Consider the following 54,862-nt stretch of genomic DNA (forward strand, 5'->3'; position numbering starts at 1 on the left):
TCAGCAGAATCAGCCCTATTTCCTCAAGAGACCCGGCAATGTCTTCGAGCGGCATGCCGGGATCCAACTTTCCCAGACGAGCCTTGATCGCCGTTTCCCAAAGACTTGCGACACTGACGAAGCCCACGGTCTTGCTGTCGCCAAGCAGTGATGCGATCTCAGGAAATCGCGCGCCAGCGTCTTTCCGCAGGATCGCGAGAACGATGTGAGTATCAAGAAGAAGTCTCATGACTCCGGCAGAGGCCTCAGGAGAAAATCCTCGGGCAGCGGATCGTCAAAATCATCCGCGATGAACGGCACCGGATTGGTAATACCCCGAGCGCGAAGATAAGCCTGACCGGCCTCCAAATTCAAACCGCCGCGTTTCTGATGCGGCACGAGATCGAACACCGGCCGGCCGTTCCGCGTCACGACAATGGTTTCGCCTTCCTCGACCTCGCGGGCGAGTTCGGTCAGGCGGTTCTTCGCATCGCGGATTGAAACGGTCTTCATAGCCTCAAATGTAGCCACATGCAGCCACATCGTCAACGTCGCGCCGACAAAAAGGCCGGCCGTCACCGGCAGGCCTTCAATCAATATTATCGCGGTTCGCTTTACTTGCAGGCGCCGCAGAAGCGCTGGATGCGGCGGCAGGCTTCCTCGAGCAGATCTTCCGATGTCGCATAGGAGATGCGGAAGTTCGGGCCAAGGCCGAAGGCCGAGCCGTGGACGACGGCAACGCCTTCCGATTCCAGAAGTTCGGAAACAAAGTCCTCGTCCGTCTCGATGACCTTGCCCGACGGCGCCGTCTTGCCGATCAGGCCTTTGCAGGAGGGGTAGACGTAAAAGGCGCCTTCCGGCACCGGGCAGACGATGCCCTTGGCCTGGTTCAGCATGGAAACGACGAGATCGCGGCGGCCTTCGAAGATCTTCTTGTTCGCAGGAATGAAGTCCTGCGTGCCGTTCAGCGCTTCGACAGCCGCCCACTGGGCGATCGACGTCGCACCCGAGGTCTGCTGTCCCTGGATCATGTCCATGGCCTTGATGAGCTGGAGTGGGCCGGCGGCATAGCCGATACGCCAGCCGGTCATCGCATAGGCCTTGGAGACGCCGTTCATCGTCAGCGTCCGGTCATAAAGACTGGGCTCGACCTCCACGGGCGTGACGAACTTGAAGTCGCCATAGGTCAGGTGCTCGTACATGTCGTCGGTCAGCACCCAGACATGCGGATGCTTGACCAACACGTCGGTCAGCGCCTTGAGCTCATCATGCGTATAGGCAGCACCCGTCGGGTTGGACGGCGAGTTGAAGATGAACCATTTGGTCTTCGGCGTGATCGCCTTTTCGAGATCGGCGGCCTGGAGCTTGAAATTGTGCTCCTGGGTGGCCGAAACGAAAACCGGCGTGCCGCCGCAGAGCGCCACCATTTCCGGATAGGAGACCCAGTAAGGCGCCGGGATGACGACTTCGTCGCCGGGATTCAGCGTCGCCATGAAGGCGTTGAACAGGATCTGCTTGCCGCCGGTGCCGACGATCGTCTGCTCCCAGGAATATTCCAGGCCGTTCTCGCGCTTGAACTTGGCGGCGATCGCCTTGCGCAGCTCAGGGATACCGGAAACCGGCGTGTACTTCGTCTCGCCGCGGTTGATCGCGTCGATGGCTGCCTTCTTGATATTCTCGGGCGTATCGAAATCCGGCTCGCCGGCGCCGAGGCCGATCACGTCGCGTCCTTTCGCTTTCAGCTCGCGCGCTTTCTGGGAAACGGCGATGGTGGCTGAAGGCTTCACACGGGAAAGAGCATCGGCAAGGAAGGCCATGATATCGGTCCTATTGGTTGAAACGGGCAGAAAGCCGGGACCGGAGTTCTGCGGTTAGCTCTATGTCCAATGTATGGCGGCATTTCAAGCGCAAAGGCGTCATCGAGACATGATTCTTATTGATCGTTTCGCCGCACGGGCGAGCCGGCCCCACCGTCCTCTTCGGCAAGGCATGCGACGTACAGTCGAAGCGGTCCGCCGGGCCACGTTCTCACGGCCGCGAATTCGTCATCGCCACCAATAAGCCGCAACAAATGCCGCGCGCCGCCGCAATTCGGTCGTCAGCGCGCCGAGATCGAAGCATCATCTGCCGGTCTCCGAAATTGGTTATTGAGGGTAGGCCAATGTTTCTGGAAGACGAGTTTGCCGTCGGGCGCATGCGCATGCGCCGGATTTCCGTTTTATTTCTTGTCGCCGTCACCGCCTTTGTTGCTTGCATCGCAGCAATACCGGGGCTTGCCTCCGCCGCCCGCGCCACCGAGACGCAGCAGGTATCCACCGAGCTCGCAGCCCTTGTCCGGCCGAACGGCGTCGCCATCGATGTCTCCGGTCCGATCGTCAAGGCCGCCGCCGTGATCGCGCAGAAGTCCTCGACCGTGAACTTGGCGCAGACGGCAACACGCGCTGACGAACAGATCGCCCGCGGGCTCACCATGCTGTTGCTGGCGCTGATGGCGGCGAGCGGGCTGGCAGTCTGGCGTCGCCGCCTCAAGGGCATTGTCATGATCGGAACCAAGCGCAATGGTCGTTAGATCAACAGCAAGTGAGAGCGAGGGAGCGGCCGAATTCGAGCCGCTTCCGACTTATCTGGAACTCGCCCTGGCCGCCGCCACGGCCCACGACGCTCCGAAGAGGCGGCGAAGGAAAGGTTTTTTCCTCTGGCGTCTTTCCTCGACCGAAAGAGCGATCGCCTTCGCCATTGCCGGTCTTGCCCTTTACGGCCTGGCGCTGATTGGCGATGGTTTCCTGCTGAAGGCGAAGGCCGAACTGATCGACATCAAGACGACGGGTTCCGTTCAACCGGCAAACACAAAGCCGTTATTGCAGACCGAATGAGGGTTGAAGCCACCCTCTCCCCACTCCACGTTCACCGGAGAGACGACGGGGAAGCCAATGAAGAGAATGTCCGCCTTCAATTTCGCCGCAGCGCTTGTCCTGTTCGGCGCCGTATCGGCCGTTGCGGCCGATACCGTCAACACGCAAGGGCCTGCCGTCCGTGTCGACAAACTGGCCGACGGCTTCGAGCATCCCTGGGCGGTCGAAGTCTTGCCTGACGGCGCCTATCTCGTCACCGAGCGGCCGGGCCGCATGCGGATCGTCCGCGACGGCAAGCTCTCCGATCCGATCGGCGGCGTGCCCAGGGTTAGCGCCCGTGGCCAGGGCGGCTTGATGGACGTGGCGCTCGCTCCGGACTTTGCCAAGAGCGGCAAGCTCTATTTTACGGCTGCCATCGCCCATGGCGGGGGTTCCGGCACCGAAGCCTTCAGCGCAACGCTTTCCGCGGACGAAAAGACGCTCGAGGCGGTGACCCCCATCTTCACCATGCGGCGCTTCACGTCGGGCAATATCCAATATGGCTCGCGCATCGCGATCGCCCCCGACGGCACGCTCTTCATCAGCGTCGGCGATCGTGGCGACCGCGACCGCTCGCAGGACTGGCAGGACGATGCCGGCTCGATCATCCACATCAACACCGATGGCAGCATCCCGGCGAACAATCCGTTCAGGGACGGCGGCAAGGCGCTGCGGGAAATCTGGTCGAAAGGCCACCGCAACCCGCAGGGCATCGCCTTCGACGCCAAGGACGGCAGACTCTACACCGTCGAACACGGCGCACGTGGCGGCGACGAGATCAATCAACCCGAGGCGGGCAAGAATTACGGCTGGCCGATCATCACCTACGGCCGCGACTATTCGGGTGCCGAGATCGGCGAAGGCACCGCCAAGGAAGGGCTGGAACAGCCGCTGCATTACTGGGATCCGTCGATCGCGCCCGGTGCGCTCGCCGTTTATCGCGGCGCGATGTTCCCGGAATGGGACGGCAATTTCCTCGTCGCGGCGCTGAAATTCCAGCTGCTCTCGCGCATGCAGCGTGATGCGAGCGGCGCATTCGTCGCCGAAGAGCGCCTGTTCGAGGGCGAATATGGCCGGATCCGCGACGTCGTCGTGGCGCCAGACGGCGCCCTGCTGATGGTGACGGACGAGGAGAACGGCGCACTGCTCAGAGTCTCGCGGGCGCAAGCCAACAACGGCTGAAAGATCACAACGCGCCGCGCAGCTCTTTGCGGATGACGAATTTCAGTCCGGACCAGATTTCGTCGACGGCGCAAACCTTGACGTCGACAAGGCCTGTGGGAAGAAGAATCTCTCGCAGCACGTCCTCGGTGACATCGGTCGGCACCCGCGAACTCTTCTTCGGCCAGGAGATCCAGAGCATGCCGTCCGGCTTGAGAGCCCGCAAGAGCATAGGCGCGATAACCTCCAGCGCCTCTCGTTCAGCCACAAACAGATGCATATAATCGAACGCCCGCCGAGGCGTTTCGGGAAGCGCAAGGGCGACCGAGGCAAAACCATCGAAGCCATGGATGTCGCCAATCGTTTCGGGAACGCCGAGAAGGGCAGCCGTCTGGCCGCGCACAAGGCCAAGCTTCCTGGCGAGCGGCGTGCCCGAATAGCCTGCTGTCCCAGGCGTCGCCGCCATATCGTCGGCCAGCCGGCCCTTTTCGCCTTGCATGCCCTTACCTCCGTCGTCAGGTGTGAAGTCTTCACCCTTGCCTCTAGGAAATGCAACTGCTAACCGCTTGGGCACATCCCTTCCCCCTTGAGGACGACATGACACGCGCTCAGGCGAACCTCCTCCTATTGCTTGCGGCCGCCATCTGGGGTGGCGGCTTCGTCGCGCAGTCGACGGCGATGAAGGCAATCGGCCCCTTCTGGTTCATCGCCCTGCGTTTTGCAGTCGCCACGTTGGCCGTGCTGCCCTTCGTCGTTTTTGAAGCGCGCAAAGCCAAGGTGAAGACAAGCCGACGCCATGCGAAACTCTATGTCCTCACGGGTCTTGCCCTTTTCAGCGGCGCGGCCACGCAGCAGGTCGGGCTGCAGACGACGACGGTGACGAATTCCAGCTTCATCACCGGTCTCTATGTCGTCTTCGTGCCGCTGATCGCCGTGTTCTTCCTGCGCCGTGCCCCGCATTGGATCATCTGGCCGGGCGCGCTGATGGCGCTCGCCGGCATCTATCTGCTGTCCGGTGGTCATCTCTCCGCGCTTGCGTCAGGTGATCTGCTGACCGTCGTCTGCGCCGTCTTCTGGGCAATCCAGATCACCCTCGCCGGCACGACCGTTTTTGCGACCGGAAGACCGCTCGCGCTCTCGGCCACGCAATTTGCCGTCACCGCGGTCTGCGCGCTCGCCGTTGCCGCTGTCGTCGAACCGATCACCCTGTCGGCGATTTGGGCCGCAGGACCCGAGATTCTCTATGTCGGCATTTTCTCCTCCGGCCTCGCCTTCGTACTGCAGGTGATCGCCCAGCGCTATACCACGCCCTCGCAGGCTGCGATCTTCCTCTCTTCCGAGGCATTGTTCGGCTCGTCGCTCGCGGCCCTCCTGCTCGGCGAGACGATGTCGGCGACGGGATATACGGGTTGTTCGCTCATGTTTATCGCTATGCTTGTAGTCGAGCTCGTACCCGGATTGGCCCGCCGCCGCTTGCCAGCCGCTTGAGCACGCGTCCAAATATGGGTGGATGCCGAATTCGAAAAAAAATTTAAGAAACCGGGAAAGCCCGTTTACGTTGCATTTTTGGGAAAATCTGCTCGGAACTTATATTGCAGACGATATAAAACGTTAATCATTCCCTATCTTCGAAGAAAATTTTGCGTTTTTGCGCAAATTGGATGTCCGCAGGGCTCTGCCCGACGCAGCAGGTTAAAAACTTTTGCTTGCCAAAATCCTTTAAACGCAGCACTCTCAGCGCGTTCGGGCATTTTGCGAGCATGGGAAGTCCTTAAGTATTTGCGCGCCGGGAACGCTAATATCCCGGTCAGCCGGTTCCGAAAATGGCGGGCGAAAGTCCTGCCGGGAGCAGGCCGAGGTAGAGGGGACCTTTTTCTCACATTTCAAGAATTGCCTGCCAACGCTTCCCGCAAGGAGGCAATGCTATGATGCTGCCCGTGTGGATGGCGGGCAGAGAGAAAAGGACCTGAGGCATGGCAGAGACTGGCACTGTAAAATTCTTCAATACCGACAAAGGCTTCGGCTTCATCAAGCCGGACCGGGGCGGCGCCGATATCTTCGTTCACATTTCTGCCGTTCAAGCCTCCGGGCTGGCCGGCCTGACGGAAAACCAGAAGGTAAGCTTCGACACGGAGCCGGATCGCCGTGGCAAAGGCCCGAAGGCCGTCAATCTGCAGATTGCGGGCTGAACCCTTAACAAGGCTGTCGAATTCGAGTTGAAGCCCGGCAGCAATGCCGGGTTTTGTCGTTCAGCCTTCGTTCAGCTATAACTCTTTAGGACTATGACCATCGAGAAGGAGCCGGCGTTCGGTTTCCGGGATTAGGACTTGATGGTTATGAACAGGCTTGCCAAAACTCTTCTGCTGACGGCAACGGCTGCCGCGCTCACTCTCTCCGTCATCGGCGAGGCATCGGCCGGTGATCGCCACTGGCGCCATCATAACAACAACGACGCCCTCGTCGGCGGCGCCGTCGGCCTCGCCACCGGTCTGATCGTCGGTTCGGCGATTGCCAATAGCGGCCCGGTTTACGACGAGCCTCGTTACATCGACCCGCCCTACGAGCCGGGATATTACGAGCCCGCTCCGGTCTACCGCGCACCGCGCCGCGTCTACGTCGAGCAGCCGCAATATGTCGAACAGCCGAGATATTATGCGCCTGTCCGCGCCTCGGTCGAGCCCTGGTCGCCACAATGGGAGCGTTACTGCTCTTACCGTTACCGCTCATTCGATCCGCGCAGCGGCACCTATATCGGCAGCGACGGCCGCAGCCACTTCTGCACCGCCGGCTGATTGCTCAACGATCCCTGACACGAAGCGCCGCTCCTCAGCGGCGCTTTTCTTTTTAGTTTAGGCCGGAATGCGGATCGTCGCTCTCAGGCCCCCGAGCGGGCTGTCGCCGAGGGTGACGTTGCCACCGTGGCTGCGGGCAATGTCGCGGGCGATCGCGAGGCCGAGGCCGGTGCCCGAAGCATCGAGGTTGCGCGCCGTGTCCAGCCGGAAGAAGGGCTTGAACACGTCCTCGCGGTTCTTTTCCGGAATGCCCGGCCCATCATCGTCGAAAACCACCGTCAGCCATTTGGCATTGTGCTTGGCCTCGATGTCGAGCCTGCCCGCATAACGACGCGCATTCGAGGCAAGGTTGGTGACGAGACGCATGAAGGCGTTCGGCCTGACGTATATGTCGTCGTCGCCTTCGATGGAATAGCTGAATGTCTTGCCGTGCAGGGCGAAATCGGATTCCAGCTTGGCGAAGATCTCGCTGAGCTTCAGCTCACCGACATCCTCTTCGACCTCGCCGCGTGCGAAGGCCATATAGGCCTCCAGCATCGTCTGCATATCGTTGACGTCGTCGTTCAGCCCGTGCAGGTCGGGATTGTCGCCGGCCAGCGCCAGTTGCAGCTTGAAGCGGGTGAGAATGGTGCGCAGATCGTGGCTGACGCCGGAAAGCATCGCGGTGCGCTGCTCGATCTGCCGCTCGATTCGCTCGCGCATCAGAATGAAGGCAAGACCGGCGCGCCGGACCTCATCGGCACCGCGCGGATAGAAATTGTCGGGCTTCTGCCCCTTGCCGAAGCTTTCGGCCGCGCGCGCCAAGGTCAGGATCGGCCGGATCTGCCCGCGCAGGAAGAGGATCGAGATACCGATCAGCACCAGCGAGGTGCCGACCATCCAGACGATGAAGATATGCGTGTTCGAGGCATAGGTCTGGCTGCGCTTGGTCAGCACCCTGAGGATCTTGTTGTCCAGCTTGATGCGGATCTCGACGAGGTTCGAGTTGCCGACCGTGTCGATCCAGAAAGGCCGGTGGATCTCGTCGGTGATCTCGTCGCTGAGGATGCCGTCGAGGATCGAGAAGAACGGCTTGACGCGCGGCGGCGGCAGGTCGCCGTCCGGCTCGATCGAGATCTGCAGGCTGAGTTGATCGCGGGCGATTCGGATGATTTCGCTATAGTCCGAATTCTGCGGGTAGGTCTCGATGATCTCGATGATCGCCGCGATGTCACGGGTGACGGCGAGCGACAGCCTCTCCGTCACCATCTGCCAGTGGCGCTCCATGAAGACGGCGGCGACGACGGATTGCAGCAGCACCATCGGAATGATGATGATCAGCAGCGAGCGCGCGTAAAGCCCGGTCGGCAGCCTTCGGCGCAGCCAGCGGACGATCCAGCGCCAGCCCGGCTCAGAAGTGCGGTCTTCCCGCCGCAAGCTGTCGATCGTCGCCATCAGCGCCGGTCCTGATCTTGAGTTTAATCGATGCTCAGCCTGTATCCGATGCCGCGCACGGTCTGCAGCCAGACGGGATTGGCCGGATCGTCCTCGATCTTACGCCGCAGCCGGTTGATCTGCACGTCGATCGTCCGCTCGCCGACCTCGGTATCGTTGCCGATCAGTTCATGACGGGGGATCGTGTCGCCGGCGCGCCGCGCAAAGAGCAGCATGATTTCCTGCTCGCGGTCGGTGAGCCGGATCACCTCGCTGGCCTTCTTCAGTTCCTTGCGGGTGAGCGAGAAAGTGTAGGGGCCGAACATCACCTGTTCGATCTTCGGTCCCTCGCCGCCGGCATTGCGGCGCAGAATATTGTTGATGCGCAGCACCAGTTCGCGCGGGTCGAAGGGCTTGGAAAGATAATCGTCGGCGCCTGCCTCCAGGCCTTCGATGCGATTACCCGATTCCGCCAGCGCCGTCAGCATGATGATCGGCACATTCTTGATGGCGCGAAGCCCGCGGGTGACCTCGATGCCGGATTCGCCGGGCATCATTACATCCATGATGATCAGGTCGAAATCCAGGCCAGCCAGCTTGCGCTGCGCCTCGGCGCCGTCGGCGGCGACGGTAACGCGAAAACCGTTCTCGGCGAGATAGCGATTGAGCAGCGCGCGGATGCGCGAGTCGTCGTCGACCACCAGCAGATGCGCCGCATCGTCGGAAATACCTGTCTTGACCGCCATTCACTCCGCCTTCTGTCTGTCCCGCATCCCTCTGAGGAAGGCTTTTACGCCCTCCCGCACCTCCGCAGAAGCCCCTTCGAATGCCCGCTCAATGCGGCGCGATTGCGGCTCGGCAAGGGCAAGCGCCAGCTCTCGTCCCGATTTCGTCGGATAGAGCTTGCGCTGTCGCCGGTCCTCGGGGCCCGCCACCTGGCGAATATAACCTGAATCGATCAGCTGTTTCAGCACCCTTGCAAGGCTCTGCTTGGTGATCTTGAGCGTATCGAGAAGATCGGCCACCGTCATGCCGGGATTGCGGTTGACGAAATGCACGACGCGGTGATGCGCCCGGCCGAAGCCGCTCTTTTCGAGGATGGCGTCAGGATCGGAAACGAAGTCGCGATAGGCGAAGAAGAACAGCTCGATGATCTCGAAATCGATGATGTCGGTATCTTCCATCGGCGTGGCCAGCGGCGCTGGCTCGCCTGCTTTCGGGCCGGTCTGTCCTGACACTCGGCATTTCCTTTCTCATTCCGCACATATCTTCGGAAACCAAGGTCCGCCCGCAACTTCCGACGCGACAAAACAATTCCCCTTGCGTCTGTGGATAAAACGTAATGGGGGCAACAATCAACAGACATGGAGCATGAAGGGCATCCGGCCCGATATCGCCGAATACCATTGTCCCGAAACTGCGCCGCCGAAACCAAGGGCTTCGCGGATGTGATGATGCTCGATCATAGTGGCCAAGTCGCCGAATCGACCGGGCCAACATCTTCTTCGTCAAGGACGGCGTCATACACACGCCGAACCCCTATCGCTTCACGCGGTCGACGATCTCCGAAAACCCTGATCAACCACACATGAAGGAAGTCTCTCCGGCGGCGGTCGCCGCCGGATAAGATCCTTCACGCGTTCGCTCGGGCCGGAGTGTCGGGCCTTTTTACCGATGCGCCCGCGCCATAACCAGTCCGGCGAGCGTCGAGAGAATGCCGCCGCCGATCAGGCCGCCGATGCCGTCGGCGATCAGGCCGGTCATCGCCGCTTCCCCGCCGACCATGCTGAGCAGCATGCCGCCGCCTATACCGCCGATTGCGCCGGCGATCGTACGGGCGACGACATTCATCGCCTGCTGTTTCAACGCGGCGCTCGCGGCATTGCCGCCGATGGCGCCGGCAATCAATTGCGTGACGAGCGGAAGTAACGCTTCCATGATTTCCTCCTCTGGCGATCTCCCCGATCGCCGATCCATGCCGAACCTTCGGTATATTAGAATTTTATCATATTTAAGAAAAATGCGTGAGAAAAATCAACCGATGCGGGATTAAGGCGGCGGGAAGAAAGGCAGGGATGGAGGCGGCCGGACGACCGCCTCTTTTGGCATTTTACCGATCACGTCACTGATAGACGTAGACGATCCGGCGCGTGCCCGGATCGACCAGCACCGGCCGGTCATTGATCCTCGTATAGCGATATTCGTAGTCCGGGATCGTCTGGAAGGTGACGTCGGCAGGCACTTCCGCACCGACGACGACATCGCCGCCGAGCTGCACCGTGTCAGCCGGATTGGTCTCGATGTAGGTGCGAACCGTTTCCGGCGGAGTGATGGTTTCGACCGCCCCGACGGGACCGAGCAATTCGTCGCCGGGCGCCGGCTGCGGGTCGGCGGGGACGACACTTGCAGTCGACTCGTAGGTCACGACGGGAACGCCGATCTCGGCGCGGTGCTGTTCGACGATGACGGGGCTGCCACCGCGGTCGACCTGCAGATAATCGGCATAGACCCAGCCGCGCATGCCATTGACGTCGACACGGCACCAGCGGCTGCCTTCGATGCAGCCGTCGAGCACCGCGGTCGAGCCACGCGTGGCAAGACCGACTGCCGGATATTGCGGGCCGGGGCCGGCGCGGACGTTGAGATCGTTGACGGTCGTCGCCACCATCTCCGCCTGCGCAAGACCACCGCTCGCCAGGAGCACCGCTCCCGCCAGCAGAATGTTTCTCTTCAAGGTCATATGAGCGTCTCCTTGGTTTCGATGGGCTGACAACGCTTGGGCTTCCACGATGTTCCCATCCGCGCCGCAGCGCGAAACGCCGCCTGCGGGATACCTTTCACAAGCCATTGAAGAAATTGAATAAAGCTTCCACTTTCCCGCCTCCGGCAACGGCACAGCGGTGCATAAATTCTTGTTGCAGTCCGTCTTTTTGCCGTGAGACAGGCCGCGGAGGCAGAAGATTCCGGCTGTCCTTGCAGTCGTTTCGGACTATACCCGGAGCATCACAGACACCAAGCGAGGCACTTATGGGCATGCTCCAGGCCGGCATCATTCCGGTGACACCCTTCCAGCAGAACTGCACGATCTTCTTCGATACCGATACCAAGGAAGGCGTCGTCGTCGATCCGGGCGGCGACGTGCCGCTGATCCTTCAGGCAATCGCGCAAAACGGCCTGACCATCAAGGAAATCTGGCTGACCCATGGCCATCTCGATCATGCCGGCGGCGCCGCCGAATTGAAGGAAGCCCTCGGCGTCGACGTCGTCGGCCCGCATCAGGATGACCTGCCGCTCTTACAGCGGATCGAGACCCAGGCCGAAAAATACGGCATATCGGGGTTGCGCAACGTCCTGCCAGACCGCTGGCTGAAGGACGGCAACAAGATCTCTTTCGGCACCCATGAATTCGAGGTCTATCACACGCCCGGCCATGCCCCCGGTCACGTCATCTATTTCAACCGTGCGCAGAATTTCGCCCATCTCGGTGACGTGCTCTTCAACGGCTCGATCGGCCGCACCGATCTACCGGGCGGCAACCATCGGCAGCTTCTCGATTCGATCCGCGACAAGGTGCTGCCGCTCGGCGACGACGTCGGCTTCATCTGCGGCCACGGCCCCGGCAGCCGCATCGGCGATGAGCGCCGAGGCAATCCGTTTTTGCAGGAAATCTGAACTCGGGGAGAATGAGCGGCGAAGCTGCGCTCCGCCCGCTCACATCATCTTCCGGCCGTTCGGCACCGGCTGCTCGACGGCCGCCAGCACGATCGCGCCGTTCTCGTCCTCGAAACCCAGCGTCAGCACCTCCGAGCGGAACGGCCCGATCTGGCGCGGTGGGAAGTTGACGACGCCGAGCACCTGCCGGCCGATCAGGCTTTCCAGCGTGTAGTGCACGGTGATCTGCGCCGAGGATTTCTTGGTGCCGATGTCGGGACCGAAGTCGATGACCAGCTTGTATGCCGGCTTGCGCGCTTCAGGAAAGGGACTGGCCTCGATAATCGTGCCGACACGGATGTCGACACGCTCGAAATCGGCGTAGGTGATCTCTTCCGCCATGTCTGCGTCAGCCGGCCAGTTCTTCGGCCCGCTTGCGCGCCGCCGCAAGGGCGGCATCGAACAGAGGCTGCATGCCATCTTCGGCCATCAGCACCGCGAGTGCCGCCGCCGTCGTGCCGCCGGGAGAGGTCACATTCTGCCGCAGCCGCGAAGCGTCGTCGGGGGACTGGTGCAAGAGTTCACCAGCCCCCGCGACTGTTTCCCGCGCAAGACGCATGGCGAGGTCCGCCTGCAGGCCGAGTTTACGGCCTGCCTCCGCCATGCATTCGACGAGATAGAACACATAGGCAGGACCGCTGCCCGAAAGCGCCGTCACGGCATCGATATCGGCCTCGGCGGGTACCCATTCGACCGGCCCCGAGACACTGAGAAGGGCATGGACACGCTCACGCTGCTGAGTGCTGACACCGGCATTGGCAAATGCGCCGGTGACGCCGCGCCCGACCATAGCAGGCGTGTTCGGCATGGCCCGCACCATGGCGGCTTTGCCGAGATGCCTCTCAAGGAAACCCAGCGTCTTGCCGGCCGCGACCGAAACGACGACCGTTTCCGCGCCGACGGCGCTCTTCACATCAGGCAACACCGTCTCCATCACCTGCGGTTTGACCGCCAGAAACAGAACGCTCGCCTTCAGATCCGTGGGAAGCGCGGTCAGATGCTTCGCACCCGCCTCGCTGATCGTCGCGAGCATTGCCGGTGAGGGACCGGGATCGACGACGATGACGGCCGAGCCCGGGACGCCGCTCTTCAGCCAGCCGGTGAGCATCGCCCCGCCCATATTTCCGGCGCCGATCAGGACGACGGGTTTTTCCGAGGAGAAAGCCTTCGTCGGCATCTTATGCCTCGCCAACCGTTTCGAACAAAACGGCTTCCATCGCCTTCGTCGCGTCCATACCCGACCAGACGACGAACTGGAATGCCTGGAAATAGGCTTCACAGGTATCGAGCGCGCTGGAAAGCAGCACCTCAACCTGGCGGTTGGTCGGCTCTGCACCGCCGGCAAGCAGCAATGACTGGCGGAAGATGACGACATCTTCCTGGCGCCAAAGGTCGAAATGACCCATCAGCACCTGCCCGTTGATCGCCGAGAGCAGCTTGACCACCTCATTGACCCTGATGTCGGGAACTTTGATATCGAAGGCGCAGCCAAGGTGCAGCGCCTCGAACTCCTCCATCCACGAGAAGGAGACATGGTAGTCCGTCCAGCGACCCTCGACCGTCATCGCGATCTCGTCCTCGCCGGACCGTTCGAACGACCAGTCATTGTTGGAGGCAACGTACTCGATCATATCGACCGGGTTCGACTGACGCTCGACTTCCAATTCCATCAGGTTCATGCAGCACCTTCTTGACCGGAACGAATGCGACTAACTTGGTGTACGAACACAAGAAAAGACACACGCAAATACCGGAACCACCACTCGGATGATCGTTGAACCGCTGCCAGACTTAACGCAGATAACCTGCCTGGAGCTTACCAAGTCGCTTCGAATCATCATTTAAAATCAGTGTATAGCGCCCCTTGCCACCTGCCAGCCCCCAGAAGGGAAAATAGGGCCGGCCACTGTGGAAAGGCTCTTCGAAATTCAATTCAGAAGGGAGAATAAGCGACTCTGCGAATTGGCTTTTTTGGCAGTGTCCACAGGTGGAAAACTCACCTGATTTTTTTATGGAAGATGCGGCATGTGGCAATAGGGCCATGCCGCATCCTACGTCGCATCGGGACTTTCAGAGATGTCCCGCAGACGTGAGCAGCGGTTACCACAGCAACGTGTTTTAGCGGCCTTCGCCGGCAAGTTTTGCCTCGAGTACCGCGATGCGGGCGGCAAGCGCCTCGTTCTCGTCGCGCGCCTTGATCGCCATCTCGCGCACAGCCTCGAACTCCTCGCGCTTGACGATGTCCATGCTGTTCAGCCAGCGCTCGGCCTGGGCGTTGAAGGCGGTTTCGATCTCCTTGCGGACGCCCTGGGCGGCACCGGCCGCATCGGTCATCAGCTTGGCGAATTCGTCCATGATGCGGTTCGTTCCGGTCGTCATGGCGTTTTTCTCCTTGGCATGAGGTGAATTCAGCCCTTCAGGGCCTCGAGAATTGAGGTAGGGCTTCGCCATCGGCGATGCAAGCGCTTTGCATCGGATAAGCTTGCCGGAACCGCCCGGAAAGAGCGATCACGAACAATGGACTTGACCGTCCGGGATCGCAGCGGCATGTTCCGCCGACTTCAACGGATGGGAAAACCTTGCCGATAGCCGCCGATCTCCTTGCCATCATGCCTTTCCCGGATATCGATCCGATCGCCTTTTCGATCGGTCCGCTGGCGATTCACTGGTACGGTCTCGCCTATGTCGCCGGCATCCTGCTCGGCTGGGCCTATGCGCGCCGCCTGGCAGCCGATGACAGCCTCTGGCCGGGCAATACATCACCGATGACGAAGACGCAGCTCGACGATTTTATTGTCTGGGCAGCCCTCGGCGTCGTCCTTGGCGGTCGTCTCGGCTATATCTTTTTCTATGACCTCTCCGCCGTCCTGCGCGATCCCATCCGCGCGGTCCAGATCTGGAACGGCGGCATGTCCTTCCACGGCGGCCTGACCGGCACGACGATCGCCATGATCGTCTTTGCCCGCCGCAACGCCATCCCGATCTGGAGCCTGTTCGACATCGTCGCCACCGTCGTTCCCTTCGGTCTGTTCTTCGGCCGCATCGCCAATTTCATCAATGGCGAACTCTGGGGCCGGTTGACCGACGTATCCTGGGCCGTGGTCTTTCCGACCGGCGGTCCCTTCGCCCGCCACCCGAGCCAGCTTTACGAGGCCGGCCTTGAAGGCATCGTTCTGCTCCTGGTGCTGGCCGCCCTCGTCTACGGCATGCGCGCGCTGAAGAGCCCCGGCTTCATCACCGGCGTTTTCGTCTGCGGCTATGCGCTGTCGCGTATTTTCGTCGAGTTCTTCCGCGAGCCCGACGCCCAGCTCGGTTACCTCCTCGGCACGAACTGGCTGACCATGGGCATGGTGCTTTCCTCCCCGATGATCCTGCTCGGCCTCTGGGCGATGCTTCGGGCTCGCCGCCAGGCTGCGCTGCAGCTTTAAAACGGCAGGACGCGACATGACCACCGCTCTAGGAGAAAAGATCAAGGCCATCATCCAGGCCAACGGCCCGATCAGCGTCACCGATTATTTCTCGCTCTGCCTGGCCGATCCCGAACATGGCTACTACCGCACGCGCGAGCCCTTCGGCCGTTCCGGCGATTTCGTCACCGCGCCCGAAGTCAGCCAGATTTTCGGCGAGATGATCGGTGTCTTTATCGTCCATGCCTGGCAACGCCACGGCACGCCGGCGGACGTGCGCCTCGTCGAGATCGGTCCCGGCCGCGGCACCATGATATCGGATATGCTGCGCGTCATTACCCGCATCGCCCCGCCTCTTTTCGAGACGATGAGCGTGCATCTCGTCGAAACCAGCGAGCGCCTGCGCGACGTCCAGAGCCAGACGCTCGAGGCCTACGGCGAAAAGATCGCCTGGCATGACGGCTTCGATGAGGTGCCATCAGGCTTCACGCTGATCGCCGCCAACGAACTGTTCGACGCCATCCCGATTCGCCAGTTCGTCCGCACGCCGACCGGTTTCCGCGAGCGCATGGTCGGGCTCGATGCCAATGGCGAGCTGACCTTTGCCGCCGGCGTCGCCGGCCTCGATCCAGCGCTTCTTCCCGAACCGGTGCAGAACCTGCCGCTCGGCGCGCTCTTCGAGATCTCACCTGCCCGCCAGGCCGTGATGATGGCGATCTGCGAACGGCTGCGGGCCTTCGGCGGAACGGCGCTCGCGATCGACTACGGCCATCTCGTCACCGGCTTCGGCGATACGCTGCAGGCGGTGCGCATGCACGAATTCGATCCACCGCTCGCCCATCCCGGCGAAGCCGATCTGACGAGCCATGTCGACTTCCAGCAACTCGCCGAAACGGCGCTCGCGGCCGGCGTCCATCTGAATGGCGCCCTGCATCAGGGTGATTTTCTGACCGGTCTCGGCATCCTCGAACGCGCCGCTGCCCTCGGTAAGGATCGCGAACCGCAAACCCAGCAGGTCATCCAGACAGCAGTCGACAGGCTCGCCGGCGCCGGTGAAGGTCGGATGGGGGAACTCTTCAAGGTGATGGCGGTCTCTCATCCCGCAGTCGACCTCATGCCCTTTCGTCCGGTGGATTGACAGGGCGCACGCGGCTGGTTCAACATCCCAGCCAACAAGAACTTGAAGCGCGCCGCCGGTGCGATGCGCTTGGGACAATAACAAACCTCCTGAAAAACCCGGAATCACAGATGCAGGACGCGGCCTCTCCCGCACCGATCGAAAGCGCGCTGCTGAATGAAGCGGCGGGCAGCACCGTCCGCCACGGTTATTTCACCCGGGCCGGCGGCGTTTCCGAAGGGATCTATCGCGGCCTTAATGTCGGCCTCGGCTCCAGCGACGAACGCGACAAGGTTATGGAAAACCGGCGCCGCGTCGCTGCATGGTTCAGCCTGCCGGTCGAGCGGCTGGCGACCGTGCATCAGGTTCACTCCCCGGACGTCGCGACGATCGGCGCCGATTACGACGGCGCCCGTCCCGAGGCGGATGCTATGGTGACCGCGACGCCTGGTATTGCGCTTGGCGTGCTCGCCGCCGATTGCGGCCCGATCCTTTTTGCCGATCCCGACAATCGCGTCATTGGCGCGGCCCATGCCGGCTGGAAGGGGGCGCTGACCGGCGTGCTCGAAAACACCATCGCCGCCATGGAAGCGCTGGGGGCCGACCGCGCCGGCATCGTCGCCTGCCTCGGCCCCTCGATCAGCCAGGCAAGCTATGAGGTCGGCCCGGAATTCGTCGACCGTTTCATCGCCGAGAACCCGGATTACGAACGCTTCTTCATACCATCGGCAACATCGGGCCACGCCATGTTCGATTTGCCGGCGCTGACCGTCGACAGGCTGACCCGGGCCGGCGTGCGGGCCGAAAGCCTCGGCCTCTGCACCTATCCGGACAGCGAGCGCTTCTTTTCATACCGCAGGACGACGCATCGCAAGGAGCCGGACTACGGCCGCCAGATTTCAGCGATATCAATCAGGGAGACTTGAGCAGAATGGCACTCCACTTCGAAAAGGCCGAGTTCGCAAGCCGGCTTGCGCGCCTCACCGAGAAGATGAAGGAAGAAAAGCTCGACGCCCTGCTGCTCTTCGCGCAGGAAAGCATGTACTGGCTGACCGGCTACGACACCTTCGGCTACTGCTTCTTCCAGACGCTGGTCGTCAAGAGTGACGGCACCATGGCGCTGATCACCCGCTCGGCCGATCTTCGCCAGGCGAGGCACACCTCGATCATCGAGGATATCCACGTCTGGGTCGACAGGGTCAATGCCGATCCGACGCTCGACCTGAAGAACCTGCTGGTCGACATGGATCTGCTCGGCGCCCGCATCGGCGTCGAATATGATACGCACGGCATGACCGGCCGCGTCGCCCGCCTGCTCGACGCGCAACTGGCCACCTTCGGCCAGATCGTCGACGCCTCCTATCTCGTCAGCCGCCTGCGCCTCGTCAAGAGCCCGACCGAGGTCGCCTATGTCGAACGCGCCGCCGTTCTCGCCGACGATGCGCTCGACGCCGCAATCAGGCTGACCAAGCCCGGCGCCGACGAGGCCGATATCCTGGCCGCCATGCAGGGCGCGATCTTTTCCGGCGGCGGCGACTATCCCGCCAACGAATTCATCATCGGCTCCAGCGCCGATGCCCTGCTCTGCCGCTACAAGGCCGGCCGCCGCAAGCTCGACGCCAACGACCAGCTGACGCTCGAATGGGCCGGCGCCTATGCGCATTATCATGCCGCCATGATGCGCACGATCGTCATCGGCGAACCAATGCAGCGCCACCGCGAACTCTACAATGCCTGCCGCGAGACGATCGAGGCGATCGAGACCGTGCTGAAGCCCGGCCATACTTTCGGCGACGTCTTCGACATGCACGCCAAGATCATGGACGAGCGCGGCCTTGCCCGCCACCGGCTGAATGCCTGCGGCTATTCGCTCGGCGCCCGCTTCTCCCCGTCCTGGATGGAGCATCAGATGTTCCATGTCGGCAATCCGCAGCCGATCGAGCCGAACATGTCGCTCTTCGTGCACATGATCATCGCCGATTCCGATACGGGCACGGCGATGACGCTCGGCCAGACCTATCTGACGACGGCGGATGCGCCGCGCACGCTGTCCCGCCATCCGCTCGATTTCATCGGTCTTTGACCGGTGAGAATCCGGAATTGACAGAGGACCTCGCCCGCCCGCATAAATTCGGGCGGGGCTGATGCGATGGTGGGAAGGACGGATCAAGGGATGACGCGAGCTGCGATTGTGCCCACGCTCCTGGTCGTCACGGCTCTGCTGACTGCCTGCAATACCACCGATGCGCTGACACCGCTGGTCGACATCGGCGATTCCTCCGCGAGTGCGCCATCGAACCCGGTCACGCAGAGCGAGGCTGAGAGCCTGGCGGGCACCCGCCAGCCGGCCTTCGCCGCAAATACACGGCAGGGCGGCTATCACCCGGCCTATGACCAACCGCAGCGAGCCTATCGGCCCGGTTCCGGTGCGCCTCCGACGACGATGCAGGCGCAGGCCGACGCTTTGTCGCGCAACGATTCCTCGCCCGCCGCCTCCGCCCCGATCGAAGGACAATCGCTGCCGCCTCCGTCAAGCGGCGGTGAACCTGCCGCTCCGGCGGCCGAGACGCAGCAGCCTCGGCAAACCGCCGCCCTCAATCCCGGCCCCTCGTCCGCTCGCGGCAATACCGTGCGCTTCCTGCCGATCATCGGCGCACCGGTTCAGGCGGTCACCCCCCTTTCGCGCCAGCTCGGCTCCGAGGCTCGCGCGCACGGCCTGTCTATCAAAAGCTCGACGGATGCAAGCAGCGACTACATTCTCAAAGGCTATCTCTCCGCCTTCAGCGACGACGGCAAGGTCACCGTGGTCTATGTCTGGGACATTCTCGACAGTGGCGGCGGCCGTCTGCACCGCATCCAGGGACAGGAAAGCGTGCCGACAGCCGCAGCCGATCCCTGGGCCGGCGTTCCGGCCTCGGTGATGCAGCAGATCGGCTCGAAAACCATCGCGGAATTCTCCTCCTGGCGGCAGACGCAGGGCGGTTAGTCACAAACTTTTTGCAAATTCGAGAGCCTGTGGCGCCTTTGCCCTTGCATTCACGGGGAAGCTGGCTAAAAAGCGCGGCTATCAGCGCATAACAGGCGGACCAAAATGAAGGTTTTCGCAGGCAATTCGAACCGGCAACTCGCCGAAGCGATCTGCACCTATCTCAATGTTCCCTTGGGGAAAGCCAGTGTCCGAAGGTTTGCCGATCAGGAAATCTTCGTGGAAATCCAGGAGAATGTGCGCGGCGAGGACGTTTTCCTCGTACAGCCCACCGCCTTTCCTGCCAACGACCACTTGATGGAACTGCTGATCATGATCGACGCGATGCGTCGTTCGTCGGCACGCCGCATCACGGCCGTCCTTCCCTATTTCGGTTATGCCCGCCAGGACCGTCGTGCTTCAGGTCGCACGCCGATCTCCGCAAAGCTGGTGGCAAACCTGATTACCGAAGCCGGCGCCGATCGCGTCATGACGCTCGATCTCCATGCCGGGCAGATCCAGGGCTTCTTCGATATTCCCACCGACAATCTCTTCGCCCTGCCCGTACTGACGCGCGACATCAAGAGCCATTACGACCTCAGCAACGTCATGGTCGTCTCGCCTGACGTCGGCGGCGTGGTCCGCGCACGCGCGCTTGCCAAGCGGCTGGACTGTCTTCTGGCCATCGTCGACAAGCGTCGCGATCGGCCGGGTGAATCCGAAGTGATGAATATCATCGGCGACATTGCCGGCAAGGACTGCCTGCTGATCGACGACATCGTCGATTCCGGCGGCACGCTCTGCAACGCGGCCGACGCGATGTTGGCCCAGGGCGCCGCCAGCGTCACCGCCTATATCACCCACGGCGTTCTCTCCGGCGGCGCGGTCACCCGCGTCACCTCTTCGAAGCTTCGCGAACTCGTCATCACGGATTCAATCCAGCCGACCACGGCCGTGCTCTCGGCACACAATATCCGCATTGTCACGACGGCGCCGCTGATCGGCGAAGCCATCAGCCGAACGGCCCAGGAAGAGTCCGTCTCCAGCCTCTTCGATTAAAAAGAGCCGGCATTCGCCGGCTCTTTCAATTTCTGCGTCAGATGAACGCGCTATTGCCGGCATGCTCTCCGAGCCGCATGAAATGCTGGCCGTTGATTGTCGCGCAGCTGCATTCCTGACGGCACGAGCCCGGACTAAGCCGTCACGCCGGTCGTTGATGCAAAAAAAGGCCGGCACAAGGCCGGCCTCTTCATTTCTGATCCAGATTGAAAACACTCAAGGCTGCTGCGGCTGCGCAGGCACCGCGTCCTGCCCCTGATCCGGCTCCTGCTCCTGATCTGGCTCCAGTCCCTGATCTTGTTCCTGATCCTGGTCTGTCTCCAGCCCCTGATCCGGACCATCCGGTCCCTTGATCTGCTGGCCATTGACCGCCACGGAACCATCGCGGCTGACGCTGATGTCCCAGCGTGAACGGCCGTCCGCATCGGTTTTGGCAAAGCCCTTCACCATCATGATGCCGAAAGAAATCTGGTTGAGATCGGGATCCGTCTTGGCGAGCTCCTGAATCGCGGCGATCGTCTTGTCGAGATCGCGGGCAAGGATCGTCGCCTCCATCGAATAGTCCTTCTGGCTATCGACCCGCCCCTCGATCTTGCCCGTCATATCGACATCATAGACCTGCGACTTGGCGCTGATCTTCGGAAACTCGACGGTAAGCCGACCGTCGCGGAAGAGCTTCTTCGACATCTCCTCGCCGGTCTTTTCCGGCGCCGGATCATTGAAATCCGCTGCCATGATGGCGTCGCCAAAGCTTGCGAAATCCAGGTTCGGAAGAGCAAGCTGGAAATCGAAGCTGGTCGGCATGAAGGCCGAGTAGGTTGCCGGCATCAGCGGCGTGTCGAGACTGATCTCCTGCGCGTTCATGCCGAAACCGAAACGCATGGCGTCACTCGGCCCGTCGATGGCGAGGTTGTAGCCGAATGCCTTAGCGCCGCCCTTGCCCATCTCACTGCTGACGGTCAGATCATTGACCCCGATCGTCTCGCTGAACAAGGTCAGAAGCGGGAAGGCTTCCTTCACAGTTCCCTTGATCTTGTCGCTGTTCTCGGGGCTCAATTTCTTCTCGTCGAGATGGTCGAGCACGAAGAAGACCATCTCGCGAATCTGCTTTGCCGGCAGGCCGTTCACCTTGGCCTCTGCATTGATCGAGCCGGCCCGGATTTCAACAGGCGGCATTTGCAGGCCGGAAACCTGCTCGACGAAACCCGACATCGAGCCGGTGCCGACAAAATCGACACGTCCGTTGCCGCCTGCACTGTCCGACGAACTCAGCTTCTGGTCCATGCCGGCGATGGTGGCATGAACCTCCTCGGTTTCGGACTTGCTGGCTATCTTGATATCCTTGGCCGCGAAGGTGCCCGAACGCAGGTAGCTGATCGCCGGGTCGAAGACGCCGCTATAGACAAGCGAAGCGATGGAATAGGTGAAATCCGTCGGCTTCTGATCCGGGCCTTTGAAGTGGCCGGAAACATTGAACTTGTTGTCGCCTTCGATGTTCCACAGCCCGCTCTCGAGCGGCGTGGCGAACATCGAAAACGGTGTCAGCCCTTGGATCGTGAACGTCGCCGGATCGGCTTTGGCAAGCAGCTTGGCCAGATCGTAAATGACTTCGTAGCGCGTGCCCGCCGGATTGACCGATATAAGGCCGCTCTTCGCCAGGTCGGCCGGAAGCAGCTTCGTCAAAGTCTCCTTGACCGCATTGGCGCCGTCCTGGTTGATCTCCGCGCTCTCGGCCGTGGTGAAAAGGCAAAGAGCAAGCATGCTCGTTGCCGTGACAAGTTTGAGACGCATAGTCTGTTTTTCTCCTCAGCCGCTTTTTTGGTTGCGGCCATCCAAAGATGGCAACCGCGCTGATGTCAAGCCAAGTGGCGGCAGGTACTGGCAATTTTGCCACGCGAGCGGGCGTGGATTGCAAACATTTCAACGAGGTTCGTCTGGCCAAACGGAAGGTGCGGAAGCAAGCAGTCGATCCAGGCAGATTTGCCGTCTCGGCAATTGAGCGCCCAGGCGAAAGCCGGTATATCAGCGAAAAATCGCTGCAATCCGCAACTTGCCTTTCCGAGCGACTTATAATATAGGCCACCGGTCCGCGTAGACACCCTTGGAGGCAACGCGGATGAGGTTGGGTTATACCCGCCTCCGGTTCGTCGGAACAGGGCTTTCGCCCGCCGCTGAACTCTCCAAATAACCTCGAAAGGAATAGCCATGAGCCAGGAAACTTACGAGCTCAAGGCCGAGGCGCGCGAACGGGTTGGTAAGGGGTCCGCCCGTGAACTTCGCCGCAACGGTTTGATTCCCGCTGTCATCTATGGTGACAAGCAGGCCCCCATTGCCATCGCTCTCAACACCAATGAGGTGACGAAGCGCATTCACGCCGGTGGTTTCATGACCACCGTGGCGACGATCGAAGTCGACGGCAAGAAGTTCAAGGTTCTGCCGAAGGACTATCAGCTCGATCCGGTCCGTGACTTCACGATGCACGTCGATTTTCTGCGCGTCTCCGGCAACACCCAGGTGACCGTCGAAATCCCCGTTCACTTCATCAATGAAGAGAAGTCCCCGGGCATCAAGGTCGGCGGCGTTCTGAACATCGTTCGTCACGAAGTCGAAGTCCATTGCCCGGCCGATGCGATCCCGGAATTCTTCAACGTTGACCTCAACGGCAAGAAGATCGGCGACAGCATCCATATTTCGGAAGTCACCCTGCCGAAGGGCGTCACGACGGTCATCGACCGCGACTTCACGATCGCCACCATCATTGCCCCGGCTGGCGGCGTTGACGAGGCTGCGGAAGGCGAAGCCGAAGCCTGATCGCTTCGACCATTTGTAAAGCATACGGCCCGCCGCCCTCTGGGAGGCGGGCTTTTCATTGCCCGGCAAAGGCCTCCGTTTCAGCAAATTTAATATATTCGTGAAAGCATGCCCCGTCAGCTGCGATGAAGCCTGCCCGTACGCGCGACAGCAAATATGGCCGGCCTGGGGGAGTAAACGGAACCATGAACAATTCCGTTGAGAACAGATTTTTTGCGATTGTTTGCGGAGCGCTGCTTGTTTTTGTCGCTCCTCTCTTTGTTCTCTTCCTTTTTCTTTCCTCCGAACGGGCCGACAAGGAAATACGCGACCATATTTCCGTTCTTCTTGTCGCCAATGCCCAGGCGCTGGCAAAGCCGCTCTGGGATCTCGATGAGGACAGCGTCACGCAGATCAGCGCGACGGTCGTTTCCCAGGGCGCCATCGTCAAGGTCGAAGTGCGCGACCAGTCGGGTCAACTCGACGTCAGCCAGTCCACCATTCCGCGCTCCTTCGACGGCAAGCTCGTGCAGGTGTCGCGCGCCATTATCTACAACACCGTCGACGGCCCGAAGAACCTCGGCAGCATCAGCGTTTATTATCCCGCGCTCGGCCTGTTTTCCGGCCTGAAGCAGGAAGAAGTCGTCTTCATCTCGATCTTCATCTTCGCCGTGCTCGCCGTTTTCGGCACCGCGCTGATCGGCAACCGGTTCTTCGTCATCCAGCCGCTCATGCGGCTGACGGCGGCGATCGAGGCCACCCGCCAGTTGGGCTCCCGTCATCATGTCGACTGGCAGTCGAACGATGAGATGGGACGGCTTGCCCGCAGCTTCAACGAGATGCAGACGAAGCTCGAAAGCGAAGAAAAAGAGCTGAAGCTCGCCCACCGCCGCGCCACCGACATCTATAATCTGACGCCCGCCATGCTCTTCTCGCTCGATGAGGAAGACCGCATCACCGCCGTCAGCGACTACTGGCTGCTTGCCACAGGTTATAACCGCGCCGCCGTCATCGGCCGCAACTTCGCCGATCTCGTCACACCGGCCACCCGCGACAAATTCATCAGGCGCCGCCAGGCCGAAAGCGGCATGACCGTCACCGTCAAGTTCGTCTGCCTGGATGGCCGCATCATGGACGTCCTCATCATGGAATCGGAGGCGGAAGCCGGCGCTCACGACCGCCTCTCGCTATCGGTCATGACCGATGTGACCGAACTCAAGGCCTCCGAGGACCGCAATCATCGCCAGGCGATCACCGATCACCTGACCGGGCTTCTCAATCGCCAGGGCTTCGAAGCCGTCCTCGACAACAAGATCGCCGCCGCCGACGCGGCCGGCCAGGAGCTTGCCTGCCTTTTCGTCGATCTCGATCGCTTCAAGTGGATCAACGACAATATGGGCCACGCCGCCGGCGACATGGCGCTGGTCGAACTCGTCGAGCGCCTGAAGACCTATCTTGCCCCCTCCGATGAGGCGGCCCGTCTCGGCGGCGACGAATTTGCCATCCTGCTGCCGGCCAAGGACGCCGAAAAACGTGCCAGGATGATGTGCGAGCAGATCGCCTCGATCTTCGAAACGCCGTTCGCCCCCGACATGCATCTGAGTGCTTCCGTCGGCATCGCCATTTATCCGCACCATGCCGCAACCGCGGCCGAACTGCTGCAGAAATCCGACCTGGCGATGTATGCCAAGAAACGCGACGGCAAGAATGGCGCGCAGCTCTTCGACAACGCCATGCTCGACCGTGCCCGCAGCCGCGCCGAGATCGAAGCCAATATCGAAGCCGGCCTCGTCGACAACTGGTTCGAGGCCTTCCTGCAGCCGATCGTCAATCTGAACGGTCGCGGCATAGCCGGTTTCGAAGCGCTGATGCGTCTCAACCATCCGCAGAAGGGCTTGATGCCGCCGGCCGAGATCATCAGCGTCGCCGAAGAGACGGCAAAGATCGTCCGCGTCGGCAACGTCATCATGGAAAAGGCGATCGCCAATCTCGCAAAGATTTCCTGCATAGCGGGCATGCAGGATACCTATCTCGCCATCAACTTCTCGCCGCTGCAGTTCGAGCCGGCGCTGCCGGCCCGCCTTGCCGCGATCGTCGGTCGCCATGGCATCCGCCCTGAACGCATCGTCGTCGAGATCACAGAAGCCGTGCTGATGCACGACAACCCGCAAATCCGCATGATTGTCACGGAGCTTCGCCATTTCGGCTGCCGCATCGCGCTGGACGATTTCGGCACCGGCTATTCTTCGCTGAGCTATCTCAACCGCTTCCCGGTCGATATCATCAAGATCGATCAGTCCTTCACCCGCGCGATCAACGACGGCGACGACGACGTGCGCCAGAAGAGCCGCATGCTGATCGAAGGCATTACCACGCTCTCGCACAAGATGAACTGCACCGTCATCGCCGAGGGCATCGAGACCGAAGAGGAATGCCGCACGCTCCACCAGATGGGGCTTGATTATGGCCAGGGCTACCTCTTCCATCGCCCACAGCATGCAACCACGCTCATCGAACAACTGGTGGGCTCGCAATCGGCCGTGGCCCGCGCCTCGTGAATGAAAGAACGAAGGAGATGATAGTGATGAAAAAGCTCCTGTTTCTCGCATGCCTGGCGCTGCCCTGCGCCGCTCATGCGCAAACGGTAACCTTCACCACCGAGGACTACGCCCCCTTCAACTATCGCGACGGCAAGGAGATCAAGGGCGCGACCGTCGAACAGGTCGAAAAGATAATGGCCGCGATCGGCGTCGACTACACGATCGAGATCATGCCCTGGGCGCGCGCCTATGGCCTTGCCCGCACGGCGCCGATGACCTGTGTCTTCGTAACCGCCCACAACAGCGCCCGTGACCCGTTGTTCAAATGGGTCGAGCCGCTGCTCATCGACCGCAACATCCTGATCACCCGCAAGGGCTCGGGCGTCACTGCCAGCAATCTGGAAGAGGCGAAGAAATATACGGTCGGCACGCAGCGCGAGGATTACACCGAGACGATCCTGAAGGAGAAGGGCTTCACCAAGCTCGATGTCGCCAGCGATTTCAACGCCACCCTGCGCAAGCTGCTCAGTGGGCGCATCGACATGATGCCGATCTCCGAACTCTATTTCGAGAAGATCAAGGCCGACCAGCCGGTGGAAATGGTGACCGTGCTCTCCGCCCAGCCGATGAGCATTGCCTGCGAGAAGAGCTTTCCGGACGATCTGCTCGCGAAGATGCAGGCGGCTCTCGACAAGCTCATCGCCGATGGCGACCAGAAGCAGATCTTCCTGAAATACGGCATGAACCTGTCGCAGTGATTGCGATGGAGACTGCCCTTTCCGCTTGACTTTGCGGTCATTTGCAGGTGGTGAACGGCGGGAAGTTCTAGCAAGGAAAAACAGACCATGCTGATCATCGCGGGTCTCGGCAATCCCGGCGGCAAATACGCCGGCAACCGCCACAATATCGGCTTCATGGCCGTCGATGCCATTCATCGGCGCCACGGCTTCTCGCCCTGGTCGAAGAAGTTTAGGGCCGAGATCGCCGAGGGCGAACTCGCTGGCAAGAAAGTGCTGCTGATCAAGCCGCAGACCTTCATGAACCTCTCCGGCGAGGCCGTCGGCGAGGCGATGCGCTTCTACAAGCTCCAGCCCACCGATCTTGTCGCGATCTACGACGAACTCGACCTTCCCCAGGGCAAAGCGCGATTGAAGACCGGCGGCGGCCATGGCGGCCACAACGGCATCAAGTCGCTGGATGCCCATTGCGGCAAAGAATACCGGCGGCTGCGCCTCGGCATCGGCCATCCCGGCGTCAAGGAAATGGTGCAGAACCATGTACTCGGCGATTTCGCCAAGGCCGACCGGGTCTGGCTGGAACCGCTGCTCGAGACGCTCGCCGACAATGCCGACATGCTGGTGCGAAACGAGGATTCGCAGCTGATGAACAAGATCGCGCTCGCGCTCGGCGGCAAGGCCGAGGAAGAAAAGCCGCGAAAGGACAGCGAGAAGAAGCCGGCCGGGCAGTCGCATATCCGCCAGGCGCGCAACAACAACCAGCCGAAGCTGCCGACCACCGGCCCGATGGCCGAGATGCTGAAGAAGATGTTCGGCAAAGGGGACTGAGGCCGTGCCGGATCACGACCAGGAACCGGATTTCACCATCCGCCCCGCCGCATCGGGCGATCTCCCGGGGCTGACCGTCCTCTATCGGCATTTGAACCCGGCCGATCCGCTTCTCGACGAAGCCGTGGCCGAAGAGCGCTTTTCCGCCATCCTCGCCCAGCCTGGCATGACTGTATTTATCGGCTTTGCCGGCGGCCTCGCCGCTGCCACCGCCACCCTGGTCGTCGTGCCGAACCTGACGCGGAACGGCGCGTCCTATGCGCTGGTCGAGAATGTCGTCACCCACGCCGACCACCGCCAGCGCGGTTACGCCGGCGCCGTCATCGGCCATGCGGTGACGGAGGCCTGGAAGACCGGCTGCTACAAGGTGATGCTGCTCACCGGCTCGAAGAACCCGGCGACGCTGCGTTTCTACGAGAATTGCGGCTTCATCAGCGACAAGACCGGCTATCAGATCCGCCGGCCCTGAGCCGCGCCCACACCTGTCTGCGCATTATCATTCCTCGGGTTCGGTGGTGAACATCAGCGGGAATCCCATCTCCTTGGCGAGATCGATGCCCTCTTTGGCCTTGGTTTCGGCAATATCCCTAGCGCAAACCACGACCACGCAGGAGCCGAGCTTGTGCGCGGTCATCATCACCCGGTAACCCGTCTCCTCGCTCATGCGGAAGACGACCTTCAGGATCACGATGACGAATTCGCGCGGCGTGTAATCGTCGTTGACGAGAATGACCTTGTAGAGCTTCGGCCTTTCCAGCTTTGGCTTCACCTTGGTCTTCGGTTTCAGGACAACGTCATTGTCACTCATCGGAAAATCCACCCGTTGATGACATGAAAAGGCGGAAGAACCATCCGCTGGGACTATATTGCACCGTCAGCACGGCAGTTCAATGACGTAAATATCACTTGGCGGAGAGCCCTGCTTTTTCGATTCATACCGCGAACCCTTGACCCGAGGCGGCCATTCCCGCATAGGCAGGGCAAAGTTACCAATAGATATGGATCAAGCCATGGGCTTCAAATGCGGCATCGTCGGTCTGCCGAACGTCGGCAAATCGACCCTCTTCAACGCGCTCACCAAGACGGCGGCGGCACAGGCGGCGAACTATCCCTTCTGCACCATCGAGCCGAACACCGGCGAAGTCGCCGTGCCCGATCCGCGCATGCGCAAGCTTGCCGACATCGCCAAGTCGAAGGAATTGATCCCGACCCGCATCTCCTTCGTCGACATCGCCGGCCTGGTGCGCGGCGCCTCGAAGGGTGAAGGCCTGGGCAATCAGTTCCTTGCCAATATCCGCGAAGTCGATGCCATCGTCCATGTGCTGCGCTGCTTCGAAGACAGCGACATCACCCATGTCGAGGGCCGCATCAATCCCGTCGCCGACGCCGAGACGATCGAGACCGAACTGATGCTCGCCGATCTTGAGAGCTTAGAGCGTCGCACCGAGCAGACGCGCAAGCGCGCCACCAGCAAGGACAAGGATTCCATGGCGATGCTGCCGATCATGGAAGCGTCGCTGAAGCTGCTCAACGAAGGCAAGCCGGTGCGCACCCTGCTGTCGACGCTCGCTCCGGACGAGATTGCCATCCTCAAGGGCCTCAACCTCTTGACCTCGCATCCGGTGCTCTATGTCTGCAACGTCGCCGAAGGCGACGCCTCCACCGGCAACGAATTCACCGCCGCCGTTGCCGCCATGGCGAAGGAGCAGGGTGCCGAAACCGTCATCATCTCGGCGGCGATCGAAGCCGAGGTCGCTCAGCTCGCCGAAGAGGAAGCCAAGGAGTTTCTTTCCGCCCTCGACCTCGATGAGGCGGGCCTCGACCGGCTGATCCGCGCCGGCTACAAGCTGCTCCACCTCATCACCTATTTCACCGTCGGTCCGAAGGAAACGCGTGCCTGGACGATCGAGCGCGGCACCAAGGCGCCACAGGCCGCCGGCGTCATCCATTCCGATTTCGAGCGCGGCTTCATCCGCGCCAACACCATCGCCTATGACGACTATATCAAATTCAACGGCGAAGTCGGCGCCAAGGATGCCGGCAAGGCGCGCGACGAAGGCAAGGAATACGTCGTCCAGGACGGCGACGTCATCCACTTCCGTTTCAACACCTGATCGAAATCGACTGCCGCCTCAACCGGGCGGCAGTCTCTCTGAAATCGCGGCCGGCAACGCACGCAGCACGAGGCGGCGTAGCGGCATCCATCCTGTTCCGATAACGAGCACGATCGCGCCGACAACGATCAGCGTCGTGTAGATGTAGGTGTCGACCGTCGCGCTTCCGTGCCGGAAGACGCCGAAGATCGCGACACCGAGCGACAACAACCCCGAGGTGACGAAGGCGCGGCGGTCGATGACGAGGCCGATCAGCATCAGCGCCGCCACCGTCGCGACGACCACAGGCGTCCGGGCCGACATGTTCCCCAACTCGAAGATACGGCCGCCTTCCCCCAGAGACAGCAGGGAAACGGTGCTGTAGAGCAGCGCCGGCGCCGCACCGAGATGCAGCCAGAAAGCGATATCCGAGCGCGTCGTCCGGCGCAGCCGGTCGCCGAGATCGAAATAGAGCGCCGTTGCGAAGAGACCGAGCGCGCAAACGAGGGAGATCCCGGCCAGCAGGGCAAGATGGTCGACGAAAAATGCGGGATTGCCGCTCAGCCATTGCACCAGGCGTAAAAGCAGGGTGAGCACCAGGGCAAGCGTCGACATGATGGCGAGCGCCAGCGCCAAGGGCACGCGATAGCGGGCATAATAGACGCCGAGAAGGATCGGGAAGCCGGCAACGAACTGCGTCAGGTCTGCCCCGATTTGGGAAGTCCACGGCGTGAAAACGCGGGACATCAGCAAAAATGTCCAGCAGAACAGCGCGATCGTCAAGCTGACGGCCGGCAAGGCGAGCCGCTGGCGGCGCACCAGGATTTCCGAAAGCACGATGATGGCAGGCGGCACCGCGTATAGCGGCGCAAGGCCCCAGAGGCCGACAAGCGCGACGATAACGCCGATGGTGATCAGCACGTCGTGAAAGCCTCGCACGAAACGCGGCGTCTCCGTATCCGACCAGACCTGCTCCTCGGCGGCTATGACAGGCGCTCCGGCGACGGCCACGCCGCGCTCAATGAGGAAGGGCAAAAGGCTCCCACCCGCTTCCGGCGAAATCAGCTCTCGGCGCACCGCCTCGTCGAGGATCGACTTTAGTTCCGTCATGCCCGGTTATCTCCCGGAATCGTTTGAGCCCGCATGGATGCTATTGTAAGCACTAGAGCATGATGCCGAAAAGTGTAAGCGGTTTTCGGGCGACATCATGCTCTAACTCTTTAATGTAGAACAGGATTCAGATCTTAGCCGACCGGCCTAAAACATCCTGTTCTAGGCGTGCATATGGCGGGGGAACGAATGTCGGTAGAAAAACTTGCCTTCGAGGATTTCGAGCCAGGGCGCCGTTTCGCCCTCGGCCCGAAGCTGGTGCTCGCCGAAGAAATCATCGAGTTTGCACGGGAATTCGACCCGCAGCCGATGCATGTCGACGAGGCCGCCGGCCGCGCCAGCATCCTCGGAGGGCTTGCCGCCTCCGGCTGGCATACATCTGCGATGCTGATGCGCATGATGGCCGACAGCTATATCTTGAACGCGCTCTGCGAGGGTGCGCCGGGTATCGATCTCATGGAATGGCGAAAGCCGGTGCTGGCAGGCGATACGCTGCAGGGCCACTCGACCGTGCTCGAAGCCCGGCCGATGCGCTCGCGTCCCGGCATGGGCATCGCCAAGTTCCGCCACGAGCTGGAAAACCAGCGCGGCGAGCTTGTTTGTCTCTCGGAGAATTCTGTCATGATCCGCATGCGCCCCGCGCCGGGCATTCCCATGAGCCCGGAGGCATTAGCATGAGAATGTCCGAACTTCACGCCGTCGGCGAAAAGGCCGAGATCGGCAGCTACACCTTCACCGAAGAAAACATCGTTCGTTTTGCCAGACGCTACGATCCGCAGCGTTTTCACATCGACAAGGAAACGGCCAAAGATACTCTCTTCGGCGGCCTTTGCGCCTCGGGCTGGCACACCACCGCCGCCTGGATGCAGACTTTCCTCGCCTTTTGGAGAAGTCAGGGCGCAGCGCTTGCGCAAAAGGGTCTGACGGCGCCGAACCTCGGCCCCTCGCCGGGCTTCCAGAAACTGCAATGGCTGCGGCCGATCTTCCCGGGCGACGTCGTGACCTATTCCGTCGCCCTCCTCGCCAGCCGGCCGCTCGCATCGCGACCGGGCTGGCACCTCAACACCATCCTCTGCGAAGGCGTCAATCAGAACGGCGATCCCGTCATGCGCTTCGAAAGCGGCGTGCTGGAATTCGACTGACGCGGGCGTCTGCTCCTGCTCAGTGGCCGGAGAATTCGACCAGCGTGTGCACGTTGACGCCGAGTTCTTCCAGCTTCCTGCGGCCGCCGAGATCCGGCAGGTCGATGACGAAGCAGGCGCCGACCACCTCCGCGCCGATCTGGCGCAGCAGTTTCGTCGCACCCACGGCCGTGCCGCCGGTGGCGATCAGGTCGTCGACCAGGATCACCTTCTCGCCGGGCTGAACCGCATCGCGGTGCATCTCCATTTCGTCGACGCCATATTCCAGGCTATAGGCGATGCGCACGGTATCATGCGGCAGCTTGCCCTTCTTGCGGATCGGCACGAAGCCGGAGGAAAGCTGATGCGCCACCGCACCGCCGAGGATGAAACCGCGGGCCTCCATGCCGGCGATCTTGTCGATCTTCGTGCCGGCATAGGGCTGCACGAGTTCGTCGACCGCCCGCCGGAAAGCCCGCGGGTTGCCGAGCAGCGTGGTGATGTCGCGGAAGATGATGCCTGGCTTGGGATAGTCGGGGATGGAGCGGATGCTGGCTGCAAGCTCCGAAATCATATTGTTCATGGAAAGTCCGTAGTTGCGAGCGCATGAAACTGGCCGCACCCTATCAATTGCCGAGGGTGGAACCAACAAAAAAGGCGGCTCGCAAGCCGCCTTTCGAATTCAGGCAAGGAGAACGCTCAGTGTTCCTTGTTGGCGTAGACCGAGCGCTTCGTCAGATAGATCAGCAGCGTAAAGATCGCCAGGAAGATCATGACCATGAAGCCGGTGCGCTTGCGCTCCTCGAGATGCGGCTCGGCGGCCCACATCAGGAAGGCGGAGACATCTCTCGAATACTGGTCGACGGTCGCCGGTGCGCCGTCGTCATAGGTCACCTGGCCGTCGGAGAGCGGCTTCGGCATGGCGAGAACGGCAGCGGCATGGAAATACGGGTTATAATGCCCCCCCTGCGGCACCTGGAACCCGGCCGGCGGCTCTTCATAACCGGTCAGCAGCGCGTGGATGTAATCCGGGCCGTTTTCCTGATATTGCGTGAAGATGTCGCCGACAAACCGCGGGAAGCCGCGCTCGACTTCGCGGGCCTTGGCGATCAGCGAAAAGTCCGGCGGAACCGCACCATTGTTGGAAGCGGCGGCGGCCTCGGCATTGGCGAAAGGCGCCGGGAAGTGGTCGGAAGGAACCGCCTTGCGGGTAAACATCTCGCCGGCCGCATTCGGCCCGTCCTGGACCTCGTAGTTTGCGGCGAAAGCCTTCACCTGCGCCTCGGAATAACCGAGCTCGCCAAGCATGCGGAACGGCACCAGGTTCATCGAATGGCAGGCGGAACAGACTTCGGTGTAGACCTTGAGGCCGCGCTGAAGCTGAGCCTTGTCGTAATGACCGAACGGACCGGCAAAAGTCCACTCTTCCTCCTTCGGCTCCTTCAGCGGATAGTGCGGCGTCGCGCCTTCCTCGTGATGGGCGGCGGGTGCTGCTCCGTTCGCGGGCGCCGCTTCCTCAGCGAGGGCGGCGCTGCCGAGAAGAGCCGCGACGGCGAGCGGCAGAATGCTTGCAACAAGCGTTTTCATATTTCCGTTTCCTTCCGTCGCTCGCTTACGCATTGGCCGCCGCACCGGCGGCTGCTGTCTTGTTGCGCTTTTCGAGCACCGCTTCGGTGATCGAGTTCGGGATGCGGCGCGGCGTTTCCACCAGGCCGAGAACTGGCATCGCGACCAGGAAGAAAGCGAAGTAGAGCAGCGTGCAGATCTGCGAGATTGTCGTAAACAAGCCTTCCGCCGGCTGCGAGCCGAGCCAGCCGAGGATGATCGCATTGATCACGAACAGCCAGTAGAACAGCTTGTACCAGGGACGGTAGACGGCCGAGCGAACCTTGGAGGTGTCGAGCCAGGGCAGGAAGAACAGCACGATGATCGCGCCGAACATCACCAGCACGCCGCCGAGCTTGGAATCGATCGGGCCGACATTGAAGGTGATCGAACGCAGCATCGCGTAGAACGGCAGGAAGTACCATTCCGGAACGATGTGGGCGGGCGTCTTCAACGGGTCGGCCGGAATGTAGTTGTCGGCATGGCCGAGGAAGTTCGGCAGGTAGAAGACGAAATAGGCATAGACCAGCAGGAAGATCGAGACGCCGAGCGCATCCTTCATCGTCGCATAGGGCGTGAAGCGCACCGTATCGGTCTTCGTCTTGACCTCGACGCCTGTCGGGTTGGTCTGGCCTGTCACGTGCAGCGCCCAGATATGCAGGACGACGACGCCGGCGATCATGAAGGGCAGCAGGTAGTGCAGCGAGAAGAAGCGGTTCAGCGTCGGCTGATCGACGGCAAAGCCGCCGAGCAGGAACTGCTGGATCCATTCGCCGACCAGCGGGAAGGCCGAAAAGAAGCCGGTGATGACCGTCGCGCCCCAGAAGGACATCTGCCCCCAGGGCAGAACATAGCCCATGAAGCCGGTCGCCATCATCAGCAGGTAGATGACGACGCCGAGGATCCAGAGGATTTCGCGCGGCGCCTTGTAGGAACCGTAATAGAGGCCGCGAGCGATGTGCAGGTAGACGGCGACGAAGAAGAACGAGGCGCCGTTGGCGTGCATGTAGCGCAGCAGCCAGCCGTGATTGACGTCGCGCATGATCTTTTCAACGGAGTTGAAAGCCAGCGTCGTGTCGGCGGCATAATGCATGGCGAGCGTGACGCCCGTCAGGATCTGCACGATCAGCATGACGGCGAGCATGGCGCCGAAGGTATAGGCATAATTCAGGTTTCTGGGAACCGGATAAGCAATAAAGCTGTCATAGACCATGCGCGGCAAAGGCAGGCGCGCATCGACCCATTTCTCAAGGCCGGTTGACGGCTCGTAGCTGGAATGGCCACTCATTAATCAGTCTCCCCTCAACCGATCTTGATTTTGGTATCGGATATAAATGAAAAGGTCGGAATCGCCAGGTTCTGCGGCGCAGGACCCTTACGGATGCGGCCGGCCGTATCGTAGACCGAGCCATGGCAGGGACAGAACCAACCATTGTATTCGCCGGCCTGACCGAGCGGAACGCAGCCGAGATGGGTGCAGGTGCCGATCATGACGATCCAGTTTTCCTTGTCCTTGCCGCCGGAACGGTCGACACCGGTTGCCTGAGCTTCCGGCGGAAGGTTCGCATTGCGGGCGATCGGATCCTTGAGATCCGCCAGCGGAACATCGGCGGCAGCCTTCACTTCCTCAGGCGTACGATTGCGGATGAAGATCGGCTTGCCGCGCCACTTGACCGTCAACGACATGCCGGGCTCGAGGCTCGCAACATCGACTTCGATAGAGGCGAGTGCCAGTGTCGATGCATCCGGGCGCATCTGGTCGATGAACGGCCAGGCAACCGAAACGGCGCCGACAGCGCCCGCCATACCAGTGGTGAGATAAAGGAAATCACGGCGAGTAGGCTCTGTCGAAGCCTCGCTTGTCGTTACGTGTTCGCTCACGGCCTAACCATCCTCTGCGCAATTATTGCGGAATTCCGCCCTGCCCCCTCTGCCGGCGAATCGATCTGGACACAATTCGGCCATAGATTCCCCGGCAATCCGGCGCGTTCTAAGCTTGATCGCAAATTATGTCCAGCCTTGGCAAGGGGACGAGGGCACAATGTCGCGGGAATTTCCGATGATTTTTTTAGGGCAAACACGAGCTTGCCATTATGCTGCATTGCAACAAAAGGACCGCCGTGATAGGCGCGATGGTACCTACGCCAGCGAGCCGGACCGGAGCGGATGAGAGACACGATTTTTTGCGTATTCAGCGTTCTCACAACCCTCGTCCTCGCCATTGTCTCGCTGCGCTACGTCAGAGATTTTTATCTGCTTTCCTTCTTTTACAGCTTCCAGGTCCATCTGGCGGTGGCCGCAGCGGCGGCGTCTATCGCAGCCCTTCTCGTCAAGCGGCACTGGTATGGGTTGCTGACACTTGGCCTATCCGTGGTCCTTGCCGTCCACGGCGTCATCATGATGCGCGAATTCGCCGAGCCTGCTGTCGAAGAGAACCGCCCGGCCCTCTTCAAGCTGATGTCTTTCAATATCGAGAACGACAATTTCGCCAACGGCGCCGCAATCGCCGACATGGCCATCGCCTCCGGCGCGGATGTCGTCAACATCCTGGAGGCCGAACCGGTTTTGTCGGAACTGCCGCGGCTATTGAAGACCTATCCCTATTACATCGGCTGCGGTGTCGGCATGCAGGAATGCGATACGCTGGTGCTGTCGAAGCGCCCGCTCATCGAACCCCGCATCCGCAACCTCGGCCTGCTCTGGCGCAACCGGCTGACGATATCGACCATCGATTTCGATGGTCAGAAGGTCAACTTCCTCGCCGCGCACCTCACCAAACCCTATTATGACGAATTCCACGGCCTGGAGATCTGGGATCTCGCGGAGATCATTCCCTCCTTGCCGGGGCCGCTCGTCCTTGCCGGTGATTTCAATACGTCGATACTGGCGCCCGACGTGCAGTGGCTCATGCGCGGTCAGGGCCTGGGCACGGTATCGCTGGAGCCGGCGACATGGCCGATCGCGGCAGGCGCCTTCGGCATTCCGATCGATCACGTCTTCAGCAAAGCGCCGCTGCGGCTGAAATCGGTCCGGCGCATCCAGGACAGTTTCGGTTCAAATCATTTTGGCCTGATGGCGGAATTCGTCGTCGATCCCTGAGCCCTGATCGTCATCCGCCGGCAGGAAACCGCCGGACTGACGCGCCCAGAGCTCGGCATAGAGCCCACCGCGGCGAAGCAGTTCGTCGTGGCTGCCCTCCTCGATGATCCGGCCGAGATCGACGACGATCAGCCGGTCGAGTGCGGCAATCGTCGACAGCCGGTGAGCGATGGCAAGCACGGTCTTGCCCTCCATGATCCGATGAAGATTGGACTGGATCGCTTCTTCCACTTCCGAATCGAGCGCCGACGTCGCCTCATCGAGAACGAGGATCGGCGCATCCTTCAGCATGACCCGGGCAATGGCGATGCGCTGGCGCTGGCCGCCCGACAGTTTGACGCCGCGTTCGCCGACATGCGCATCGAAACCTTTGCGGCCCTGCTGATCCTGCAGGCGCTCGATAAAATCGATGGCTTCGGCGCGCCTGGCTGCCTCGACCAGCCGCTCCTCGCCGGCATCCGGGCGTCCGAACAGGATATTGTCGCGCACCGAACGATGCAGCAGCGACGTGTCCTGGCTGACGACGCCGATCTGCATCCTGAGAGTTTCCTGCGTCACGGCCGATATATCCTGGCCGTCGACGAGGATGCGGCCGTCCTGAATATCGTAGAGTCGCAGCAAGAGATTCATCAGCGTCGATTTTCCCGCACCGGAACGGCCGACGATCCCGACCTTTTCGCCCGGGCGGATGGTGAGCGAGAAATTTTCGACGACCGGCCGGTGATCCTTGCCGTAGCGGAAGGAAATATTGTCGAAACGAATACCTGGCTGGCGGATCACCAGGCTCTTCGCATCGGCGCGATCGACGAGCCCCAGCGGCTGGGAGATCAGCTCGGCGGCATTCTGAATGGTGCCGAGATTGCGCATGATGCCGTTGAACTGCGTCATCATCCGTCCGAGCAGGAAATTCAGCCTGAGCACCAGCGCCAGCGAGAAGGCCACCGCACCGGAACTGACCAGGCCGCGCAGCCACAGATCGACGCTTAAGCCCGTCATCGTCACGATCATCAGGCCGGAAAGCAGCGCCATGGAGGCCCTCACCCCGGTGATGAACCGGGTGAAGCGCAGCACCGTATCCTGATAGATGTCGAAGCCTTGCCGCATATAACGGTCGCTCTCCTCGTCACGTGCAAACAGCTTCAGCGTCTGCATGTTGCTGTAGGAATCGACCATCCGGCCGTTCAGCATCGATGCCGCTTCCGCCGTTTCGCGCGAATGATGGCGGATGCGCGGAACGAAATGGCGGGCAAGCAGGCCGAAGGCACCGAGCCAGAACAGCACGACGGCGGCAAGGGAAAAGTCCAGACGGGCGACGAGCGCGAGCGTCGTGACGGCATAAATGCCGACGAACCAGACGCTTTCCATCAGCGAAGTCACGAGATCGCCGGTCGCCTGCCCTGCCGACCAGACCTTGGTGACGATGCGTCCTGAGAAATCGCTCTGGAAGAACGACAAAGACTGCCGGGAGACATGGAGATAGGATTGCCAACGTGCTAAATTGTAAAAACCAGGCGTGATCACCTGCTGGTCCACAAGCGCGATCAGGAAGGCGACGACGAAGCGCACGATCCCGATGAGAGCGAGCATGCCGAACAGCTCGCCGCCATGGGCTGCGAGAAGACCGCTCCAGCCGGTGCCGGGCGTGATGCTGCCGAGGATATCGACCAGCCGCCCGACGAACCAGAAGAGCGCCGCCTCGATCGCCGCCGACATGCCGCCGAGAACGAGCATGGCGATGAAGGGCATCTTCGCCTGGCCGATATAGAACCAGATGAATCCGAGCGTCGAGCGCGGAGGCTGAAGATTGGCGCGCGGACGAAACGGATCGATCCAGGTCTCGAACAGGCGTAGGATGGGGCTTAAGATCATGGAAGCGATATAGGCGGATTAGGAGGACCGGCAAAGAGAATGAAATGCCGACAAACCTTATATTTTTGTAATGATCGATAACATCGGCGGCATCGCTATTGATTGCCCCCGAACCGGTCACAATCTGACACTACGATGGGCGCTTCACCGGAGATAAGTTTCATGGAAACGAAAATGCTCGATGCGCATATTCCGCTTCCGCTTGCAGCGAGGCTCGACGCCCTGGCCATCGACCTGGCGTTGCCGCGCGACGAGATCGTCACCGAGGCCCTTGCCGCCTGGCTCGACCAGGAAGAGCGCCGCCGCATCGTGGCGCTGCGCACGATCGCAGCCGCCAACACCATCGTTCTCGTCGAACATGACCGGGTGATCGACTGGGCCGATAGCCTTTGAACAGGTAAGCGGTAACGAAAGGCATGGTCCCGACGGCCATCAATCCTTGCCAAGAATGCCGATAACGTCCCGGCGGCCGTGCAGGACGCGCAAGATCATAACGACGTCACTCTCGATGAGATAATAAGCGCGAATATCCTCGAAACCTGAAACGGGCCACGATCGAACGCCGGTCAAATTTGAATTGTCGAATGTTTTCGGTGTACCTGAGTGAGGATAGCCGAGAAGGCGTGTGAAGGACTGCTCGGTCGCGCTCAGGAACCGCAGACCGAGTTCCTCTCCGCCCTGCTCCGAGAGATAGGCAAACTGCGATAGAATATCGACCCGGGCTGCCGGCTTGACTGTAAGCCTCACAGCGACTTCTTTTTGCCCCGCGTGGCCAGCAACTCGGCTGCTTCTTTTCTCAGATCGTTCCAGAACGCGGGCGTTGCCTCCACCGCATCGCCCGACGCCAAGCCCTCAAGCAGTAAAGCCTCGAGCCGCGCCTCATTTTCACGCACCTGTGCGTCACGAATGAGGCCACGGAAATATTCGCTGACATTGCCATAGCCCTTGCTGGCCATCTGACTTTCGACAAAGGCCTTGAGGCTATCCGGCAGCGAGATCGTCACGGTCGCCATAGGCGATATCCTTGTTGAGATGAGGAAGTGTAACTGGCTTCTTAACTGTTCTCAACAATTAAGAAGCCCTCCCCGCTTTCGCGGGAAGGGGCGATCGTCATTCCGCCGCCTCTTCCGCTTCCTCGGAGTGATCGGAGAGGAAGCCGCCGGACTGGCGGCTCCACAGGTCGGCATAGATGCCGCCATTTTCGATCAGTTCGCCATGCGAGCCGGCTTCGATGATCCGCCCCTTGTCGAGCACGATCAGCCGGTCCATCTCCGTCAGCGTCGAAAGCCGGTGGGCGATCGCGATCACCGTCTTGCCCTCCATCAGGGCGAAGAGGTTTTCCTGGATCGCCGCCTCGACTTCCGAGTCGAGCGCCGAGGTTGCCTCGTCGAGCACCAGGATCGGCGCGTCCTTCAGGAAGACGCGGGCGATCGCGATGCGCTGCCGCTGGCCGCCGGAGAGCTTGACGCCGCGTTCGCCGACTTGCGCGTCGAGCCCTTCGCGCCCCTGCATGTCGACGAGCCCCTCGATGAACTCCCAGGCATTGGCGCGTTTGGCGGCCTCGATCACCTCGGCATCGGTCGCCTCCGGCCGGCCGTAGGCGATGTTGTCGCGGATCGACCGGTGCAGCAGCGAGGTGTCCTGCGTCACGACACCGATCAGCGAGCGCAGACTTTCCTGCGAGACGTCCGATATATCCTGCCCGTCGACGGTGATGCGGCCAGCCTCCAGATCGTAGAAGCGTAAGAGCAGGTTCATCAGCGTCGTCTTGCCGGCGCCCGAGCGCCCGACGAGACCGACCTTCTCGCCCGCCTTGATGTCGAGCGACAGATTGTCGATGACACCCTTGCTCTTTCCGTAGTGGAAGCGGATGCGCTCGTAGTGGATCGCGCCCTTCTTCGCCGTCAGGACGGGCGCGCCCGGCTTGTCGACGATGTCGTGCTGCTTGCTCATCATCTCCATGCCGTCATAGACCGTGCCGATATTCTCGAACAGCGCCGAGACTTCCCACATGATCCATTGCGACATGCCGTTGACGCGCATGGCAAGACCGATGGCAATGGCGATCGCGCCGACCGAGATCGCCCCGTTCAGCCAGAACCAGATCGACAGGCCCGAGACCACGAAAAGTGCGACGCAGTTGTTCAGGTAGACGCTGATGTGGAAGAGCGTCACCTTGCGCATCTGCTTGTGCACGGTCTGCAGGAACTCGTCCATGCCCTCCTTGGCATAGACCTCCTCGCGGCCGGCATGCGAAAACAGCTTGACGGTGGCGATATTGGTGTAACTGTCGACCACGCGCCCCGTCATCATCGAGCGTGCATCCGCCTGCGTCGCCGCGATCTTGCGAAGCCGCGGCACGAAATAAGAGACGATGCCGATATAGACGGCGAGCCAGACGAGGATCGGGATCATCAGCCGCCAGTCGGCCGCCGCAATGACGATGATCATCGTCAGGAAATAGCTGACGACATAGACGAAAACGTCGAGGATCTTCATCACCGTTTCGCGCACGGCAAGCGAGGTCTGCATCACCTTTGTCGCGACACGCCCGGCAAACTCGTTGGCGAAGAACGTCATGCTGTGACGCAGCAGGAAACGGTGCATCTGCCAGCGGGCGCTCATCGGATAATTGCCGAGCAGCATCTGGTGCATGATGAGGGAATCGAGGCCGGCGGCCAGCGGCAAGCCGACCAGCACCAGCGCTGCCATCCAGAAAAGCTTGTGGCCTTCCGTCTGCAGGAAGGTGGCGCGGTCGGCATTGGTCAGCCAGTCGACGATATCGCCGAGAAACTGGAAGAGCGCCACTTCGCCGACAGCGATCGAGGCTGTCAGCATCGCCATCAGGCAAAGCCAGGGTGCGGCCGGCTTGCTGTAGTGCCAGCAAAAGGCAAAGAGGCCCTTCGGCGGAGCGACGGGCTCCTCGCTCGGAAAGGGATTGAGTCGCTGTTCGAACCAGCCAAACATGAAATTGCTCCGAAACGTCAGCGTTTCGGCTCCCGGCTTCGCGCCATCCCGGCGCCATGCAAGCACATATGGGAACCGAACGTTCAAGGGGCGAGGCTGAAACAGCCGCACAATGGATCAAGAAGGGGATTTCAGGAAGAAATGCGCACTAGCGGCGCCATGTCGCCTTGATCGGCATCACGGCGGGAAAGCGCATATGGAGCAAAATATTCATGTCGGCCCTCCCTGCTGGCGATTGAAGACGTGCATGGATACCGCGAAAACCGCGAAATTTCCAGCCCCCCAATGGCGTAAATTGAACATCTCGGGACCAAATGGCCCCTGTTGCTCCGAAATGACGGTTGGATTACGCCATTCGCATCGAAACGAAAACAAAACGGCGGCACATCATGACGGACCTCAGACTGGCACTCTATCAGCCGGATATAGCAGGCAACACAGGCACGATCCTGCGGCTTGCCGCCTGCCTCGGCTTCGCGGTCGATCTGATCGAGCCCGCCGGTTTCGACGTCTCCGACCGAAATTTGAAACGCGCCGGCATGGATTATATCGCCGCCGCTGCGCTAACCCGCCATGTCAGCTGGGACCGCTTCGAGGCATGGCGTCTGACCACCGGCCGCCGCCTGATCCTCGCTTCGACGACAGCTGCCGATCGCTACACCGACCTTGCCTTCCGCCCCGACGATATCCTGCTTTTGGGCCGCGAAAGCGCCGGCGTGCCGGATCCGGTGCATGAGACCGCAGATGCCCGCATCCTGATCCCGATGGTCGAAGGCCAGCGCTCGATCAACGTCGCCGTCTCGGCCGCAATGATCGTCGGCGAGGCGATGCGCCAGACCGTCTGGGCCTGATCGACACCACCTTGGCGGAACGACCGGCCGTCATGTGTCGCAAAATGACGTTGTCAATCCGCCAAACAAGGCTATATTTATTAGCCGAGCAATCAAAAGAATCACATTGCCTCCATGATTTCAACAGCTTGGGAAGGCAAAAGCCGGGCGTACACTCCTCCAGGCCTACGAAAGAAGAACAAAAACAACAAATGGACTCCACAATTGTCATGATCAACCTGTTCGGCGCCGTGGCTCTGCTGCTGTTCGGCCTCGCGCAGGTGAAGGATGGCGTGTCCAGGGCTTTCGGCGCCCGCCTGAGAACGGGGCTGGCAAGCGGCACCCGCGGCAGCCTTCGTTCTTTTTTGTCAGGCCTCGTCGCAACCGTCGCGCTGCAGAGTTCCACGGCAACAGCGCTGATGACCGCATCCTTCGTCGAGCGTGATCTGATCAAGCCGCGCATGGCGCAGATCGTCCTGCTTGGCGCCAATGTCGGCACCGCGATCACCGCCTGGATCGTCGCGACCGGCATCGAATGGCTCTCTCCCCTGCTGATCCTGGCCGGCATCGTGCTCTACCGTCGCCGCTCCAGCACAAGTCAAGGCGGCGGCGCAGCGCTGATCGGCATCGGGCTGATGCTGCTGTCGCTGCACCTTCTCGGCCTCGCGACCGAACCGATGCGCGCTTCTCCGGCTCTCGCCGCCTTCATCGGACTGCTGGATGGCGCCCTGCCCGTGGCGCTGCTCTTCTCGGCAGCCCTGGCCTTCCTGTCCTCCTCGAGCCTCGCAGTGGTCGTCCTTATCCTGTCGCTCGCATCGGCCGGCCTCATCTCCCCCGAACTCGTCATCGTGCTCGTGCTCGGCGCCAATCTGGGCGGCGCGATACCGCCTGTCATTGCGACTTTCTCCGGCCCGGTTTCGGCCCGACGCGTCACCCTCGGCAATCTCATCGTGCGCACCATCGGCTGCATGCTCGCCCTACCGCTTGCGGGCTATGGCGCGGAACTCATCCAGATGCTGCCTTTCGGGCCAGCCAAGCTGCCGGTCGATGCGCATCTGGCCTTCAACCTTCTGCTGGCGGCACTCGCCTGGCCCTTCTCGCGGCGGCTCGCCGCCCTGATGGCCCGGCTGGTGCCGGATCAACCCGAGCCCGACAACGCCCCGAAATATCTGGATGCGCAGGAGCTTTCGACCCCGGTCGTTGCGCTGACCAGCGCCACCCGCGAAGTGCTCGGTGTAGGCGACCTGATCGAACGCATGCTGATCCAAGTCAGCGCCGCTTTCGAACATGGCGATGCATCGAAACTCGCTGAGATCCCGCCCCTCGAAGAGCGAGTCGACCGCCTGCAGCAAGCGGTGAAGGTCTATCTCTCTAAACTCGGCCACGGAGGTCTCACCGACGAGAACGCCCGCCGCTCGATCGTTGTCATCGATTATGCAATCAATCTCGAACATATGGGCGATATCATCGAGAAAGGCCTAGCGGAGCAGGTTGCGAAGAAAATCTCCCTCGGGCTCAAATTTTCCGACGACGGCCATCAGGAACTGCGCAAGCTGTTCGATCTGACGATCGACAATCTGCGCGTCGCTCAGACGATCTTCGTCACCCGCGATTTCAATCTCGCGCGGCAGATGATGGAGGTGAAGGTCGAGGTTCGCCGGATGGAGAAGCAATCGGCCGAGCGCCATCTCGAACGCCTGCGCGACGGCCGCGCCGATAGCCTGCAGACCAGTTCGCTGCATCTCGACATGCTGCGCGACCTCAAGCGCATCAACGCCCACATCGTTTCAGTAGCGCATCCGATCATGGATGAAAGCGGCCTGCTGATCGAAAGCCGGGTGCGGCCCGCAGCGGAGTAATGGTCAGTCGGCCGTCGGCAGGCGGCGCATGGTGAATTCGATGTGGTCGCCATCGAGCTGGCGCCAGCTCTCCACCTCAGTCCAATAGGCTGCTTTCGGATATTCGTCGAACCATTCGCGCGCCTTGGCGCGTGCGTCGAGCAGGCCGAGGCAATATGTCTCACGGACGAAATGGTCTTTCTTGCGGGGAGGATTTTCCGCGCGGTGTCTCGCCATTCTGCGCTTCAGGCCGTCGAAGGACGGAGGTCCTGGAATTTTTGCCATCAAACCTACCTCTTCAGGAAAGGTAGTATCGAAATCCTTGATTTGCGAGTCGAATCTTGGCTGTACCCGCCTGTACCGCCGGCTTGGCGAGGTGCGGCGCCACCTGTTAAACCGAACGTGCAATCAAGAATGAGCGAGTCGTCTCCTGAGAGGGACCGGTCGCTGGAGGCGTGACATGGAAAGACCGGAACTGCCGATCGGCCTGCCGGACGATATCGAAGAGAAGAAGGCGGCCGCCCGTAACTGGTTCGAAGGATTGCGCGATACGATATGCGCCTCCTTCGAGGCCATCGAGGATGAGCTGGAAGGGCCGCTTTCCGACCAGGAACCCGGCCGCTTCGTTGCCAAGGACTGGTCGCGCGAAAACGGCGACGGCGGCGGTGGCCGGATGTCGATGATGGAAGGCCGCGTCTTCGAGAAGGTCGGCGTTCACACCTCCACCGTCCACGGCGAGTTCTCGCCGGACTTTCGCGGCCAGATACCCGGCGCCAAGGACGATCCGCGCTTCTGGGCCTCGGGTATTTCGCTGATCGCCCACCCCGTCAACCCCAATGTTCCGGCCGTGCATATGAACACGCGCATGGTCGTCACATCAAGCCGCTGGTTCGGCGGCGGTGCCGACCTGACGCCGGTGCTGTCGCGCCGCCGCACACAGGAGGACGAGGACACCAAGCTCTTCCACAAGGCCATGGAGATCGCCTGCCGCAACCACGCCGTCGCCGATTACGACGCCTACAAGGCCTGGTGCGACGACTATTTCTTCCTGAAGCACCGCAACGAAGCCCGCGGCATCGGCGGCATCTTCTACGACTGGCTGCATTCGAGCGAGGAGGCCGGCGGCTGGGACGCCGATTTCGCCTTCACGCGCGATGTCGGCCGCGCCTTCGCCATGGTCTACCCGAAGATCGTCCGCTCCAACTTCAACAAGCTGTGGACGGAGGCCGACCGCGACGAACAATTGATCCGCCGGGGCCGTTACGTCGAATTCAATCTGCTGTATGATCGCGGCACCATCTTCGGCCTGAAGACCGGCGGCAACGTTGAATCCATTCTCTCGTCATTGCCCCCCGTCGTCCGCTGGCCGTGAGACTGTGATATCTCATCAATAAATTCGAGGTGATAGACCTTCAAGAAAAATCAGTGCGTCCTAACTTTATATGTATGTGCGTAACAATCGGAGGAGGATTGTCATGACGATACAAAGTGGCTCGCCTGCGTCCACGGATGTCCAGGAAACATCCCGTACGATCGACACATCCGAGTTTTTGACGCGCATCGCCGAGAAGCTACGGGCCAAGAGCGGCTCGGATCTGCCATTGTCCTGCTTCATCGAGCAGGTCAAGCTGCAACTGGCCGGCGGAAAATCGCCGGAACAACTGCAGAATGAAGCTGCGGCCGCCAACAGCAACATGCCCGGCCAGCTTTCCGATACTTACAAAGCTTGGGCGATGCCCGACTGAAAGACCTTCTCCGGTCGACACGTCAAGCCGGCCGGAACCTTCTCTTCCTCCGCACATTCATCAATCGCGTGAAAGCGCGAGGGCCGTTGCGTTCCAGACAGAGGAGAAAACCATGCGACTTTTCGAATGCGGCACGCTCGTTCCCGGCTGCGCCTGGCATACCCGGGCGGATAATGACGCCGAAGTGGTCCGCCGCGCCGTCGAGCACATGAAGAGCGCTCACGGTGAAACGACCATACGCGAGAACATGGTTGATAATATCAAGGCCCGCATCCGCGACGAAGCAAACGCCGCCTGATCGCCGGTGGGCAGATGCACGGATGAAAGCAAGTTGAGGCGCGCCGCATCGACCGGATGCGACGGCCATGGCCTTTATCGCGTCCGTTCCTGTAGCCGGGCGAGCAGTGCTGCCCGATCGGACGCGAAATTTTCCTCAACCCACTGGCTTTCCAGGCTGCCAAGCACTTCGCCAACGCGCGGGCCGGGCGCGATGCCTGCCGACAGCACATCGCCGCCATTCAGCGGAAATTGCGGCTTCTTCCAGTTCGCGGCCTGATCCAGGAGCTTGGTGAGCCGCGCCGACCGCGCCATTTCGCCGAGATCCCCTTCAGCCTTGCCGCGCGCAACAGCGAGCGCCAGCTTCAGCCGTGTTATGATGCCGTCTTGACCATTGCGATAGAGCAGCCGTTCGAAGGCAGCCGACGAGATCTCGTCATTGACCGGCGCTGCCATCGCCCAGGCCTTGAGGCTGGCCGCTTCCACATTCGAGAGCTTCAGCCGGGCTGCAAGCGCCTCCAGTCGCGCCACATCGGGCGGCACGATCGCGGCAAGGCGCAGCAGCGGATCGGGCGTCCAGCCAAGCGCCTTTTCGGTGGCAACAAGCAAGGGGATCGCATCGATCCCCCATTTTTCCGATTCCGGCAGGATTTCCGTCAGCACCGCCATCTGCCGCATCCAGAGGAGCGCCCGGCCGGGTTCGGCAGCCCCGAGCAGCTTTCTAAGCTCCGACCAGACGCGCTCTGCCGACAGCGTCTTCAGCTTCGAACGCGCCGCCGCACAGGCCTTCAGCCCTTCGGCATCCGGCCGTCCGGAGCCGTAATAGGCAAAGAAGCGGAAGAAGCGCAGGATGCGCAGATGATCCTCGGCGATACGCCTGGCCGCATCGCCGATGAAGCGGATGTTACGCTTTTCGATATCGGCAAGCCCGCCGACCAGATCCACCACTTCTCCCCCGGCGTCGGCATAGAGCGCATTGATCGTCAGGTCGCGCCGTTCTGCATCGGCCTTCCAATCGGTGCTGAAGGCGACCTTGGCGCGGCGCCCGTCGGTCTCGACATCGGTGCGCAGCGTCGTCACCTCGAAAGGCTTGCCATCGATGACGAGCGTCACCGTGCCGTGCTGCAGCCCTGTCGGCACCGCCTTGATGCCGGCCACTGCTGCCCGCTCCATCACGATCTCCGGCGTCAGCGTCGTGGCAACGTCGATGTCGCTGACCGGCAGCCCCATCAGACTGTTGCGCACCGCGCCGCCAACCACCCGTCCTTCCCCGTCATCGGTATTGAGAAGTGCCAGGACCCGGGCGAGCGCCGGGTCGCGAAACCATGCTTGGTCGGCAAGGCCGGTCATGCATAAAGCCTTTCATAAAGCGTGCGGACAATGCCGGCGGTGATGCCCCAGATCATTCTGGTTTCATAGGGCACGCGGTAGAAATGCCGGTCGATGCCGTCGATGACACGCCTGTCGCGGCTATGATTGGCAGGGTTCATCAGGAAGGAAAGCGGCACCTCGAACACATCGTCCACCTCGGTCGGGTTCAGCGTCAGCGCAAAGCCGGGCGTGACGACGCCGAGCACCGGCGTGATGCGGAAGCCGGTCGAGGCAAGATAATTCGGCAGCCGCCCGACGGTCTCGACGAAGGAGCCGGCGAGACCGATCTCCTCCTCCGTCTCGCGGATCGCCGCCATCTCGGGTGAGATATCGGCGGGATCGATCGAGCCGCCGGGAAAGGCAATCTGTCCGGAATGTTTGCGCAGCGTCGTCGTGCGCTTGGTGAAGATCACACGCGCCTCGTCGCCGTCGTCGACGACCGGCACGAGCACGGCTGCGTCGCGCAGCTTGAAGGTCGCGACCTCCGCCACGATATCGGGATTGAGGATATGGTCGCCGTGATCGCGCCAGGCGTGATCAACCGGCCCGCCATTCTGATTGAACGCGCGGCGGCGGAATTCGGCTGCTGAGAACAGCGGATAACGGTGGGTGATCGCATCATTCATCGGCAAAGAGCATCCAGTTCGTCGGCCGGCATGACCGGGAAAACCTCGCCGGCCGAGCGGATCGCAAACATCGCCCGCCCCTCCACGTCGAGGATCTCGCCGAGTGCCGCCAGTTCGTACATCACCGCACGCGACACCAGCGCCTCCAGCCGCCCGCGCACATGCAGATAGGGTTTCAGTTCGGCATTGCCGTCCGCAATGGCAAAGCGCAGCCGATGCTGGTCCCCCGCCTCCACGACATCACCGACATTGGTGCGAAATGTCAGCACCTGTTTGCCTTGCCCCCCGGTTACGCTCATCTCCACGGCGATGAAAGGCGCGTCGACGACCCTGATCCCGACCTTTTCCACAGGAGTTACGAGATAGGTCTTCTGGTCGTCGTCTTTCCGCAAAACCGTCGAAAACAGCCGCACCAGTGCCGGCCGGCCGATCGGCGTGCCCATGTAGAACCAGGTGCCGTCGGCCCTGATCTCCATGTCGATATCGCCGCAGAAAGGCGGATTCCACCGCTCGACCGGCGGCAATCCGCGTTTTTTTCCGCTACTTTCCGCAGACGCACGCGAAATCATTGCGGCAAGTCCCGCCGCATCCGCCTGTCCGCTGATTTCTTCGGCTGCCATTCTTCCGTCCCGGTTTGTCCTTAACGAAGTAAAGTCACGAGATAGTCATTCGTAACGAACTTGTCAGCCCGTCGCATCTCCATAACTCTATCGAGTATGAGGCAGATGTATAAGTCCGCCGATTCGCTGCCGAATGATTTCAGCCGTTGGAGATGCCCGTGGGTATGATGAAGACCGAAGCCAGCCTCGATGAAAAGGCGATTGTCGCCGCCGCCGAGAAGGCGCTCTCCGATATCGCCGCCATCCGCGGACAAGTCTCGAAGGTCATCTTCGGTCAGGAAAGCGTCGTCGAGAACACCATTCTCGCCGTGCTCTCCGGCGGCCATGCCCTGCTCGTCGGCGTCCCCGGCCTTGCCAAGACCAGACTGGTGACGACGCTTGGCGAAGTTCTCGGCCTTGCCGCCAACCGCATCCAGTTCACGCCGGATCTGATGCCCTCGGATATTCTCGGCTCCGAGGTAATGGACCAGGACGACAGTGGACGCCGCTCTTTTCGCTTCGTCAAGGGCCCTGTTTTCGCCCAGCTGCTGATGGCCGACGAAATCAACCGCGCCTCGCCGCGCACCCAGTCGGCCCTTCTGCAAGCGATGCAGGAATATCACATCACCATCGCCGGCCAGCGCTATGACCTGCCGGCGCCCTTCCACGTGCTTGCCACCCAGAACCCGCTCGAGCAGGAGGGCACCTATCCCCTGCCCGAGGCCCAGCTCGACCGCTTCCTGCTGCAGGTCGACGTCAACTATCCCGAGCTCGCCGCCGAGCGCCAGATCCTGCTAGAGACGACGGGTTTGGGCGAAACCCGGCCGGAAGCCGTCATCGACGCGCAGCGGCTGATCGAAATCCAGACCCTGGTGCGCCAGATGCCGGTGAGCGACACGGTCGTCGATGCCATCCTGGCGCTGGTGCGCTCCGCCCGCCCCGGACAGGGCAATGCCTCGACCGACAAGAACGTCGCCTGGGGCCCGGGCCCTCGCGCCGGCCAGGCGATGATGCTCTGCGCACGCGCCCGCGCGCTCTATGAAGGCCGTCTCGCGCCGTCGCTCGACGATATCTTCGCGCTTGCCGAACCCATTCTTCAGCACCGCATGGCGCTGACTTTCGCCGCCCGCGCCGAAGGCATGTCGGTGCGCGACGTCATCGCCGGATTGGTCAAGCAGGCAAAGGGATAAGGAAGCCGGACGCGTGGCATCTATCGGACAGATCGTCAACCCGACGCCAGGCAGCGATGCCCTTTCCCGCGCCAGGCAGCGGGCCGCCCTGGTGCCGGACTGCCTGGTGGAGGCCAAGCGCATCGCCAACACGGTGATCGCCGGCTGGCATGGCCGCCGCAAACGCGGCATCGGCGAAAATTTCTGGCAGTTCCGTCCCTATGCCGAGGGCGAAAGCCTGTCGCGCATCGATTGGCGCCGCTCCGCCCGCGACGACCATACCTATGTGCGCGAACGCGAATGGGAGGCGGCCCACACGATCTGGCTCTGGTGCGACATGTCGCCCTCGATGATGTACAAGTCGAGCTATGGCAGCGTCTCCAAGGAAAGCCGCGCGCTGGTCGTCATGCTGGCGCTGGCCGAAATCCTCGCCCGCTCCGGCGAGCGCATCGGCTGCCCCGGCATCATGGAACCCGTCTCCGCCCGCAACGCCGCCGAGCGCCTTGCAGCCGCGCTCATGCACACGCCGCTGACCGGCGGCCTGCCGGAAACGGCGATGATCCGCGGCTGGAGCGACCTCGTCCTCATCGGCGATTTCCTCGACGACGCCCCGGCGATCATGGAGCGTCTCGGTCCGCTTGCCCGCCGCGGCCTGCGCGGCCACGTGGTCGAGATCGCGGATCCCGCCGAGGAGATCTTCCCCTATAGCGGCCGCACCGAATTCACCGATCCGGAGAGCGGCGCCAAGCTCATCTCCGGCCGCGCCGAACACGTAAGAGAGGCCTATCGCAACGCCTATCTCGCCCGCAGGGACGGCCTCGGCCAATCGCTGCGCCATCTCGGCTGGACCTTTGCGACGCACCGCACCGATCATCTTGCCTCGGAGGCGCTGGTCGCGGTGCATATGTATCTTTCCGGCATGCCGGCCAAGGCAACGCATGGAGGGCAGCTATGAACGCCCTTCCCTTCGCTTTCGCCTATCCCGCCATTCTCGGCGCGCTCGTCGCCCTGCCCGTCATCTGGTGGCTGCTGCGGCTGACGCCGCCGCGGCCGAAGACCGAAGTCTTCCCGCCGCTGAAGATCCTCGCATCGGTGCTGAAGCGCGAGGAGACGCCGGCGCAAAGCCCCTGGTGGCTGACGCTGCTGCGCATGCTGCTCGCCGCCACCATCATCCTTGCGATCGCCGATCCGGTTTTCAATCCGCGCACCAGTTCGCTCGCATCCGGCGGCCCGCTCGTCCTCTTCGTCGACAACAGCTGGGCGGCGGCGCCCGATTGGGAACGCCGTATCCAGACTGCCGACGCGTTGATAGACGATGCAGAATCCGCCGGCACACCGGTGTCGATCGCCTTCACCGCCGATCCCACCAACGACGCCGTACCCGGCACCGCAGCGAGCGCTCGCGACAAGCTGCGCGCCGCCGAGCCGCGGCCCCTGGTGCCGGACCGCGAACGCGCCTTCCAGGCGCTGCGCGCCGCGCTGAACGGCATCAAGCCCGGCACCCTCGCCTTCCTGAGCGACGGCGCCGCCGCCAAGGCAGACGACGCCACGGTACGCAGGCTCGCCGAACTCCAGCCCGCCGATCTCCGCCTGATCGAGGGCGATGCCGCACGGACGGTCGCGATCACCGCGGCCAACAATGCGGCCGATGCCATGACCGTCAAGGTTACACGCCTGAACAGCTCGCATGCCGCATCCGTGGCGCTGAACGCCGTCGATAGCCAGGGCCGCTCGATCGCCAACGGCAGGGTGGATTTCCGTCCCGGCCAGAGCGTTGCAACCAGTTCGATCACCGCACCTTTCGAGATGCGCAACGATTTCGCCCGCGTCAGCGTCGATAACGGCGCGACGGCGGGCGCGGTCCATCTTCTCGACGACGCATTCAAGCGCCGCCGCGTCGTCTTGCTGTCGGGTGCAGGCGGGGATGAGTTCCAGCCGCTGCTCTCGCCGCTCTACTATATCCAGCGGGCGCTGCAACCCTATGCTGATCTGATCCAACCCAGCGATTCCGATCTTTCGGTCGCCATACCGAAACTTCTCGCCAACAATCCCTCCATCATCATCATGGCCGATATCGGCCGGCTGCCGGAGGAGACCTACGAACCTCTGACCCGCTGGATATCGAACGGCGGCATGCTGCTGCGCTTCGCCGGTCCGCGCATGGCGGCAGCCCCCGCGGACGATCCGCTGATCCCTGTCATCCTGCGCCAGGGAGAACGGGCGCTCGGGGGCACATTGTCCTGGAGCGAGCCGCAGTCGCTTGCCGAATTTCCGAGTTTCGGGCCTTTCGCCGGCATAACGCGCCCCGCCGATGTCGTCATCAAGCGGCAGGTGCTGGCCGAACCGACGCCCGATCTTGCCGAACGCACCTGGGCGAGCCTGGCTGACGGCACGCCGCTGGTCACGATGAAACAGCTCGCCTCCGGCCAGATCGTCCTGTTTCATGTCACGGCGGAAGCGACCTGGTCCGATCTGCCGATCTCAGGCACTTTCGTGGACATGCTGCGCCACCTGCTGCAGATATCGCGCTCGGGCGGCGTTACCTCGGAGGCGCGCGGCAATGCGCGTGTCTCGGAGACCCTGCCGCCGTTCCGCATGCTGACGGCCAAGGGCACGCTCGTCTCCGAGACCGGCGCGGCGCGGCCGCTCATCCCGCAGGCCGGAACCGAACCGACGGCGAATTTCGACAACCCGCCCGGGCTCTACGGTTCGGAGGATGGTTTCACTTCGCTGAACGTATTGCCCGAGAATGCCGAACTGACGCCGCTCGACACCACCGGCACCAATGCCGTGCGCGAAGGCCTGATCGGCGGCGAAAGCTGGTCGGCAAAGCCCGCGCTCTTTCTCGCAGCCTTTTTGCTGTTGCTCGCCGATAGCCTGGTCGTGCTCTTCATGAACGGCGCGTTCTCGCGCTCGCGCCCGGCTGTCCGCACTGCGGCGATGATCGCTATTGCGCTCGGCGCCGGCTTTCTCATGCAAGCCGGCACGCTTCACGCCAACGACTCCCGGCCCGGCGACGACCTCATCCTGCAAAGGCTCGACAACACGCACCTCGCCTATGTCGTCACCGGTGAACAGGAGGTGGACAATATATCCGAGCGCGGCCTCGAGGGCCTGACCCAGTTCCTGACCTTTCGCACCACGCTGGAGCCGGCGCCGCCGGTCGGCATCGACCTCACCAAGGACGAGCTTGCCTTCTATCCGATCATCTACTGGCCGGTTTCGGCGACGGCGCCGATGCCGTCTTCGGCGGCGATCAGCCGCATCGACGCCTATATGCGCAATGGCGGCACCGTGCTTTTCGATACGCGCGATCAGATCAGCGCACTGGACAATGGCGGCAATGTCAGCGCCAACGGCCAAAGGCTGCAGCAAATCCTCGGCAATCTCGACATTCCGCCGCTCGAGCCGGTGCCGTCGGATCACGTGCTGACGAAGTCCTTCTATCTCTTGTCGAGCTTTCCCGGTCGCTACACCGGCAGCCCGCTTTGGATCGAGGCTCGGCAGGGCGGCCGCGAAGCCACCGAAAAATCGGCGGCAACGGCCGACGGCGTTTCGCCGATCCTGATCACCGGCAATGATTTCGCCGGTGCCTGGGCAATCGACGACAACGGCATACCGATGCTGCCCACCGTGCCATCCGATGAAACACAGCGCGAATACGCCTATCGTTCCGGCGTCAACATCATGATGTATATGCTGACCGGCAACTACAAGACCGACCAGGTTCATGTTCCCGACCTTCTCGAACGGTTAGGGCAATGAGATGACGTTCGATTTTTCGCCCTTCCTGCCTTGGCCGGTTCTGGCCGCACTGGCTGCCGTCAGCGCCATCATAGCCGGCCTGGCGATCTGGCGCGGCATTCGCGGCGCCTGGATCCGGACACTGGCGGCACTCGCCATGCTGGCCGCCCTTGCCAATCCCGTCCTGTTGCAGGAGGACCGGGACCAGCTGTCGACCATCGTCCCCGTTCTCGTTGACCGAAGCCAGAGCCAGCAGACACCCGATCGCGTCAAGACGACAGACGATGCGCTTGCAGCCTTGAAAGGACAGCTCGCCCGCTTCCCCCAGATCGAACCTCGCTTCGTCGACGTCGAAGGCGACGTCAATTCAGACGTGCCGTCGACCCGGCTATTCGACGCGCTGTCTGCCAACATCGCCGATGTCCCGCCCGCCCGTATCGGCGGCGCCATCATGCTGACCGATGGCGAAGTCCATGATGTCCCGGCTGCCAATCAGGCGCTCGGTTTCGACGCGCCGATCCACGGCCTCATCACCGGCAAAGCCAACGAATTCGATCGCCGCATCGAAGTCATCAAGGGGCCGCGCTTCGGCATCGTCAACGAGGAGCAGCAGGTAATCTTGCGCGTCTTCGACGACGGCCCGAGCCCCGGCGGCACGGCCAATGTCACGGTGAAGCTGAACGGTGACGAGATCGCCACCCTGCAGGCGACGCCCGGCCAGGATACGCCCTTCTCGTTCAAGGTGCCGGCCGGCGGCAGCAACGTGCTCGAATTCTCGGTCGCAGCTCTTCCCGGCGAGGTCACCACCGCCAACAACCGCGCCGTCCACGTCATCGACGGCATCCGCCAGAATCTCCGCGTCCTGCTCGTCTCCGGCGAACCGCATGCCGGCGAACGCGCCTGGCGCAACCTCTTGAAATCCGATGCCTCGGTCGACCTCGTCCACTTCACCATTCTGCGTCCGCCGGAAAAGCAGGACGGCACGCCGATCAACGAACTGTCGCTGATCGCCTTTCCGACGCGGGAGCTCTTCGTCGACAAGATCAAGGATTTCGACCTGATCATCTTCGACCGCTACCAGCACCGCGGCGTGCTGCCGCTGCTCTATTACGATTATATCGCGCAATATGTCGACAATGGTGGCGCGCTGCTGATCGCCGCCGGTCCCGAGCATGCCGGCCCCGATTCCATCGCACTGACGCCGCTTTCCTCGGTCCTGCCCGCAACGCCCACCGGAGAAATGATCGAAAAAGCCTTCTATCCCCGCCTCTCGGAGGAGGGCCGCAAACATCCCGTCACCCGCGGCCTTGACGGTTCGGGCGAGGATCCGCCGCATTGGGGCCGCTGGTTCCGCAGCGTCGATGTCGACCGGCCGCAGGGCGAGACGATCATGCTCGGCGCCGACAACCA

59 protein-coding genes and 3 pseudogenes (2 of these 62 running past the window's edge) are annotated in these 54,862 nt (G+C 61.7%); 33 read left to right on the forward strand and 29 right to left on the reverse strand.

What is annotated here, in order from left to right; all coding sequences use genetic code 11:
- The 3 genes from CO666_RS04180 to CO666_RS04190 all read right to left on the reverse strand — a co-directional run.
- On the reverse strand, positions 1-229 hold the 5' portion of the coding sequence (locus tag CO666_RS04180) for a type II toxin-antitoxin system VapC family toxin (RefSeq protein ID WP_097610874.1). It extends 158 nt beyond the left edge of the window; the window shows 229 of its 387 coding nt (coding positions 1-229); its start codon is at positions 227-229; its stop codon lies off the left edge, out of view.
- Positions 226-492: a type II toxin-antitoxin system Phd/YefM family antitoxin gene (locus CO666_RS04185; RefSeq protein ID WP_097611031.1), complete on the reverse strand. Its 267-nt coding sequence runs from the start codon at positions 490-492 to the stop codon at positions 226-228. Before CO666_RS04185 ends, CO666_RS04180 begins: the two co-directional genes overlap by 4 nt.
- Before the next feature lie 101 nt (positions 493-593).
- Positions 594-1,796, reverse strand: coding sequence for a pyridoxal phosphate-dependent aminotransferase (locus CO666_RS04190; protein WP_097610875.1), 1,203 nt, complete (start codon positions 1,794-1,796; stop codon positions 594-596).
- A gap of 551 nt (positions 1,797-2,347) precedes the next feature.
- Here CO666_RS04190 and CO666_RS34440 point away from each other — a divergent pair.
- The 3 genes and pseudogenes from CO666_RS34440 to CO666_RS04205 form a co-directional block, all read left to right on the forward strand.
- Positions 2,348-2,548, forward strand: a pseudogene (locus CO666_RS34440) (hypothetical protein); the annotation flags it as partial.
- Positions 2,538-2,795: pseudogene (locus CO666_RS04200) on the forward strand (class GN sortase); the annotation flags it as partial. The pseudogenes CO666_RS34440 and CO666_RS04200, both read left to right, overlap by 11 nt.
- A 114-nt stretch (positions 2,796-2,909) precedes the next feature.
- Positions 2,910-4,052 (forward strand): PQQ-dependent sugar dehydrogenase, encoded by a 1,143-nt coding sequence (locus CO666_RS04205; RefSeq protein WP_097610877.1) that lies wholly within the window; start codon positions 2,910-2,912, stop codon positions 4,050-4,052.
- 4 nt (positions 4,053-4,056) lie between these two features.
- Here CO666_RS04205 and CO666_RS04210 read toward each other — a convergent pair whose 3' ends face one another.
- Positions 4,057-4,530, reverse strand: a complete 474-nt coding sequence (locus CO666_RS04210; protein ID WP_097610878.1) for a DUF3052 domain-containing protein — start codon at positions 4,528-4,530, stop codon at positions 4,057-4,059.
- 98 nt (positions 4,531-4,628) lie between these two features.
- Here CO666_RS04210 and CO666_RS04215 point away from each other — a divergent pair, with 98 nt between their 5' ends.
- The 3 genes from CO666_RS04215 to CO666_RS04225 all read left to right on the forward strand — a co-directional run bounded on the left by CO666_RS04215 (position 4,629) and on the right by CO666_RS04225 (position 6,823).
- Positions 4,629-5,519, forward strand: coding sequence for a DMT family transporter (locus CO666_RS04215; protein ID WP_097610879.1), 891 nt, complete (start codon positions 4,629-4,631; stop codon positions 5,517-5,519).
- Positions 5,520-6,004: 485 nt separating this feature from the next.
- Positions 6,005-6,220, forward strand: coding sequence for a cold-shock protein (locus CO666_RS04220; RefSeq protein WP_003561293.1), 216 nt, complete (start codon positions 6,005-6,007; stop codon positions 6,218-6,220).
- Between the two features lie 147 nt (positions 6,221-6,367).
- Complete coding sequence (locus tag CO666_RS04225; RefSeq protein ID WP_085739007.1) at positions 6,368-6,823, forward strand: BA14K family protein; 456 nt, start codon at positions 6,368-6,370, stop codon at positions 6,821-6,823.
- Positions 6,824-6,880: 57 nt separating this feature from the next.
- Here CO666_RS04225 and CO666_RS04230 read toward each other — a convergent pair whose 3' ends face one another.
- From CO666_RS04230 to CO666_RS04240, 3 genes are read right to left on the reverse strand one after another with little or no spacing between them, the layout of a single operon-like run.
- Positions 6,881-8,257 (reverse strand): ATP-binding protein, encoded by a 1,377-nt coding sequence (locus tag CO666_RS04230; protein WP_097610880.1) that lies wholly within the window; start codon positions 8,255-8,257, stop codon positions 6,881-6,883.
- Between the two features lie 23 nt (positions 8,258-8,280).
- A complete protein-coding gene (locus CO666_RS04235) occupies positions 8,281-8,982 on the reverse strand; it encodes a response regulator (RefSeq protein ID WP_010068070.1) in 702 nt (233 codons plus the stop codon).
- Complete coding sequence (locus CO666_RS04240; protein WP_097610881.1) at positions 8,983-9,474, reverse strand: MarR family winged helix-turn-helix transcriptional regulator; 492 nt, start codon at positions 9,472-9,474, stop codon at positions 8,983-8,985.
- 183 nt (positions 9,475-9,657) lie between these two features.
- On the opposite strand from CO666_RS04240, the pseudogene CO666_RS34445 reads away from it, so the two are divergent.
- Positions 9,658-9,800 (forward strand): annotated as a pseudogene (locus CO666_RS34445) (aminotransferase class IV); the annotation flags it as partial.
- Between the two features lie 104 nt (positions 9,801-9,904).
- Here the strand turns inward: CO666_RS34445 and CO666_RS04245 are convergent.
- Positions 9,905-10,174, reverse strand: coding sequence for a hypothetical protein (locus tag CO666_RS04245; RefSeq protein WP_097610882.1), 270 nt, complete (start codon positions 10,172-10,174; stop codon positions 9,905-9,907).
- Positions 10,175-10,358: 184 nt separating this feature from the next.
- Entirely contained in the window at positions 10,359-10,976 is a 618-nt protein-coding gene (locus CO666_RS04250; RefSeq protein WP_097610883.1) for a DUF1236 domain-containing protein, read from the reverse strand.
- 287 nt (positions 10,977-11,263) lie between these two features.
- Here CO666_RS04250 and CO666_RS04255 point away from each other — a divergent pair, with 287 nt between their 5' ends.
- The gene (locus CO666_RS04255) at positions 11,264-11,908 is read left to right on the forward strand and encodes an MBL fold metallo-hydrolase (RefSeq protein WP_097610884.1); all 645 of its coding nucleotides are present in this window, start codon (positions 11,264-11,266) and stop codon (positions 11,906-11,908) included.
- 39 nt (positions 11,909-11,947) lie between these two features.
- Here CO666_RS04255 and CO666_RS04260 read toward each other — a convergent pair whose 3' ends face one another.
- The 5 genes from CO666_RS04260 to CO666_RS04275 all read right to left on the reverse strand — a co-directional run bounded on the left by CO666_RS04260 (position 11,948) and on the right by CO666_RS04275 (position 14,326).
- Complete coding sequence (locus CO666_RS04260; RefSeq protein ID WP_097610885.1) at positions 11,948-12,289, reverse strand: tRNA-binding protein; 342 nt, start codon at positions 12,287-12,289, stop codon at positions 11,948-11,950.
- A gap of 7 nt (positions 12,290-12,296) precedes the next feature.
- Entirely contained in the window at positions 12,297-13,124 is an 828-nt protein-coding gene (gene proC / locus CO666_RS04265) for a pyrroline-5-carboxylate reductase (RefSeq protein ID WP_097610886.1), read from the reverse strand.
- 1 nt (position 13,125) lies between these two features.
- The gene (locus tag CO666_RS04270) at positions 13,126-13,626 is read right to left on the reverse strand and encodes a type III secretion system chaperone family protein (RefSeq protein ID WP_003561305.1); all 501 of its coding nucleotides are present in this window, start codon (positions 13,624-13,626) and stop codon (positions 13,126-13,128) included.
- A 112-nt stretch (positions 13,627-13,738) separates the two neighbouring features.
- Positions 13,739-13,990 (reverse strand): hypothetical protein, encoded by a 252-nt coding sequence (locus CO666_RS33515; RefSeq protein WP_143540239.1) that lies wholly within the window; start codon positions 13,988-13,990, stop codon positions 13,739-13,741.
- Positions 13,991-14,065: 75 nt separating this feature from the next.
- Positions 14,066-14,326: an accessory factor UbiK family protein gene (locus tag CO666_RS04275; protein WP_097610887.1), complete on the reverse strand. Its 261-nt coding sequence runs from the start codon at positions 14,324-14,326 to the stop codon at positions 14,066-14,068.
- 200 nt (positions 14,327-14,526) lie between these two features.
- Here CO666_RS04275 and lgt point away from each other — a divergent pair, with 200 nt between their 5' ends.
- From lgt to CO666_RS04305, 6 genes are all read left to right on the forward strand, one after another.
- Entirely contained in the window at positions 14,527-15,375 is an 849-nt protein-coding gene (lgt, locus tag CO666_RS04280) for a prolipoprotein diacylglyceryl transferase (protein WP_097610888.1), read from the forward strand.
- A gap of 16 nt (positions 15,376-15,391) precedes the next feature.
- Positions 15,392-16,492 (forward strand): class I SAM-dependent methyltransferase, encoded by a 1,101-nt coding sequence (locus tag CO666_RS04285; RefSeq protein ID WP_097610889.1) that lies wholly within the window; start codon positions 15,392-15,394, stop codon positions 16,490-16,492.
- 110 nt (positions 16,493-16,602) lie between these two features.
- Complete coding sequence (pgeF, locus tag CO666_RS04290) at positions 16,603-17,397, forward strand: peptidoglycan editing factor PgeF (RefSeq protein ID WP_097610890.1); 795 nt, start codon at positions 16,603-16,605, stop codon at positions 17,395-17,397.
- A 5-nt stretch (positions 17,398-17,402) separates the two neighbouring features.
- Positions 17,403-18,554, forward strand: a complete 1,152-nt coding sequence (locus tag CO666_RS04295) for a M24 family metallopeptidase (RefSeq protein ID WP_097610891.1) — start codon at positions 17,403-17,405, stop codon at positions 18,552-18,554.
- A 90-nt stretch (positions 18,555-18,644) separates the two neighbouring features.
- Positions 18,645-19,457, forward strand: a complete 813-nt coding sequence (locus CO666_RS04300) for a hypothetical protein (protein ID WP_097610892.1) — start codon at positions 18,645-18,647, stop codon at positions 19,455-19,457.
- Positions 19,458-19,562: 105 nt separating this feature from the next.
- Entirely contained in the window at positions 19,563-20,495 is a 933-nt protein-coding gene (locus CO666_RS04305) for a ribose-phosphate pyrophosphokinase (protein WP_097610893.1), read from the forward strand.
- A gap of 216 nt (positions 20,496-20,711) precedes the next feature.
- Here the strand turns inward: CO666_RS04305 and CO666_RS04310 are convergent, their stop codons facing one another.
- The gene (locus tag CO666_RS04310; protein ID WP_097610894.1) at positions 20,712-22,286 is read right to left on the reverse strand and encodes a hypothetical protein; all 1,575 of its coding nucleotides are present in this window, start codon (positions 22,284-22,286) and stop codon (positions 20,712-20,714) included.
- 414 nt (positions 22,287-22,700) lie between these two features.
- Between CO666_RS04310 and CO666_RS04315 the strand changes: the two genes are divergently transcribed.
- The 5 genes from CO666_RS04315 (at position 22,701) to CO666_RS04335 (ending at position 27,859) form a co-directional block, all read left to right on the forward strand.
- The gene (locus CO666_RS04315; protein ID WP_097610895.1) at positions 22,701-23,306 is read left to right on the forward strand and encodes a 50S ribosomal protein L25/general stress protein Ctc; all 606 of its coding nucleotides are present in this window, start codon (positions 22,701-22,703) and stop codon (positions 23,304-23,306) included.
- Between the two features lie 185 nt (positions 23,307-23,491).
- A complete protein-coding gene (locus tag CO666_RS04320; RefSeq protein WP_097610896.1) occupies positions 23,492-25,843 on the forward strand; it encodes an EAL domain-containing protein in 2,352 nt (783 codons plus the stop codon).
- Between the two features lie 26 nt (positions 25,844-25,869).
- The gene (locus CO666_RS04325) at positions 25,870-26,583 is read left to right on the forward strand and encodes a substrate-binding periplasmic protein (protein WP_097610897.1); all 714 of its coding nucleotides are present in this window, start codon (positions 25,870-25,872) and stop codon (positions 26,581-26,583) included.
- Positions 26,584-26,670: 87 nt separating this feature from the next.
- Positions 26,671-27,390, forward strand: coding sequence for an aminoacyl-tRNA hydrolase (pth, locus tag CO666_RS04330; RefSeq protein ID WP_097610898.1), 720 nt, complete (start codon positions 26,671-26,673; stop codon positions 27,388-27,390).
- A 4-nt stretch (positions 27,391-27,394) separates the two neighbouring features.
- Positions 27,395-27,859, forward strand: coding sequence for a GNAT family N-acetyltransferase (locus tag CO666_RS04335; protein ID WP_097610899.1), 465 nt, complete (start codon positions 27,395-27,397; stop codon positions 27,857-27,859).
- Between the two features lie 27 nt (positions 27,860-27,886).
- Here the strand turns inward: CO666_RS04335 and clpS are convergent, their stop codons facing one another.
- Positions 27,887-28,198, reverse strand: a complete 312-nt coding sequence (gene clpS / locus CO666_RS04340) for an ATP-dependent Clp protease adapter ClpS (RefSeq protein WP_097611032.1) — start codon at positions 28,196-28,198, stop codon at positions 27,887-27,889.
- Positions 28,199-28,400: 202 nt separating this feature from the next.
- Here clpS and ychF point away from each other — a divergent pair, with 202 nt between their 5' ends.
- Positions 28,401-29,504 (forward strand): redox-regulated ATPase YchF, encoded by a 1,104-nt coding sequence (gene ychF / locus CO666_RS04345; protein ID WP_097611033.1) that lies wholly within the window; start codon positions 28,401-28,403, stop codon positions 29,502-29,504.
- Between the two features lie 18 nt (positions 29,505-29,522).
- Here the strand turns inward: ychF and CO666_RS04350 are convergent, their stop codons facing one another.
- Entirely contained in the window at positions 29,523-30,593 is a 1,071-nt protein-coding gene (locus CO666_RS04350) for a hypothetical protein (RefSeq protein WP_097610900.1), read from the reverse strand.
- 189 nt (positions 30,594-30,782) lie between these two features.
- Here CO666_RS04350 and CO666_RS04355 point away from each other — a divergent pair, with 189 nt between their 5' ends.
- Together CO666_RS04355 and CO666_RS04360 are read left to right on the forward strand one after the other, a co-directional pair.
- On the forward strand, positions 30,783-31,271 hold the full coding sequence (locus tag CO666_RS04355) for a MaoC family dehydratase (RefSeq protein WP_097610901.1): 489 nt from the start codon (positions 30,783-30,785) through the stop codon (positions 31,269-31,271).
- Positions 31,268-31,735: a MaoC family dehydratase gene (locus tag CO666_RS04360; protein ID WP_097610902.1), complete on the forward strand. Its 468-nt coding sequence runs from the start codon at positions 31,268-31,270 to the stop codon at positions 31,733-31,735. Before CO666_RS04355 ends, CO666_RS04360 begins: the two co-directional genes overlap by 4 nt.
- A 19-nt stretch (positions 31,736-31,754) precedes the next feature.
- On the opposite strand, the gene CO666_RS04365 is transcribed toward CO666_RS04360, so the two are convergent.
- The 4 genes from CO666_RS04365 to petA all read right to left on the reverse strand — a co-directional run bounded on the left by CO666_RS04365 (position 31,755) and on the right by petA (position 35,200).
- Positions 31,755-32,297, reverse strand: coding sequence for an adenine phosphoribosyltransferase (locus CO666_RS04365; protein WP_097610903.1), 543 nt, complete (start codon positions 32,295-32,297; stop codon positions 31,755-31,757).
- Between the two features lie 116 nt (positions 32,298-32,413).
- A complete protein-coding gene (locus CO666_RS04370; protein WP_097610904.1) occupies positions 32,414-33,301 on the reverse strand; it encodes a cytochrome c1 in 888 nt (295 codons plus the stop codon).
- 25 nt (positions 33,302-33,326) lie between these two features.
- Positions 33,327-34,607, reverse strand: a complete 1,281-nt coding sequence (locus CO666_RS04375; RefSeq protein WP_085737936.1) for a cytochrome b — start codon at positions 34,605-34,607, stop codon at positions 33,327-33,329.
- Between the two features lie 14 nt (positions 34,608-34,621).
- A complete protein-coding gene (gene petA / locus CO666_RS04380; protein WP_085737937.1) occupies positions 34,622-35,200 on the reverse strand; it encodes a ubiquinol-cytochrome c reductase iron-sulfur subunit in 579 nt (192 codons plus the stop codon).
- Positions 35,201-35,485: 285 nt separating this feature from the next.
- Here petA and CO666_RS04385 point away from each other — a divergent pair, with 285 nt between their 5' ends.
- Positions 35,486-36,418, forward strand: a complete 933-nt coding sequence (locus tag CO666_RS04385) for an endonuclease/exonuclease/phosphatase family protein (protein WP_097610905.1) — start codon at positions 35,486-35,488, stop codon at positions 36,416-36,418.
- Here CO666_RS04385 and CO666_RS04390 read toward each other — a convergent pair.
- A complete protein-coding gene (locus CO666_RS04390; RefSeq protein WP_097610906.1) occupies positions 36,374-38,287 on the reverse strand; it encodes an ABC transporter ATP-binding protein in 1,914 nt (637 codons plus the stop codon). The two genes, CO666_RS04385 and CO666_RS04390, sit on opposite strands and share 45 nt — an antisense overlap.
- A gap of 162 nt (positions 38,288-38,449) precedes the next feature.
- Here CO666_RS04390 and CO666_RS04395 point away from each other — a divergent pair, with 162 nt between their 5' ends.
- Positions 38,450-38,680, forward strand: a complete 231-nt coding sequence (locus CO666_RS04395; protein ID WP_097610907.1) for a CopG family ribbon-helix-helix protein — start codon at positions 38,450-38,452, stop codon at positions 38,678-38,680.
- 39 nt (positions 38,681-38,719) lie between these two features.
- Here CO666_RS04395 and CO666_RS04400 read toward each other — a convergent pair whose 3' ends face one another.
- The 3 genes from CO666_RS04400 to CO666_RS04410 form a co-directional block, all read right to left on the reverse strand.
- The gene (locus CO666_RS04400) at positions 38,720-39,034 is read right to left on the reverse strand and encodes a type II toxin-antitoxin system RelE/ParE family toxin (protein ID WP_097610908.1); all 315 of its coding nucleotides are present in this window, start codon (positions 39,032-39,034) and stop codon (positions 38,720-38,722) included.
- Positions 39,031-39,300 carry a ribbon-helix-helix domain-containing protein gene (locus tag CO666_RS04405; protein ID WP_097610909.1) on the reverse strand — a complete coding sequence of 90 codons (270 nt, stop codon included), beginning with the start codon at positions 39,298-39,300 and terminating at the stop codon, positions 39,031-39,033. Before CO666_RS04405 ends, CO666_RS04400 begins: the two co-directional genes overlap by 4 nt.
- Positions 39,301-39,397: 97 nt before the next feature.
- Entirely contained in the window at positions 39,398-41,254 is a 1,857-nt protein-coding gene (locus tag CO666_RS04410) for an ABC transporter ATP-binding protein (protein WP_097610910.1), read from the reverse strand.
- A 389-nt stretch (positions 41,255-41,643) separates the two neighbouring features.
- Here CO666_RS04410 and CO666_RS04415 point away from each other — a divergent pair, with 389 nt between their 5' ends.
- On the forward strand, positions 41,644-42,105 hold the full coding sequence (locus CO666_RS04415; RefSeq protein ID WP_097611034.1) for a tRNA (cytidine(34)-2'-O)-methyltransferase: 462 nt from the start codon (positions 41,644-41,646) through the stop codon (positions 42,103-42,105).
- Positions 42,106-42,296: 191 nt separating this feature from the next.
- Complete coding sequence (locus CO666_RS04420) at positions 42,297-43,943, forward strand: Na/Pi cotransporter family protein (protein WP_097610911.1); 1,647 nt, start codon at positions 42,297-42,299, stop codon at positions 43,941-43,943.
- A 3-nt stretch (positions 43,944-43,946) separates the two neighbouring features.
- Here the strand turns inward: CO666_RS04420 and CO666_RS04425 are convergent, their stop codons facing one another.
- Positions 43,947-44,207 (reverse strand): hypothetical protein, encoded by a 261-nt coding sequence (locus tag CO666_RS04425; protein ID WP_097610912.1) that lies wholly within the window; start codon positions 44,205-44,207, stop codon positions 43,947-43,949.
- A gap of 175 nt (positions 44,208-44,382) precedes the next feature.
- Between CO666_RS04425 and hemF the strand changes: the two genes are divergently transcribed.
- From hemF to CO666_RS04440, 3 genes are all read left to right on the forward strand, one after another.
- Positions 44,383-45,294: an oxygen-dependent coproporphyrinogen oxidase gene (gene hemF / locus CO666_RS04430; RefSeq protein WP_097610913.1), complete on the forward strand. Its 912-nt coding sequence runs from the start codon at positions 44,383-44,385 to the stop codon at positions 45,292-45,294.
- 103 nt (positions 45,295-45,397) lie between these two features.
- Complete coding sequence (locus CO666_RS04435) at positions 45,398-45,667, forward strand: hypothetical protein (protein ID WP_064840017.1); 270 nt, start codon at positions 45,398-45,400, stop codon at positions 45,665-45,667.
- 112 nt (positions 45,668-45,779) lie between these two features.
- Positions 45,780-45,965: a DUF1059 domain-containing protein gene (locus CO666_RS04440; RefSeq protein ID WP_010065608.1), complete on the forward strand. Its 186-nt coding sequence runs from the start codon at positions 45,780-45,782 to the stop codon at positions 45,963-45,965.
- Positions 45,966-46,039: 74 nt separating this feature from the next.
- Here CO666_RS04440 and CO666_RS04445 read toward each other — a convergent pair whose 3' ends face one another.
- The 3 genes from CO666_RS04445 to CO666_RS04455 are packed head-to-tail and all read right to left on the reverse strand — an operon-like array spanning position 46,040 to position 48,560.
- Positions 46,040-47,293 carry a CCA tRNA nucleotidyltransferase gene (locus CO666_RS04445; protein WP_097610914.1) on the reverse strand — a complete coding sequence of 418 codons (1,254 nt, stop codon included), beginning with the start codon at positions 47,291-47,293 and terminating at the stop codon, positions 46,040-46,042.
- Positions 47,290-47,940, reverse strand: a complete 651-nt coding sequence (locus CO666_RS04450; protein ID WP_097610915.1) for a CoA pyrophosphatase — start codon at positions 47,938-47,940, stop codon at positions 47,290-47,292. Before CO666_RS04450 ends, CO666_RS04445 begins: the two co-directional genes overlap by 4 nt.
- Positions 47,937-48,560 (reverse strand): DUF1285 domain-containing protein, encoded by a 624-nt coding sequence (locus tag CO666_RS04455; protein WP_097610916.1) that lies wholly within the window; start codon positions 48,558-48,560, stop codon positions 47,937-47,939. The genes CO666_RS04450 and CO666_RS04455 overlap by 4 nt, the downstream gene beginning before the upstream one ends.
- Positions 48,561-48,718: 158 nt before the next feature.
- On the opposite strand from CO666_RS04455, the gene CO666_RS04460 reads away from it, so the two are divergent.
- The 4 genes in view from CO666_RS04460 to CO666_RS04475 are tightly spaced (at most 13 nt apart) and all read left to right on the forward strand, a layout consistent with a single transcriptional unit that may run on beyond the window.
- On the forward strand, positions 48,719-49,729 hold the full coding sequence (locus CO666_RS04460) for an AAA family ATPase (protein ID WP_097610917.1): 1,011 nt from the start codon (positions 48,719-48,721) through the stop codon (positions 49,727-49,729).
- A gap of 13 nt (positions 49,730-49,742) precedes the next feature.
- The gene (locus CO666_RS04465) at positions 49,743-50,663 is read left to right on the forward strand and encodes a DUF58 domain-containing protein (RefSeq protein WP_097610918.1); all 921 of its coding nucleotides are present in this window, start codon (positions 49,743-49,745) and stop codon (positions 50,661-50,663) included.
- The gene (locus CO666_RS04470; RefSeq protein ID WP_097610919.1) at positions 50,660-53,473 is read left to right on the forward strand and encodes a DUF4159 domain-containing protein; all 2,814 of its coding nucleotides are present in this window, start codon (positions 50,660-50,662) and stop codon (positions 53,471-53,473) included. The genes CO666_RS04465 and CO666_RS04470 overlap by 4 nt, the downstream gene beginning before the upstream one ends.
- A gap of 1 nt (position 53,474) precedes the next feature.
- A protein-coding gene (locus tag CO666_RS04475; RefSeq protein ID WP_097610920.1) for a hypothetical protein crosses the window boundary here: on the forward strand, positions 53,475-54,862 show its 5' portion. 682 nt of this gene lie beyond the right edge of the window; only the first 1,388 of its 2,070 coding nucleotides appear in the window; its start codon is at positions 53,475-53,477; its stop codon lies off the right edge, out of view.

Origin of the sequence: Rhizobium chutanense (assembly GCF_002531935.1) — a bacterium.
GTDB classification, from domain to species: domain Bacteria; phylum Pseudomonadota; class Alphaproteobacteria; order Rhizobiales; family Rhizobiaceae; genus Rhizobium; species Rhizobium chutanense.

What these genes read in the sequence shown, in the direction of transcription:
- CO666_RS04185 (WP_097611031.1), bottom strand. Translation starts at nt 492, where the DNA reads ATGAAGACCGTTTCAATCCGCGATGCGAAGAACCGCCTGACCGAACTC.
- CO666_RS04190 (WP_097610875.1), bottom strand. Translation starts at nt 1,796, where the DNA reads ATGGCCTTCCTTGCCGATGCTCTTTCCCGTGTGAAGCCTTCAGCCACC.
- CO666_RS04205 (WP_097610877.1), top strand. Translation starts at nt 2,910, where the DNA reads ATGAAGAGAATGTCCGCCTTCAATTTCGCCGCAGCGCTTGTCCTGTTC.
- CO666_RS04210 (WP_097610878.1), bottom strand. Translation starts at nt 4,530, where the DNA reads ATGCAAGGCGAAAAGGGCCGGCTGGCCGACGATATGGCGGCGACGCCT.
- CO666_RS04215 (WP_097610879.1), top strand. Translation starts at nt 4,629, where the DNA reads ATGACACGCGCTCAGGCGAACCTCCTCCTATTGCTTGCGGCCGCCATC.
- CO666_RS04220 (WP_003561293.1), top strand. Translation starts at nt 6,005, where the DNA reads ATGGCAGAGACTGGCACTGTAAAATTCTTCAATACCGACAAAGGCTTC.
- CO666_RS04225 (WP_085739007.1), top strand. Translation starts at nt 6,368, where the DNA reads ATGAACAGGCTTGCCAAAACTCTTCTGCTGACGGCAACGGCTGCCGCG.
- CO666_RS04230 (WP_097610880.1), bottom strand. Translation starts at nt 8,257, where the DNA reads ATGGCGACGATCGACAGCTTGCGGCGGGAAGACCGCACTTCTGAGCCG.
- CO666_RS04235 (WP_010068070.1), bottom strand. Translation starts at nt 8,982, where the DNA reads ATGGCGGTCAAGACAGGTATTTCCGACGATGCGGCGCATCTGCTGGTG.
- CO666_RS04245 (WP_097610882.1), bottom strand. Translation starts at nt 10,174, where the DNA reads ATGGAAGCGTTACTTCCGCTCGTCACGCAATTGATTGCCGGCGCCATC.
- CO666_RS04250 (WP_097610883.1), bottom strand. Translation starts at nt 10,976, where the DNA reads ATGACCTTGAAGAGAAACATTCTGCTGGCGGGAGCGGTGCTCCTGGCG.
- CO666_RS04255 (WP_097610884.1), top strand. Translation starts at nt 11,264, where the DNA reads ATGGGCATGCTCCAGGCCGGCATCATTCCGGTGACACCCTTCCAGCAG.
- CO666_RS04260 (WP_097610885.1), bottom strand. Translation starts at nt 12,289, where the DNA reads ATGGCGGAAGAGATCACCTACGCCGATTTCGAGCGTGTCGACATCCGT.
- proC (WP_097610886.1), bottom strand. Translation starts at nt 13,124, where the DNA reads ATGCCGACGAAGGCTTTCTCCTCGGAAAAACCCGTCGTCCTGATCGGC.
- CO666_RS04270 (WP_003561305.1), bottom strand. Translation starts at nt 13,626, where the DNA reads ATGAACCTGATGGAATTGGAAGTCGAGCGTCAGTCGAACCCGGTCGAT.
- CO666_RS33515 (WP_143540239.1), bottom strand. Translation starts at nt 13,990, where the DNA reads ATGGCCCTATTGCCACATGCCGCATCTTCCATAAAAAAATCAGGTGAG.
- CO666_RS04275 (WP_097610887.1), bottom strand. Translation starts at nt 14,326, where the DNA reads ATGACGACCGGAACGAACCGCATCATGGACGAATTCGCCAAGCTGATG.
- CO666_RS04285 (WP_097610889.1), top strand. Translation starts at nt 15,392, where the DNA reads ATGACCACCGCTCTAGGAGAAAAGATCAAGGCCATCATCCAGGCCAAC.
- pgeF (WP_097610890.1), top strand. Translation starts at nt 16,603, where the DNA reads ATGCAGGACGCGGCCTCTCCCGCACCGATCGAAAGCGCGCTGCTGAAT.
- CO666_RS04295 (WP_097610891.1), top strand. Translation starts at nt 17,403, where the DNA reads ATGGCACTCCACTTCGAAAAGGCCGAGTTCGCAAGCCGGCTTGCGCGC.
- CO666_RS04300 (WP_097610892.1), top strand. Translation starts at nt 18,645, where the DNA reads ATGACGCGAGCTGCGATTGTGCCCACGCTCCTGGTCGTCACGGCTCTG.
- CO666_RS04305 (WP_097610893.1), top strand. Translation starts at nt 19,563, where the DNA reads ATGAAGGTTTTCGCAGGCAATTCGAACCGGCAACTCGCCGAAGCGATC.
- CO666_RS04310 (WP_097610894.1), bottom strand. Translation starts at nt 22,286, where the DNA reads ATGCGTCTCAAACTTGTCACGGCAACGAGCATGCTTGCTCTTTGCCTT.
- CO666_RS04315 (WP_097610895.1), top strand. Translation starts at nt 22,701, where the DNA reads ATGAGCCAGGAAACTTACGAGCTCAAGGCCGAGGCGCGCGAACGGGTT.
- CO666_RS04320 (WP_097610896.1), top strand. Translation starts at nt 23,492, where the DNA reads ATGAACAATTCCGTTGAGAACAGATTTTTTGCGATTGTTTGCGGAGCG.
- CO666_RS04325 (WP_097610897.1), top strand. Translation starts at nt 25,870, where the DNA reads ATGAAAAAGCTCCTGTTTCTCGCATGCCTGGCGCTGCCCTGCGCCGCT.
- pth (WP_097610898.1), top strand. Translation starts at nt 26,671, where the DNA reads ATGCTGATCATCGCGGGTCTCGGCAATCCCGGCGGCAAATACGCCGGC.
- clpS (WP_097611032.1), bottom strand. Translation starts at nt 28,198, where the DNA reads ATGAGTGACAATGACGTTGTCCTGAAACCGAAGACCAAGGTGAAGCCA.
- ychF (WP_097611033.1), top strand. Translation starts at nt 28,401, where the DNA reads ATGGGCTTCAAATGCGGCATCGTCGGTCTGCCGAACGTCGGCAAATCG.
- CO666_RS04350 (WP_097610900.1), bottom strand. Translation starts at nt 30,593, where the DNA reads ATGACGGAACTAAAGTCGATCCTCGACGAGGCGGTGCGCCGAGAGCTG.
- CO666_RS04355 (WP_097610901.1), top strand. Translation starts at nt 30,783, where the DNA reads ATGTCGGTAGAAAAACTTGCCTTCGAGGATTTCGAGCCAGGGCGCCGT.
- CO666_RS04360 (WP_097610902.1), top strand. Translation starts at nt 31,268, where the DNA reads ATGAGAATGTCCGAACTTCACGCCGTCGGCGAAAAGGCCGAGATCGGC.
- CO666_RS04365 (WP_097610903.1), bottom strand. Translation starts at nt 32,297, where the DNA reads ATGAACAATATGATTTCGGAGCTTGCAGCCAGCATCCGCTCCATCCCC.
- CO666_RS04370 (WP_097610904.1), bottom strand. Translation starts at nt 33,301, where the DNA reads ATGAAAACGCTTGTTGCAAGCATTCTGCCGCTCGCCGTCGCGGCTCTT.
- CO666_RS04375 (WP_085737936.1), bottom strand. Translation starts at nt 34,607, where the DNA reads ATGAGTGGCCATTCCAGCTACGAGCCGTCAACCGGCCTTGAGAAATGG.
- CO666_RS04385 (WP_097610905.1), top strand. Translation starts at nt 35,486, where the DNA reads ATGAGAGACACGATTTTTTGCGTATTCAGCGTTCTCACAACCCTCGTC.
- CO666_RS04390 (WP_097610906.1), bottom strand. Translation starts at nt 38,287, where the DNA reads ATGATCTTAAGCCCCATCCTACGCCTGTTCGAGACCTGGATCGATCCG.
- CO666_RS04395 (WP_097610907.1), top strand. Translation starts at nt 38,450, where the DNA reads ATGGAAACGAAAATGCTCGATGCGCATATTCCGCTTCCGCTTGCAGCG.
- CO666_RS04405 (WP_097610909.1), bottom strand. Translation starts at nt 39,300, where the DNA reads ATGGCGACCGTGACGATCTCGCTGCCGGATAGCCTCAAGGCCTTTGTC.
- CO666_RS04410 (WP_097610910.1), bottom strand. Translation starts at nt 41,254, where the DNA reads ATGTTTGGCTGGTTCGAACAGCGACTCAATCCCTTTCCGAGCGAGGAG.
- CO666_RS04415 (WP_097611034.1), top strand. Translation starts at nt 41,644, where the DNA reads ATGACGGACCTCAGACTGGCACTCTATCAGCCGGATATAGCAGGCAAC.
- CO666_RS04420 (WP_097610911.1), top strand. Translation starts at nt 42,297, where the DNA reads ATGGACTCCACAATTGTCATGATCAACCTGTTCGGCGCCGTGGCTCTG.
- CO666_RS04425 (WP_097610912.1), bottom strand. Translation starts at nt 44,207, where the DNA reads ATGGCAAAAATTCCAGGACCTCCGTCCTTCGACGGCCTGAAGCGCAGA.
- hemF (WP_097610913.1), top strand. Translation starts at nt 44,383, where the DNA reads ATGGAAAGACCGGAACTGCCGATCGGCCTGCCGGACGATATCGAAGAG.
- CO666_RS04435 (WP_064840017.1), top strand. Translation starts at nt 45,398, where the DNA reads ATGACGATACAAAGTGGCTCGCCTGCGTCCACGGATGTCCAGGAAACA.
- CO666_RS04440 (WP_010065608.1), top strand. Translation starts at nt 45,780, where the DNA reads ATGCGACTTTTCGAATGCGGCACGCTCGTTCCCGGCTGCGCCTGGCAT.
- CO666_RS04445 (WP_097610914.1), bottom strand. Translation starts at nt 47,293, where the DNA reads ATGACCGGCCTTGCCGACCAAGCATGGTTTCGCGACCCGGCGCTCGCC.
- CO666_RS04450 (WP_097610915.1), bottom strand. Translation starts at nt 47,940, where the DNA reads ATGAATGATGCGATCACCCACCGTTATCCGCTGTTCTCAGCAGCCGAA.
- CO666_RS04455 (WP_097610916.1), bottom strand. Translation starts at nt 48,560, where the DNA reads ATGGCAGCCGAAGAAATCAGCGGACAGGCGGATGCGGCGGGACTTGCC.
- CO666_RS04470 (WP_097610919.1), top strand. Translation starts at nt 50,660, where the DNA reads ATGAACGCCCTTCCCTTCGCTTTCGCCTATCCCGCCATTCTCGGCGCG.